A 57,671-nucleotide genomic window follows, 5' to 3' on the forward strand; every position below is an offset into this window, starting at 1 on the left:
CGGCTACTTGTCTAGTCACCATCATATAAGCATCCATATAACGGTTAATCCAATGCTGAACTTCATCTTCCAAAGCTTCCTACCTCCAAATATAGTTCAACTGTAGAACAGTTTCATTGTCAAACTATAATCCCATTTATTTCAAAAGTCAACTTTACAATTCTAAGGAACAATTTAAGGTGACCCAACAAAAAAACAGGCCGAGATTTCATCTCGACCTGCCATTGTATGTCTTCTAAAAATTGTTTATTCCTCATCCTCGATCTCTTCTACTTCATAAACACATCTCAGTGTTTCAATGCCTGCTGCATTTTCGCCGAGGCTGTACACCATGAACCCAAGACTACGGTAGAAATCTGCAGCAATCTCATCCTCTGTTTCAGCTACCAGATAACGCGGGTGACGCGTAGTAAGCAGCTCCAGAATCATCCCCCGTGCATAACCTTTTCCTCTGTTCTCTGGCAATACAGCAATATGCCGAATATCCAAGGAACCATCTTCTGTTTCTTCAAAGCCTACAAGACCAAGCAGTAATTCTTCCTCTTCCCAGCCATATAACTTTAGCCCGGCTTGTTCGCTATACTCAGACGAAGTCTGCTGTAGAGCATTCGGATCATCTATGACCGCATAGGTCAGCAGCTCATTCACCTCAGATGTACCAATGAGGGGTTTAAGATCAATCAACATTCTTCACATTTCTCCTTCTTTGTTCCTTTTACAGCTAATCACTCGAAACAATCCGTAGCCTGTCCACACACCTAGCATGTTTAATAGTAAATCATCAATATCGAAGCTTCCCACATGCAGCAGCATTTGCAAGCACTCCAAAAGCAGAATACAAGGGACAGCATATAGCGAGATTCTAAGCCAAGACACAGGACGTATCTTTACTAATGGCGAAAGAAAACCAAATGGAATAAAAACTACAACATTTCCTAGCAGATTTACTAGCCGATTGATAAGTGATAAACCGTTATCCAAGTTGAAATAAAGTGACACCGTGCGAAATGGAACCAGATTATACTGAAGAGGACCTCCGGTATGTACCTCACGTCCAAATCCGATAAACATCCAATAGATAACAGTAGCACTATACAGAGTTAGCACTACCCGTGTCAATCCTTTTAGCGGCCATGAACGGTAAGTTTCTTTATGTCTGCGGTTAATCAATTCTTAGGTTGAGCTTCAATAATTTCGATAGTTCCATCAAGTTTACCTAGGATCGCCATCGCTGCAATTCCAATAAATAGGCCGTGATCTACAACACCCGGGATGTTTTGGATGGTCAGTGCTAGCTTCGGTGCAGCTTCTATCGCTTCAAATCGGCAGTCCGCAATGTAATTGCCATTATCCGTCTTATACAACTCTTCTCCGCTGCGACGCAATTCAGGTTGGCAACCCAGTTTGGCAAGCTCTGCCACAGTCCATTCCCAGGCGAAAGGAACGATTTCCACCGGCAACGGAAATTTGCCTAGCGTGTTTACAACTTTACCTTCATCGGCAATCACAATCATTCGGGTACTATTACTAGCTACAATCTTCTCACGAAGCAAAGCGCCGCCGCCGCCTTTAATTAGTTGCAGACTGCTGTCTAGCTCGTCCGCTCCGTCAATGGTTAAGTCCAGACTATCAATATCACCAAAAGCTACCAGTGGAATTCCCAGCTCTCGTGCTTGCTCTTCGGAAGCACGTGAAGTAGCTACTGCGGTAATTTTCAAGCCTTCACTGACGCGTTCACCGAGCTTGCGGATTGCCCAGTAGGCAGTTGATCCCGTACCCAGACCTACCTTCATTCCATCTTCTACATATTCCACTGCTTTTTCAGCTGCTAGTTGTTTAACGTTGATACTCATTTTAATACCCCCATGTTATCCATTATAAAGTTTTATAGTATTTTGCCGTAACAGAGACTATGCGGATCACCTATGTAGGGTCCAAATAAATCAATCGGTTGGTAGCCATGCTTGACGTAAAGCGCAATCGCTTCTGGCTGCTTAATTCCGGTCTCCAATCGGATCTCCTTAAACCCCGCCGCTAATGCTTGTTCTTCAAGGAATAACAGCATATTTGTAGCTATGCCCATTTTACGATAACTAGAATCTACATAAAAGCGCTTCAACTCCATCGTTGCGATCTCTATTCCGATATAATCTAATGGACGAAGCCCACCACAGCCCACTGGTTTTCCGTTTAAGTAGGCTACTACGAAAGTCATTTCTTTTACTTTGGGATCCTCGAAATCAACAACATAGATCGTCTCATGCGGATAACGCATCTTCAGTTCTTCATCCAGAAACGTAATAAGTTCTCTTAAATCAGCGTTCTCTGGATCAACTACTTCAAAATTCACTTCTGTTACGGGCGACACTCTATTTCCCTCTTTTCTTGTATCCAAATTCGTATTATCCTTCTTGCAGCCAAAAAAATCAATATTCTTCATTCTGTCTTATGTATATTGTAATTTCACTACATCCTCTAAATTTAGGATCATCTCTTTTTCAGCGTGGTTAGCAGCCCTATGTAAGTAAGCTTTATGCTCAATGAAAGCATCTGAGGGGGCTGCCAATTTAATGTGCTCCAGCACACTGCGTTCGACATCAGCGAGAACTAGATTTCCTCTACCCGCACTTACTCTACAAAGAATAATGATTGCTAAAGGCTTATTCACAACTGCCTGCCCGCTGGACTCCACAAAAACTGTGTATTGAACTAAAGGAATTACGTCTGGATCTTCCACACTAGCAGCGCAAGATTGGTCAAAGATAGAATACATTAGTGAAGGATTGCGTGATAAAGTTCCTAATTTTTTCTGATTAGATACCAATTTGCTGTTCTGGTAGGCCAAGAATCCGGCAACTGACAACACGAGCACAAGCAAAATAACTAATATCGAGTACATTTCATCACGTCCCACCCAATACTCCATAATAACAATGCCGATTATATATTATCATGGATAACTGCATAGACCAATCCTATATTATCAACACTATAACAAGTGTAAGCGATATTCAATCTATAAAGTTATTTTGAAATATTCAAAATAACAGTTGAAACTTCGTTTGACATGTCTCATAATGAAAATATGAATATTGTTTGTCAATCCATATGGAAATCAAGGGAGGAAACTTAAAATGAAGTTTTTCTTGGACACCGGAAATATTGAAGAGATCAAACGTATTACTCGCCTCGGATTAGTGGATGGCGTAACGACTAACCCGTCGCTCATTGCTAAAGAAGGAAGATTGTTTAAAGATGTTATCAAAGAAATCGTAGCAATCGTTCCAGGTCCTGTAAGTGCAGAAGTAATCGGACTTACAGCAGAAGAAATGCTTAAAGAAGCATACGAAATTGCTGAGTGGGCTCCAAACGTTGTCATTAAACTCCCTATGACTGAAGATGGCTTGGAAGCTTGTTATGAGCTTACAAAAAAAGGTATCAAAACTAACGTAACGCTTGTCTTCTCAGCGGCTCAAGGCTTAATGGCTGCAAAAGCAGGCGCAACTTATATTTCTCCTTTCGTAGGACGTCTGGATGATATCGGTGTTGACGGAATGAAGCTGATCAAGGATCTGAAGACCATCCTAACTAACTACGGTATGACTTCCGAAATTATTGCAGCATCCATCCGTAACATTGCGCATGTTGAGCAAGCCGCTCTTGCTGGTGCTCACATTGCTACCATCCCAGGTTCGCTCCTGCCTACCCTCTGGAAGCATCCGCTGACAGATAACGGTATCGAACGCTTCCTGAAGGATTGGGAATCCGTACCACAAGCATAAGATTGTCTTTCATTCTTTTATCAAAGGGCTATCCCGCAAGCTACGGCAACGCAGCTTAAGGATAGCTCTTTTTTCCATCTAAAGTCCTTGCAGAAGTCTGACGAACACGCTTTGACAAGAGTCGCGCATCTACCTGCTCCGTTTCTTTCACGTCAGATTCTCCCTTGCTCCCCTTGCTTGGCGTTACTGCAAATAAGGTCAGCAATCCACCAATTGCGCCGACTGTAGCCATCAAAGCGAATAATACCCAATGACCACTGCTTAACAGCAGCGATACCACTGGCGGTCCTGCGGCTACCCCTATAAACCTCATACTGCTATAGAGAGCGGTTATCGTGCCGCTATTTTCTTTCTCAATTCCCTCCGTGATCAAAGCATCCATACAAGGAAGCACAATCCCGATTCCAACACAACCTAAGCCCATAAACCCGACTAAGAAATAAATACCTTTATTGAACCCCGCAAAGATCATTGCTGCAGTAAGTAACACCATTCCTCCAAAGCCCAGCCATTTCATTAGCGTTTTGTTCTGACCAATGATCTTTCCTGTTCCATATGAAGACAGACATAACAAGGCTAATGGTATTGCCAGCACAAACCCCTTCATTGCCCCATGCATATTAAATTTAGATTCCAGCATTTCCGATAAATAGAATTGAACGCCAAAGGTTACAAACATACAGATACCGCCTATGGCAAAAATAGCATACAACCATCGTCCCTTTTCACGCAAAATGCTCACAATTCCGGATAAAAATTCTCTTATACCCTGTTTCTCAGGTTGTTCCTTCGCTTCCGGCTTTCGAACCAGAAAAAGAACTAAAGCAAATGAAATTAAACATAGAACAGGAATAGCGATAAAAGGTGCAAACCAAAGCCATATTCCAAGATAAGCTCCAAGGATCGGACTGAGCACTTTACCAAAGGTATTAGAGGTTTCAATAATTCCCAGACTTTTGCTTACATCCTCTTCTTCCTTGAATAAATCACCAACGAAGGGCAGCACAATAGGAAAAGCACCAGCCGCACCTATCCCTTGTAATAAACGTCCGGCCAGAATGACCCAATAGGCGCTAACGCCCTTCATAACCCAAGCCGCCACCACGCACACAGCTCCACCAATAGCAGCAATGATCAGACTCGGAAGAATCACCTTTTTACGTCCATAAGCATCAGACAGGTACCCTGCAATTGGGATCATCACGATAGCCATCAATCCATAAACAGTAATCAGCATACTCACCTGAAAAGAGCTAATGCCTAGTTCTTTAGAAATCTGCGGCAAAATAGGAAGCAGCATGGAGTTACCGAGGGTCATAATTAGTGGAATGGATGCCAGTGCAAGCAGATCCCATTTTCTTTCCTTCATGAACTGACCACCTTTGTCATTGTTTGCGACGACTCTCTATATTGTGGTTTGTTCATCCCTCTTTATTCATACATATAAAAAGACCGTCCCCTCGCCAATGCGAAAGGACGATCTTATGATCAGAAGATGGTGCTTTACAGCGAATTTGTAATCATGGTCTTCGCTTTTACAGATGGAAGAAACCGGTTTGGTTCTCCTAGGCTAAAAATATGCAGTAAGTGCATCGCTCGAGTGCAAGCTGTATAGAACAGTTTACGCTCGCTTTCTCTGCCATATCGTTCAGCTGAACCATCATAAATGATGACAGCATCAAACTCCACACCTTTAGCTAAGTAAGCAGGTAACACCAATGTTCCCTTCTGGAAATTCGGCGTTTCCTTCGTAACGAGTCTTACTGGCAGCCTACTATGTAGTTCATCATGAACTCTTGCGCTTTCTTCTGCTGTTTTACAAATGACAGCCACATAATGATACCCCTTGGATTGCAAATTCCGGATATCCATTTCAACAGCATTCAGAAGCTCATCCTCGCTAGACACCACACTTAGCTGAGGTTCTTCTCCTCGTCGATTAAACGGCACAATTCTTTCCCCTCCAGGAATCATTGAACGCGTAAATTCTACAATTTCAAAAGTGGAGCGATAGCTTCGGGTTAACGAGATCACTTCTGTATTCTCTTCCCCATAAATGCTTACCAAACTAGACAAATCACCGAGCACCTCACCTTGTGCATAGATCGCCTGATTCAAGTCACCCAATACGGTCATTTTTGCCCTTGGAAATAAACGGCGCATGAACTCTAATTGGAAAGGTGAGTAGTCTTGTACTTCATCCACAATCACATGACGAATTAGCGTATTGGTACGGAAGCCTTGGCTTAACTCCTTCAAATAAAGGAATGGTGTAGCATCTTCGTAGGCAAGCTCGTTCACTGCGATTGATTTTAGTGTTTGTTCACAGATCTCATCCCATATTTCCGGCAGAGAATTAACACCATTCAGACGTTCCATAAGCTCACGATCAGTAAACAGCGTACTGTACAACCCCTTAACATCCACAAAACGACCTCGTTTAGTCCATCCGCGCAGCGGTTTTAAGCGTTGGCTGACTACATACCGGGATAACACTTCTTTTTCAGTATCAAAATCATCAAAACTATCCTGCGTGGCTTTCTTCTTACGTCGCAACATCTGATATGCACGATGGTAATCACTGGAGTCTAATAGCTCAATTTGATCTTCAACCCATGAAGCATTTCTTTCCTCATGGCTAAAATCAGCGATCTTCTTCAGTAACCAGCGTGTCATTAAGTCTACACGGTTCGCAAGCTTAATGGCGGGATCATAGGCATAGAAATGACGTTCCATTTCTTCTTTACTGACTACCGCTCTACCTTGAAACATTAAAGGCTTGAACAGCATGCCCTCATGTTCCAGCATCGTAGCATACCGACGAATCACATCGAGAAAAGGTACAGATGATTTATAAGCGATGCCTTCTCTGCGTATACCCACTTCAGGGCCATCAGGGGCATTCAATAGATTTTCCGTCTGACTAAAGACATCTTCCAGCTGGAATTCATGTCCTAAACGATGCTCAAGATACATCTGAAAAGTGGTTTGTTGCATATTTTCTTCACCTAGCTCTGGGAGCACAGTTGAAACATAGCTATTAAACAGCGGGTTCGGCGAGAACAACAACATCTGGTCTGCTTGCAGAACTTCACGGTATTTATACAAAAGATAAGCAACCCGCTGCAATGCTGCAGAGGTTTTCCCGCTTCCTGCGGCACCCTGAACGACCAGCATTCGGCTTTTGTCGTTACGGATAATCGCATTTTGCTCTTTCTGGATGGTAGCTACAATACTCTTCATTCGATCATCGGCACTATGGCTAAGCACTTGCTGCAAAAGCTCGTCTCCGATCGTTACCCCAGTATCAAACATAACTTCAATAACACCATCAGAAATCACAAACTGACGTTTAAGATTCATTGTACCGGAAACAAGTCCACCAGGTGTCTCATAAGCTGTTGGGCCAGGAGCTCCGTCATAATATAAGCTCGATATAGGCGCCCGCCAGTCATAGATCAAGAAGGTGCCATCATCCTCCATCAAGGATCCAATTCCCAGATGAATCTTTTCCGTTTCTCCATTTGGTGCTTCTGTAAAGTCAATACGCCCAAAGTAAGGAGAGACGAGTAGCTTTTTATATTTTTTTAGAGCCTTGCTCGACTGTAAATGATGGCGTTCACGTTCATTCAAGATTTGGGATTGTTGGCGCAGACTTGTTGAAGTTTCCCCTAAATCATCTGGACTACTGAAGTTTACTGTTACCTCTTCCCAGAAGTCTTTCCGCATATCCACCACATCACTGCGATGGAGTCCGAGCTCCTCAGATAGTCGCCGGATATGGGCAGACAAAAGCTTAGTCACTCCGTCAACCCGCTGCTGTTCCTCTTTCCATTCAATTTCATGATTCTCCACTACATTTCATCCCCTTTGGAAGGTTGATATTTCAAGTGAGGATACTCTTAATAGATGAATCCTTAAGCTTATATGTTGCACATCACAAGGTTATGTTTTAAGCTTCGCGATCCGTTTCTTTTTCCTCAGTCGCTATACGGTTCATCTGATCTGCCACTTTATCAAGCCGTTCTAATTGATATCCGTAATCGTAAATAGCTGCGGCTACAACATACAATCGTAGTTGACCTATTTTCTCCGCATTATACCCCAGGATCGTTGAATTCAAAAATCCATCATTCTCGTCTCCCAAGGGTTCCGATTCATTAGTGTTTGGTTTTAGTTTATCTTCAAATTTCAGCAAGATCAGTTGATGATATTTGATTAACTGCTCCAAATGACTGTCAAACAATGCATCTGTCTCTTCACTTCGATCCGCTTGAAAATAATGCCGATCCACAGCCTCAAGAACATCGAAGCCCTTTTGCAAAGAAGATAACAGGTTCTTATAGACAACCATTTGTCTAGTCTGACTGTACTTCGCCCTCTTTAGCTGTTTCTGCTCTTCCTCAAACAAAGCGTACTTATCCGCTAAAGATTTAATAGATGACTCCAGTGCAAGTTTTTCATCACGAAACACACTTTCCTTCATCTCATGAGATACAGCCGTTCTTAGCAGCAAGGAAAGACTGGCAAAGACGTTCTCAATTTGCTTGATGTACTGTTTCCGTGGTTTCGGAGGAACTACTATAATATTGATTAGAAATGCAGAAACAATCCCTGTCAATGTTAATAAGAAACGATTCAGCGCGAACTGCCATTCACCAGAAGCCTCCATCACTGTTATAACGGTGACCAGTGTCAAGCTAATAGTATCCGCTCGGTTAATTTTCATACTGATCATAATGACAAGAATGCAGACCAACCCAACCGCAATTGGACTATTGGATAACAGCATTCCTCCCAGAAGAGCGAGTACCGCACCCATTGTAGTCGTTGTCAGCTGATCAAGAAAATAACGCCAAGAGCGATAAATAGATGGCTGCATAGCGAAAATTGCTGCAATCGCAGCGCCCACAGAAGATGGAAAATGTAGCAGTTCGGCTAAATACAAGGCAAGCGTGACTGCCATTCCTGTTTTAAATATGCGAGCTCCAAAAGCCAAAAATATCCCCCCTAAAAATTGGCCCACTCTGCAATATGGACATCTACGAATCCCTCATTCCTCTAATTACCCAAGCCTAATGTTGATGAATTTTATGATCATTTAAGCTCTCACTTATGATTCTTTCAGCTTTCAGGGAATACTAATTCAAGTAAGTACCTATCACATATAACATACGAGGTGAGTGAATGAATAACAACATCAAAAAATTAGTGACCATCACAGCTGTTCTTTTCCTCAGTCTGTCTCCAGCACTTGCTCCTACTCGGAGCGTGTCAGCTGAGAATGTAACCTCCACTGCACCTGATTCTGGGCCTTCGGAAAAAGGTCATAGACCCCCACCAGGGAAAGACGGGAAATTCAGAGCCGGCGGACATTTCATTATTTTCGAAACAGCCAAGCTGCTTGAGATGGATCGTACGGAGCTAATCAATAGCCTAAAAACAGGCAAAACCCTCCCCGAGCTTGCCCTTGAGAAGAAAGGCTGGACAGAAGATCAATATATTCAAAAGCTCAGCGAATCCGCAAGTAAGCGGCTGGATCAAGCCATCAGCGAGGGACGTCTAACAAAAGACGAAGCTCAAAAGCTAAAGGCTGGACTTCCTTCTATGCTGAAGAAAAAAATAAGTAAAATGGGTCATTTCCAAGATCATAAATCTTCGGAACATCATGTGATGAACCCTCAAGCAAAAACGCCTTCGGTGTCCTATTTAGGACGGTAAGCGTTTATGCGAGAAATATAAGGATAATGTATAGCGTGAAACATATATATTCTTATATTTTAAAATATCCCCACAAAAACGGGTATCTTCATTTCTTATGAGGATATCCGTTTTTTATAGGCTTCAAATAGACTGATGGATAACATCAGCCACGCGCCACTTGCAGCATAACCACCAATTACGTCGCTAGGATAATGAACTCCCAGGTAAATACGACTCCAGCCAATGCCCACAGTCATGAATACCGCAAACGTTATTAACAGAATTCTTTCACTTCTTCGCGGCAAATGACGCCACAGTAAATAGGCAATTACCCCATAGAGGGAGAAGGCTGCCATGGAATGTCCACTTGGGAAACTATAACCGAGCTCTTGGACAATACGATTGAAATTTGGACGCTCCCTTTGAAACCATAACTTCATAAGTGTATTCAATAGCTGTGAGCCTAGTCCAACCCATAGGAACAGAATTAGCTCAAGCCGATGTTTCAGCAGAAAATACAGCAGTGCCATCGTGCCGATAGATATGCCAATCGCTACCTTAGAGGAACCAATCAGAGATAGTCCTTTTGCGAATGTGGTCAGTCCAGGTGATTCAGCGGATTGAACAAAATGAATCAAATAATTATCAAATGATGATACCTTATTCATATGAACTAGGATCGCAATAACGACGAAACAAGCAGCAAACCCTATAAAATAACGAAAACCTCTAGACCAGTTCTGATAATAAAGCATAAATACCTCCGTGTCTAATTTTGTGCCTGTCGATCACATTTCCTGAGAAGCTATAACCCGTGCTATAATTATAGAGAAATAAATATACAAAAAGATGGAGTGCTGCCAAAGTGGAGAGTCTAAAATTGCAGGAACGTTTGTTGAATCAGTTTATTTCCACAAAGGTGCCCGTGACGATTTTTACAACAAATGGTGTAAAAATGCAAGGCGTCGTAACCTCGTATGATGCATTCACAATCACTTTACAGGGTCAAGGTGATGGCAGACAGAATGTGCTCTTCAAATCTGCAGTATCCACTATTGTACCTCTTAAGCCCGTCTCACTCAAATAGTTCACACATTCATTAAACTTCTTCATCCTATTTTCAATAATAAAGGGAACACCGGACTACATCTCCGGTGTTCCCTTTATTATTTTCTTAAATTGTCTTATTCACTCTTCAAAACGAGTTTCTTTTATACTGGGAAAATCACAGGCTTCACACACACCGGCTTGGATACATCAGCAGTATTCCCAGTAAATACGAGACGACCACTGGTCTCTTCAATAGAGAACACAACCAGGTTATTAGCGTCACGATTTGCAACAATAAGATAAGCCCCATCCGGAGTTAATGAGAAGTGTCGTGGATGCCCTCCACGAGTAGATACATATTCAATTAGTGTAAGCTTGGCAGTAGCGTTATCCACTGCAAACACTGCGATGTTATCAGCTCCACGGTTAGAAGCGTAAAGATATCTTCCATCTACTGAAGTAGCAATTTCAGCGCAAGTATTCTCTTCCTTAAAATCCTCAGGCAAGGTTGAAACTGTATCTACCGTGTGAAGAGTCCCTGTAGCACTGTCATATGTAAACGATGTTATCGTGGAATCCACCTCGTTTATAACATAAGCAGACTTTCCATCTGGATGAAATGTAAAATGACGAGGTCCGGCCCCTGGATGAAGCGCAGTATCTCCGTGAACTTCTAGTTTGTTCAAGTCTCTATTGATTCTATAGGACCGAATAATATCAAGCCCAAGATCAGAAACAAACAGATACTGTCCGTCCGGACTGAAAATAGCCGAATGGGGATGCGGGCGATCCTGACGTTCAGGATGATGACCATGACCGGAATGAATCGCGACATCCGCCAGTTGATTAGCAACTTTTTCTTCATCTAATGTGATCAAGCCTACACTGCCACCATGATAACTACATACAACAATGTATTCATCGCTCAGATCTCTTGAAATATGGCATGTGGTCGTTTGACCATTACCTGAAGCAGGCATTGAGGCTATTCGATTCAATTCGCTCAATTTCCCACGCTTAGCATCGATAGCAAAGGTAACGACTTCTCCCTCTTTTCCACCTTCACCATTTGGCTTTTCTCCTATGGCATATAAACGCAGGGCTGTAGCATCTACATTAACAAAGGTGGGGTTAGTTAGACCCTGAACCGAGTCGATTAATTTTAACGTACCTCCTGCTTCGCCATCGAATTCAAATACCTGCACACCGCTTTCCGTGGCACTTGCATAGGAACCCGTAAACAGCAATAACTTAGTCTGCTTTTCCATCTCTACATCCTCCTCCAAAGTATTGCTATTATATAATTTACAATTTTTAAACGTTAAAGACAAACTATAAAGTAAAAAGTGTGACAAATAGTTCAAAAATAAGGCTTTCCAATGATTAGGGATTGTGCTATAATGAAAGCGCTAACATTAGTCTTTTATTAAGTATAAAGGGGGAACATGAATGAGTAGCATCCTGCTGGAAGCCAGAAATGTATACGAGGACTTCGAGGTGGAAACAGACATTCTGTTCTTTAAGGTCGGGGACCATGATTTGGTCATTTTTCACGGCAGAAACTACAACATAAAAAAGAGAATGACTGCCGAGCAATTAAAACGATTGTTATCCAATTCTACTTACTATCATGTGTACGGTGGCTGTTATGTCAATCTAAACAAGATCAGTTCTATCGAAGACGACTGCATTTATTTCGGAGAAAAGGGCCTATTCGCTAAAAACGTACGGGTCCCAAGACGGAAACAAGAAAGTATTCGTCATCTATTGAAAGGACTGAAGTAAACATCTTATTCCCATAAGCCGGAAGGGCATGTTACCGATGCCATTTCCGGCTTTTTGCTTTTTATTAATAGAAACTTAAAAAGATCCTATCTTTTTTTATACTTTCTTAAGGTTTAGGATCTGGATTTCTGTTAAAGTTGTAAATAGACAAGCAACACCTATATTGAAGGGAGTCATTACTAATAATGGACAAAAAAGATCTGAATGGAAATGAGAACTTAGAAAACAACGGTACTCCGGAAGAAGAATTGAACACTACCGAGAATACCAATGAAGTAAATGAAGTGGAGGTCGTAGCTGCTGAAGAACCTGTGAATACAACAAAAGAGGAAAGTGTTCCAGTAATGAACAAAGTCGGCAGCAACAATAATACGACGCCACCTGCTCCACCAGTTTCTCCTAAAGGTAACAAGGGCTGGATGATTGCCTCTGTGGTTCTGGCTGCGGCACTCATCATTGTATTGATTAAGCCTCCATTCCAAAAGGACGACAGCAGCACAGCTGTTGCTAGCGTTAACGGAACTAACATTACTAAAGAACAACTTTATGATAAATTGATCGAAGCAGGCGGAGAAAGCACACTGCAAGCTATGATTACTACTGAACTCGTTGATCAAGAAGCTAAAAAAGCCAACGTAACCGTTACTGATGAAGACATCAATGCTGAATTAGAAGACCTTAAGGCACAATTCGGCGGAGAAGCTGCATTTAATGCTGCATTGCAACAAAGCTCAATGACCGTTGATGACTTGAAGAAGCAAATGCCGCTACAAGTTAAACTGCGTAAGATTCTTGAGCCGCAAGTGACTGTAACGGATCAAGAAATCAAAGACTACTATGAAGCAAATAAAGCTACTTTCAATGAAGAAGAACAAGTTCGCGCTTCCCACATTCTCGTTGAGACTAAAGAAGAAGCAGATGCAATTCTGAAGCAATTGAAAGATGGAGCTGATTTCGCTGAACTAGCAAAAGAAAAATCTTCAGACACTGGTTCCAAAGCTAATGGCGGAGATCTAGACTTCTTCAAACGTGGAGATATGGTAGCTGAATTCTCCGATGTAGCCTTTAAACTTAAAGTTGGGGAAACAAGCGGTGCTGTGAAATCCGATTACGGTTATCACATTATTAAAGTTACCGACCACAAAGACGCTAAAAACTACACCATGGAAGAAAAGAAAGATGAAATCAAAAAGACGCTTGTGTCTCAGAAGGTTTCCACTCTTTCCACCACTTGGTTGTCAGATACAACTGCAAAAGCAAAAATCACAAATTCACTTACGGATGCCAAAAAAGAAGCAACAGCTTCTCCTGAGCCATCTGCAAGCGCAGAAGCAGGAACTGAATCTGCTAAATAATATGACTGTAAAAAGCAGGACAAGCGTTAAGCGACGCTGTCCTGCTTTTTTTGTACCTCTATTTTCGAACTTTTAATTAATGTCCTTTTTTACGGACCTGCTTATCACGATTCTCTCCCCACTCTTTCGCTTGTGCGGTAGCAATAGAAATCGCCCTTCCCTCTTCATATCCATCTTCTAGCAGTGCATTAGCAATATCAATCGCCTTATTACGAATAGGTGCAGTAAAGTTTTTGAGTGAATCTGGATAATCTTTTTTGTTCCACGGCATACAAAAAACCTCCTTAACCTGACTATATAATTAATTAGCCTGGTCTAGGAGGTTTTAAACACTCTCTTAAGCTTATTTAAAGACTTTAACGCGATCTTCAACCGGTTGGAATTGTTTCTCACCTGCTGGAGTTACTGTCTTACCAAATGGCAATTGAGCAATCAGTTTCCAGTCTTGCGGGATGCCCCAAGCTTCTTTCACTTCGTCATCAATTAGTGGGTTATAGTGCTGCAGGGATGCACCTAAACCCGCTTCAGAAAGTGCAGTCCATACTACGAATTGCAGAATGCCTGAAGATTGGTTAGACCAAACTGGGAAGTTCTCGGCATACAAGGCGAAGTTTTCTTGAAGGTTCTTCACTACCGCTTGATCTTCAAAGAACAATACGGAACCGTAACCTGCTTTGAAAGATGCTAATTTTTGTGCTGTTCCTTCAAATTGTTCAGCTGGAACGATTTTGCGCAAAGTTTCTGTCGTGATATCCCATAATTTATCATGCTGTTCACCTAAAAGAACAACCGCTCTGGAGCTTTGGGAGTTGAATGAAGTTGGGCTATGCAAAACCGCTTGCTCAACGATTTCAATAATTTGAGCATCGGCTACAGTGGATTCTTTACTGATGGCATAGATGGAACGTCTTCCTTTAACTGCTTCAAGAAAATTGTTAGACATAAAATAACTACCTCCATTTATTTAAGTAACTTACTTTTGTACATCTTATCACCTTTTTTCTGAAAACACAACATCTATTCACAACTTATTTTGTCGGATATACAATTAGCCTCGGTTAGTAACATCTCCCCTTCACTTTTCCGATATACATTTCGGCTAAAAATAAGCTACAATAGTGCAGCAAAAGTACAGAAGGAAGGTTATATAAATGAATTTTTCAACAGATAAAGTTCTTATTCTACATAAAAAAACAGTCATATTCTCTTGTGTAGTGCTCTTTTTCCTTAGCTTGGCACTTACTGGCTGTAAAGACACAAAATCGTCTAATTTAAACGCTGTGGAACTTGATCAAGCTGAGCTTAAACCTGTATCTTTCTGGGTCGCCACAGACACTCACTTTTTGGATAAGGATCTTCAGGATGGTGGGCAGGCTTTTCAGACCTATGTCACTGGAGGCGATGGAAAAATGCTGCCCTACAGTGATGAAATGGCTGAAGCTTTGGTCTATGACGCTGAACAGAAAAAACCTGCGTTTATCATCCTCAGTGGCGATTTAACTAATAATGGAGAACGCAGCAGCCATCAAAAGTTAACCGAAAATTTAAAACGAATTGAACAACAAGGAACCTCTGTATATGTCATTCCAGGCAATCACGACTTATTTAATCCTTGGGCTAGATCCTTCAGTGGCGATAAACAGCTCCTTACGGATTCAATTACAGATAAGGATTTCGTCAAAATGTATGCGGATTTCGGCTACAAAGAAGCTGTATCACGTGATAAGGAATCACTAAGCTATATCGTCAAGGCAGCCCCCAACTTATGGATTCTCATGATAGACAGCAGCCAATACCTTAATAATAAAAAATACGGTTTCCCTCAGACCGATGGGCGTATTGCTTCCTCTACGCTTTCATGGATGGATGAATCCGTTAAGCTTGCAGCCAAAGAGCACGCTTCTGTGATCACGGTGATGCATCATAATTTATTAAGTCACACTTCTATGTCTGTTTCAGGCTTCAAGCTTAATAACAGCCAGGAAGCTATAAAATCCTTACGGAAGAATGGACTTAATCTAGTTCTCTCAGGACATATTCATATGCAGGACATTCAAGTAGATCCAGCAGACGCGAATGAAGATACAGCATCCTCTGAACAAATGCCAATCTATGATATCGCTACGAGTGCGATGGCCGTCAATCCGCATCAATATGGAGCCATGACCTTCGATCCCGTCTCGCGAACCGTAAATTATAAAGCAACGTCTTTGAACGTAGAAGGTTGGGCTGAAGCTAATCAGATTACAGATCACAATCTCTTAAACTTCAAGGCTTATGCCGAAGAAGCCTTTGCTACTAACTCCTATGACAAAGCTATGGATAGTCTTAAGGAAAGCCCTTTAACGGAGTCTGAAAAAGAATCCATGGCGAAGGTAATGTCCAAGATGAATGTACGATACTTCGCAGGAACTGCAGGTACCTTTGCTAAGGATATAAAAGCGTTGTCGGGCTACAAGCTTTGGGAGGAACAGCAGGACGGTTTCTTAGGAGGGTATGTCCAAAGTATGGCTGAAGAAAAAGCGCTAAGTAATGTCGACCTAGAAGTGGTTTTAACGAAGCAATGAAAAGATGCCATATTTCATATAAAAAACCCAGCTTCACCCGCATTTCTGCGAAGTTAGAAGCTGGGTTTGTTTGTGTTATTTAGCCAATGAGGATCGAACTAACTATTTACGTGTAATAGTAATCCAACCATCTTCATCTACATACACAGTAGCATGAAGTGCTTCAGCAAGCAGACGCAGCGATACATAGGCATCACCATATTCGTCAACAAATACAGGCTCTGCAAGCTTCACTTTTTCACCGTTAATTACTGCTTCGGAAGAACCGATTTTGAATACCAGCTTATCACCGTACACACCATCAGTTACGATAATAGCACGATTGACTGTATCCCATTCCACAATAGCATCTAAATCTTCTGCAAAATACCGAAGAGGAATGTACGTCGTATTATTGTCAACGATCGGATAATAATATTCGTCGTCTGGTTCGATGACAATCGTTCTCTTGGTGATACCAAGATCGTCTTTCAATATACGATAGACGTTAGAATTTGGATCAAAATTGTTCAAAGTCTCTCCAGGAGTCAGGTCACCAGAAGAAACATCAAGTGCTCCTTCAGTACTGATTGGATCTGCCGTTACAGCACCACCAATGTTCCAAATCTGACTGGAAGCCTTAAGAGAGAAGCTCTTTAATGGCATATCTTCAGTACCTGGAAGCGCCACTTTCAGATCAACATTCTGTTTACGAACATGTAGTCCACTGTCTACAAAAATGTCGACAGCAAGCTTCGTATCCTTACTCAGAACCGTTTTAAGCTCAGGGGTAGCTTTGTAAAGACTGTCTAGTTGATTGTCATAAACCAGCAGTAACGCATCCACAGCCAATTTTGCTGCATCATGTAGTACAGTTACAACAGCTTCTTTATCACCCAGAGGAATGACTCCAATACCTGGAATTTCATAATCACCGGAGGCTTTTTCGTCCATAGCTTTAATCACAGGATATAGATAGTCATATAGACCACCAACCAATTCTGTAAAGCCTTCCGTATCTTTAGAGATCGATTTCAGGAATCCTTTTAACAATGCCGGAAGCTCATCACCCGTCACTTCGGTATGTAACTTCGTCATATTCACCTGCTGGCCATACACAGCCTCACTAACGGGTGTTACGCTAATTGCGCTTGGATTAGGAAGATTCTTCACCACAAACTTCGTTAGCAGCTTACTAAGATCTTCAGCTTTAGTCAGATCCAATCCAACTTCAGCAAAGACCTCATCATAGCCTTGAACCGGGAAGTAAAACGGTTGTTTTGCTCCTTCAACCGTAAAGACTAAAGTTTTTTTGTCCATAAACAATGAGAATGGAATATTCAATTGTTTATAGCCGATCGTTCCATTGGCAGATACATTACCATTCTCTTGTAACTTTGCATTGCTAATACTCAGGGAAAAAGAATTTATGAGATCGACCATTTCCTTATCTTCTGCGCTAATTCCTTCTGAAGGTTCAGCGTTCATAGAAAACGTCATGCTGGATTCTGATGATTTAACATCGACATCCCCGATCAATGCCTTATTAACATCGAAACCTCCAACCGATTGACAACCGGCCAGAACAAGCAGCAGTGCGACAAAAGGAATAAACCATTTTGCCCTAGCTTTCATTCTCCTCATAGCAAGTCTCCTTTTTTAAGATTTTTTGAAATCAATCCATTATCTCAGCAAAGGCAACATTTGTAAATCAAAGTATTGCTTATTGTAAAAACACTATAGATTCAACAAAGTTCGCCATTCGATAGAAACCCATTCATTGTATATTACGCCTTTAAATAATGCTAAAATCAGTAAATGCGCAGGATAAAAAGACCACCACACCCAGCGTGGTACCCGGTGATGCTCTAAATATCCCCAAAGTGCAGGCGCCAAAGCAATCAACAGCGTTGGTAAAATACTAAGCATTTGCACAACCCAATAATTATAAAACATGTAGAATAGATTAAGTGCCAAATGTGCTACAACAAGCCAAAATGACTTCGTATAACGGAATATCAATACTAGCAGCAGGCCGTACGCATTATAATCTATCGGGAAATAATCCATTAACGCGATAGCTGCAATGACGACTGGTATTCCAAGCCATGGAGTAGGTAGTTTATCTAAAATAACCAATACGGTTGCGGATAACAAAAGCGTAAACACCACGTTCCATCCACCAGGATTAATCGCTAAATTGTATGGGATCTGCGCAATAATAGCGATAATGAGCAGTCGGAACAAGTATTTCGGTCTGGATGATGTATGGATATGCCCCTGCACAAGCCCGTAACAATAGATTGGAAAGGCTATTCTTCCTACATATCTCCAAGCAATATCCTCTGGAAAAAAGATATAGCCAATATGGTCGATTAGCATCGTCAACATGGCGAGAATCTGCATATCAAACCTCCTTAAAATAAGTTGATATCATACATTCGCCAATGAGTACTTCATCTCCTTCGCCTGTACACAAATGATGACTGCAATAAAAGAGAACTGAATTTCTGGTTTCTTGCCTCTTGACTTTATGGGGTGCAATTGAGTACTATGAACGAGCAACATCATATGGCAATGATCAGAGACATGATTTCCTATACGAACTGTCCAGAGAGAGAGGTCTAGGCTGAAAGCTTCTCCAGTACACGATTGTGAAGTTACCCCTTTGTAGCCGTGACGCTGAATCCGCCGATCTAAATTTTGCGGTAGTATGTGGCACCGACTTATCCACGTTAAAGGATACCAATGAGGTCCTATCCTTGTGATAGGTCGAATTAGGGTGGAACCACGAGCTGAACGCACTCGTCCCTTTCTGGGAGAGATGCGTTTTTTTGCGTTCACCACTAACAATTTTTGAGAAATGGAGGCTAACAATCATGGAGATCAAGGTAACACTGCAAAACGGAACAATTAGAGAGGTACTGCAAGGAACGACGATTAAAGAAGCAGCAGGTGCCATAAGTACCAGTCTGAAAAAAAATGCTGTAGCTGGAATAATCGATGGAAGATCCGTTGATCTAAACCAAACGATCGAACATGATTGCCAGCTCGAAATTGTTACGTTGGATAGCAAAGAAGGCCTGGAAATTTATAGACACAGTACAGCACATATCATGGCGCAGGCCATAAAACGTATATATGGAGACAAGGGTGTCCAGCTCGGCATAGGTCCAGTAATCGAAGATGGCTTCTATTACGACATTGATATTGAGACACCTCTATCCACGGATGATCTTGTAGCAATCGAACAAGAGATGGCGAAAATTATTCAAGAGAATCACCCGATTGTCCGCCGTGTCGTTCCCCGCGCTGAAGCAATCAAGCTTTTTGAAGCGATGAATGAGCCCTTAAAGCTGGAGCTTATCCGTGATCTACCGGAAGACACAGTATTATCTATTTATGATCAAGGTGAATTCTCGGATCTCTGTCGAGGCCCACATCTTCCCTCAACTGGCTTGGTCAAGGCTTTTAAGCTGTTGAATGTAGCAGGTGCCTACTGGCGTGGAGATTCGAATAATAAAATGCTGCAACGTATTTACGGAACTGCTTTTCCTAAGAAAGCTCAACTTGAAGAGCACTTACTCTTTCTTGAAGAAGCTAAAAAACGTGATCACCGTAAGCTCGGCAAGGAACTGGAATTGTTTATGTTCTCTGAAGAAGCTCCAGGTATGCCCTTCTATCTTCCCAAGGGGATGACTATCCGCACAGAGCTTGAGAATTTCGCACGTGAATTACAAAGACAGAGAGATTACGATGAAGTTCGTACACCACTGATGATGAACAATCGGCTTTGGGAGCAATCCGGGCACTGGGATCACTACAAAGACAATATGTATTTCACCAATGTAGACGAAACAAAATTCGCACTCAAACCGATGAACTGTCCGGGTCATATGATGATCTACAAAAATAACCTACATTCTTACCGAGAGTTGCCTATCCGAATTGCCGAATTTGGTCAAGTACATCGCCATGAGTTCTCTGGGGCACTTAACGGGATGATGCGTGTTCGTACTTTTTGTCAGGATGATGCCCATATCTTCGTATTACCAGAGCAAATTGAGGATGAAATAAGCCGGGTAATCTCACTGATTGATCATATTTATCAAGTGTTTGGCTTTGAGTACAAGATTGAATTATCTACTCGCCCGGCAGATTATATGGGATCAGAAGAACTATGGGATCTAGCTGAACAATCATTACAAAGTGTATTAGACAATCTCGGGATCGAGTATCGTGTGAATGAAGGTGATGGCGCATTCTACGGACCAAAGATTGATTTTCATATTTTAGATGCGCTAAAACGAAGCTGGCAATGTGGAACCATCCAACTAGATTGGCAAATGCCAGAGAAATTCGATCTTACTTACATCGGGGAAGATAACCTTAAGCACCGCCCGGTCGTAATCCATCGCGCTGTTTATGGCTCGATTGATCGTTTTATGGGGATTATTACGGAGCATTATGCCGGCGCATTCCCGCTATGGCTAGCACCCGTCCAAGCGAAGTTATTGCCCGTCTCTGAGAACTACGTTGCTTATGCGTTTCAGGTGAAACAATCCTTAGAACAAGCTGGCATTCGTGTAGAGGTTGATATCCGAAATGAGAAGCTAGGTTACAAAATTCGTGAAGCCCAACTTGAAAAAGCACCCTATATGCTCGTTCTCGGTGAGAATGAGAAAAACTCTGGCAGTGTTTCTGTAAGAAAACGTGGTGAGGGTGATCTTGGTTCAAAGAGTATCCAAGAGATTATTGAGCAGATTAGTGAAGAAATAGTTAGTAAAAAATAAAGTTCTGCGTCAAATTAAACGTTAAAGGGCTGTCTATTCGTAGAAATCTACGAACAAGACAGCCCTTTCTTTGATCACATATTAATATTCACAGGGACACTATTTCACGTACAGACGACTGCTTTCATCCCAATACTCGCCTGGTTTGAGACTGAATAAGCCGATCTCATCCGCTGGCAGATCTACCATTGGTGCATTAACCAAGTTGATTTGCGGCTCTGGGCAGAAGAACTGCTCAGAAGCACCATTATTCCAGATCATCCACTGCTTGTATGAAGTCCCAACGTCATAAACTAAAGTGACTCCAGCTTTGCTGTCGGTAAGCTCCATCCGGTTACGTCCATTCTGAGGTACAGCTGTATAATGGTTGTCCATCGAAGCGAAATAAGGATTCACACCTTCATCACGAAGCTGAGCTTCACCTGGCTCCAGCTCTTGGAATTTACCAGTCGGCAGCATACGGTCATTTAATTCCCAGCGATTACCGATGGTCGCTTTTACAAGGTAGTCTTGTGGTGTGCTACCTGGTGCGAATGGAGCGTTAATCGCGGTATGGAATGCCAACAAGCAAGGCATCTCTTCATCACCATCATTATGCACTTGTACCTGTTGAGATAAGCCACCTTCACCAAGGGTATAACGTAGTTTCATTGTGTATTTAAACGGCAAGTATTGATAAGAAGGATGGCTCTCATCCACTTTGATGAATACGGTTACGAAGCTTTCGGTCTTACCGCTACCGAACTCTTCCACTTCCCAAGCTGCCGTATGTAAAAATCCATGTAAATGGTTGCCTGTTGCGACTTCATTTACCGGGAGTTGATAAGTTTGACCATTCCAAGGAAATTTGCCATCTTCATAACGATTCGGAGGAAATAATACAGGAATACCATGGATGCCTGGACTTGCTTTGAAGGCTTCCATTTCCTCAGCTCCCGGTTCATGCAAGAAACGGTAACCGTTTTCGGTATCACGGAAACAGATCAAGTTGCCACCGATGCCTGGTAGGATAGCTGCCTCATAATGGCCGGCTTTCAACCAGATGGCTGCTTCTCCTTCATATTGTCCTTCATAGGCTGTGATAGACATAATAATGTGTTCTCCCTTCCAGTGTCTGATAATTGTCTCTACTTGATAGATTACCACATCTGGTCATGACGTGACATGCCCTTTTTTACAGCTGTTCCACTTCAACGCTCATGACATGATCAATTTTCTTCACATCATAATAGATCTCTGTTGCGTAATCTTTATCCGGCGCTGAGATCACCATATCGATCATTTGTCTTCCATCTTCCAAATCCTTAATTTTCATTCTACGGATCGCCCGGGATGGACTTCTAGTACTTCGTTGGGTACTAACCTGGGGTCTCTCAATTTTTTGGATCACTTCAGTAAGTACAAAATTAGCCTCCATGATGATCCTCACCGAAACTTCATGCTTGTTAAGAACTTCAGGACCAATTGAACGAATTAAATGAGGAACCAAATTCACCGCAAACATTAGAAGAATAACCGCATATGCTGCTTCAATATAGAATCCTGCTCCCACAGCTATACCAATCCCCGAAGCTGTCCAGATGAGTGCTGCCGAGGTCAAGCCTGATATCGCATCACCGCCTCTACGCAGGATAACACCAGCCCCCAAGAACCCTATCCCACTGACAATTTGAGCAGCGAGGCGCATCGGATCCATATTTGGATGCTCAGGACCTGCAAACTTATCAAAGGCATGAATAGACACTACGGTTACAAGACAAGAGGCAATACTAATGACCATACTGGTCCGAATCCCCAGCGGTTTCTGCTTGATCTGTCGGTCAATCCCGATGAACAGCCCGAACAGCATGGCCACTAGCAGCTTAATTAATGATTCAATATGAAAATCCATAGTTCATTCTCCTTTCTCCACAGATACTCCATTATAACGGAAAACGGAGATTATGATTAGCTTTATTTTACAGCAAAAAAACGGCACTCCTATCCTCCATGTATATGCGCAGACAGCTTATAAAATCCGCATAATGAAGAGGATAGAATCCGTTTTGGTGAAAGATTATTTAACCATGAAGCAACGATTCTGCACCGTCACAATAAATCTCAGTTCCTGTAATATGATCGGAATCCTCGGAGGCCAGAAAAAGTGCCAGCTTTGCAACTTGATCAGGACGCCCAGGACCTTCCTCTAGCGGTTGATCCCCTTCCGGAAATTCGACAGGGATTTTTACCTCTTTGAGATCCTCGGATGGAAAAGTGTTGTCATCAATATTGGTCTTAATAGCCCCAGGACAGATCGCATTTACGCGAATTTGAAATTGAGCCAGTTCTAATGCTGCCATCTTCATAAAAGCAACCTGACCTGCCTTTGTCGTACTGTAAGCAGAAAAACCGATGTTAGAAAATACACGATTTCCGTTAATGGAGCTGTTAATCAGGATGCTGCCACCGCTTTCTTTTAGATGCGGTATCGCATATTTAACAGTCGCGAAGGTTCCACGAAGGTTGATGTGAATCGTCTGGTCCCAAGACTCAATATCCATCGTTTCAATGGGCGTCATGGCTCCATTAATCCCTGCGTTTGCAAAAACAACATCAAGACGACCCCATTTCGCGGCCGCCTTGTTTATGGCAGCTTCCACTTGCGGGGGTTCAGCAACATCGCATTCAATTACGAGGGCTTCTCCGCCTTCTTTCTCCACTTGTTTTCTAACCTTTTCTGCGTTCTCAACAGTTCTATCCAGCAACACAACTTTGGCTCCGTTACGAGCGAACTCAAGCACAGTTGCTCTTCCAATGCCGGAACCACCTCCTGTTACAATCGCTACCTTACCTTCCAGCTTCTTATCTGCCATGTTTAAGTATCCTCCTTCTTGTCATGCAAGCCTTCCAGTTAAGTTCTTTCCTTAACCTTAACCTCGCATACAGAAGTTGAATCGATAGATCTTTAATACCCCAAAGGATTATTTTTATTCACCCTGCCGAAGATGGATAATGAGATCATTTAAACCGGCTTCACGGATGCCCTCTACAATAAGATCAGCAAGCAGACGTGCTCCTAAAATCTGAAAATGTGTATTGTCTTGTACGCCAACTGGATGCAAGATATATTCTCCCGGATAGGACCACATGAACAGATCCTTCGTTCCTTCCACACCATAGGCTTCAAAAAGCTTACGACTCTTCTCCGCCAAATCGATTAGGGGGATCTGCTCAGTCTCAGCCAACTCTTTCATTGCCGTTAAATACTCTCCATGACTGTCTACTATAGCTTCTGCAGGATCAAATCTCCGCCTATGTACAGCGGTCACCAGTACCGGGTAGGCTCCTGCTTTCCTAGCAACTGTAATCATCCGCAGCAAATATTCTTTATATGTAGTGAAAGGTTCGGTGTGTCTATGTTCATCCCCTTTTGAATCGTTATGACCAAACTGTATGAACATATAATCTCTGGGCCGAAGCACAGTAGAAATGTTGTCCAAATGCCCTTCCTCAATAAAGCTCTTGGAGCTACGTCCTGAAATGGCTCGATTATCCACTACAAGACCTGCTTTGAAGCAGCGAGGCAGCAACTGGCCCCAGCCAGCATAGGGATAACCAGCTTCTCCTTGATCGGTCACCGTAGAATCACCAGCCAAATATAAGACAAGCGTTTCGTTGTCAGGCTCAATGTCGAGAGCATTTATTCGAGGCGCAATACCTGAGAAGGAGAGCTTTAGCTGACCACCCATGATTCGCATCGCAAATGATTCTCGTATATACTGACCTGCCGGGACGTTCAATGTATCTAATACGTACTTACCATCACCTGCTCGAATTATTGTACTCGTATCTGCTAAGGAGTCACCAAGTAACAAAGAAATCCGGTAAATCCCATCAGGAATATCTAACAGGAAGGCTGCCTTCTGCGGAATGCAGAAATCACTTCTTAATGGATCTGCTCCTCCCCTGGAACGCCCGAATACTGCTGAGTCTGAAGTAAAACCAAATCGCGCATCCGGAGAGTATCGTGAGTCCGGCCGAATTTTGGTGTAGCCGGGCACTGTATCTTTAATCCCAAAGTCAAAATGATAGCTATCCAAATTCAGCCGCACCTTTCTTCATTAGATATTTTATCCTTTCAAACCACTGGTGCTGATTCCTTCCACAATCTGCTTTTGAAAGATAAAGAAAATAATCATGACGGGTGCCAAGCTAAGAACGGACATGGCGAACATGGGTCCCCAGTTGGACACGGACTCACTGTCGAGGAACATTTTCAGCCCCATAGAAACTGTATATTTAGATGGAGAGTTCAGGTACAACACTGGCCCAAGCAGGTCTTCCCAGCGCCAATAGAAGGAAAAGATCGCTGCAGTAGCCATAGATGGACGGATGAGTGGGAGAATGATTCTGAAGTACAGACCAAATTTCCCGCACCCATCAATCGTAGCCGCTTCGTCAAGTTCAACAGGTATTGTCCGAATAAACTGCAGCATTAGGAAAATAAAGAACGGAACACCGAAGAACTGTGGAACCACGATCGGCTTGATACTATCGAGCCATTCCAATTTCGCATAGATGATATATTGCGGGACTAGCACTACATCTGAAGGAAGCATAAGCGTCATCATCATGATACCGAACCATAAGCCATGCCCTACAAACTTATTACGTGCAAATCCGAAGGCTACCAGTGAAGAAGAAACCACCGCTCCTAGAGTGGCTACAACGACAATAATTAATGAATTCTTTATGAAGACACCAAAGGAATATCCGGCAATCCCTTCCCAGCCTTTAGCATAATTCCCCCATACCCATGGATCGGGAAGAAGCTGCTGAGCGGTAACGAATACAAGCCGGCTCTCTTTAAAAGAGCTCATGATCATCCACAAAATCGGATACAGCATAATGATAGCGAGGCCACCGATAAGAATGTGATACAGCGGCCATTTCAGTTTCATTTTCGCCATGGATTATTTTCCTCCTTCCGATTCGTAGAAGACCCACGATTTGGATGTCTTGAACAAAATTCCGGTCATGATGCCGACTAGCAACAACATCACCCACGCCATAGCTGAAGCGTAACCCATGTTATTAAACATAAAGGCCTGACGGAATAGATATAGAGAATACAACATCGTACCGTCCATTGGTCCGCCTTCACCTTTAGAGATAATATAAGCTGGAACAAAGGTCATAAATGCACTGATCGTCTGCATGACTAGATTGAACAGAATAACTGAGCTTAGGAGGGGCATTGTAATCTTAAAGAACTTTCTGAAAAAGCCTGCTCCATCTACACTAGCTGCCTCGTACATTTCACCAGGAATATTCTTTAGACCTGCCAGAAAGATCAACATGGATGAACCAAATTGCCACACGGATAAAGTGATCAACATAATAAGCGCAGCGCTCGGATTACCAAACCAACTTACTGGACCAAGGCCGAAAAAACCGAGCATGCCATTAATAATTCCAGTATCACTAAAAATATTACGCCACATGATGGATACCGCCACACTGCCACCTATAATAGAAGGTAAATAATAAGTTGTACGATAGGCTCCGATCATGCGCGATTTAGTATTTAGAATCATAGCCACAAATAATGCAAAGGTGAGACGTAAAGGCACACCAATAAATACGTAAAGCAGCGTCACCTTTAGTGAATGTAAATATTTCGGGTCATTCGAGAACATTTTGATGTAATTATCAAATCCGATCCATTTAGGTGGAGCGAACAAATTGTATTTGGTAAAAGAAAGATAAAGAGAAATGATCATCGGGATCAATGTGAAGCAAAGGAAGCCAATGACGAATGGACTGATAAAGGCATATCCTGTAAGGTTGCTTCGTAAACTCCGGCCTGTTAGCTTCTTTTTCTTAAAAGCCAGCGGATTCGAAGGAAGGGGATTCGTGGATGCCAAGGGTCTCCAACTCCTTTTTATGTGAATAATAAGGGAAACGGACTGCCGCCTAACCAAATGGCATGCCGTTTCCCATGTTAGACGCAGTGTAGTTATCTGTTACCTTCTATTACCGGCTGGAGAGAATAGCGTTCGCTTCTTTTCGGAACTGTGCGGCGGCGGCGGCTGGGTCAATCTTGCCGAAGTTCATTTGTTCAGCAAGGTCTGTAAGGAGTGCTACTACCTCTGGCGATCCAACTGGCGGACTCATTGGAGAAGTAGTAGGCTCCATGTCAGCTACGAATTTAAATACTTGCTTACCGGAATCCGTTAATTGTGAAGCTACAGATTCTTTGATTTTGCTTGAAATTGGCACACCACGTTCGCCTTTGATTAGATTGTTGGCTTCGGGATCATTAATCCAGAAATCAACAAACTTCGCTGCTTCTTCCTTCACTTTTGAGTTAGAAGTAACCGACCAATACATACTTGGCTGCATGTAGAGTCCTTTTTCCATATCCGGACCAGGCATTTGTGCCAGTGCCATAGGGCGATTTACAGCGATTTGCAAAGCAACATATTGGTTCGACCATTGCCATACGCCGATGCCTGTTCCTTTAACAATATCAGACTCTTCGATAACGCCTTTGTTTTGGCTCAGTTTGTCTTGGGATGGAACCGCTCCATCTTTAATTAAACCAGACAACATTCCGAAAAAGTCAGTGAACAAGGCATCATCCTCATATCCAAGCGCTGAACCATCATTGTTATAAAGTGCCAGCCCTTTTGTACGCAGATAATAGTTGAAGAATACGTCAGCTGCCATAGAACCGTCGATATACAGTCCAGCTGATTTAGCTTTCGCAGCAATTTCTTTGTACTGATCCCAAGTCCAGTTCTCAGGAATGGAATCCACCCCTGCCTTCTTCAGCAATTCTGGGTCATATTGAAAACCAAGTACGTTAACGCCTAATGGAATTCCGAATTGCTTCTCATTGATCACCCCAGTACTAAGGACGTTCTCATTCACATCGCCGACTTGGATCTGAGAGTTCAAATAAGGCTTCAAATCTTCGAGTTGTCCGTTAGACCCATATTGATTAATATAAGAAATATCCATTTGAACGATATCAGGAAGTCGATTCGCTGCTGCTTGAGGCGCAAGCTTCTTCCAATAATCATCGAATGAAGCATATTCAGGCTCAATCGTTACATTCGGGTATTTGGCTTCATACATATCAATCACTTGTTGTGTATAAGAATGCCGTGTATCTCCACCCCACCAAGCTATACGCAGAGTTACGGGTTCTGCTGAAGTTATAGCTGCGGGTTTCGTTTCTGAAGGCGTGTTTGTAGCGGAATCCGTAGCGGCAGCACTATTATTGTTATTACCTCCACCACAACCAGCTAACATCGATGACAACAACAATGGTACGGCTAGTAAAGCGAATCTCTTTTTCAAATTCATGTCCCCTTTTCCTATAATAGTATAAAGGCTCTGATCCCTTTAGGTAGCGCTTTCATGTATAAATCTTCTCAAATATTCAATGATTGTTGAATACAAAAAACCGTCTTGTTTGTTCAATAATCAGTTCCCTTGAGAGGGTTTCATAAATTCTGTGGGTGTCTGCCCAGTTACTTTTTTGAACACTTGACTAAAATACTGTGCATTCCCACCGAAACCGAACATTTCAGCGAGCTCAAATACTCTTACATCACCACTGTGCATAATGTGTTCTGATGCTTTAGTAATCCGGTAATTGGTAACGTAATTAGAGAATTTCTCCCCCGTGATTTTCTTAAATATTTTCCCGAGATAATCAGGATTCATATATAACATCTCAGCAGCGACTGAGCTAAGTGACAGTTCCGCATTCTTATAATCATCCGCAATAATTTTGAACATTTTATCTACGATTAAGGATTGGCGACAGCGAAAATGACGATCATACATCGCTGTCAAACGAGCAGCAGCATCTTTTACATAGGCTTTAAGACCACTTAAAGTCCTGATCTCCGCCAGTTCCACCATACTTGAAGTAAAGGTATTTCTTTCATCAGGGACGGCTAAACGTATCATCGCAGAATACAATTGCAAAACATAAGATCGCGTTACATTAATATCCACACGCTGCTCAGCTAGCAGATTAAATAACCGCTCTAATTCAAACTCTACTGCACTTTGTTCGCCCGCCTTAATCAGCAGACAGATTTGCTCTTCATCTAGTTCAATGTCATTTCTTCCGCTTAGTTCATCACTAGGAATATCACTTCCTGTGATCAAACCTCCCTCTTCCATATAAAAACAGTGGTTAAGGCATTGCAGAGTCTGACGATACAATCTCCGTGAATGTATCATGAAGTCCGCGTCACTAATCGCAATGGTTACATCCACTTTATAAAATTTGTAGAACATTTTCCGTACATCAGAAATTCGTTCAAGCAGTGTACTATTCAGCGCAGCCTCTCCTTCGACTTCCATTAGTGTCAGAATAAATCCGCCTATCCTTGTACTAAGCAGCGTTTCTTGCAGCATATCCTGTGCAATATTTTGCAAAGCAAATAGTTGCTCATATTCATAAGAACCTTCCAGTCTGAACAAAATCAAACGCACCACTTTGTCATTTAATTCGATGCCTAGCAGCTCCTGATAATACTCTAAATCTTGACTCCCGTACGTTTTGTTAGAGATCCATTCCTTCAAAAATTGTTCCTTTACATGCGGTAGAACTTTAGTAAAACGTTGCTTCATATCATTTACAAATTCCGTCCGGCCCTTAAGTTCATCGAGCTCTGCTACCAGTTCAACTAACGCATCATGAATTTGATTCTCGTTGCACGGCTTAAGCAGATAATGTTTCACTCCATGCTGCATAGCGATACAAGCGTAGTCAAAATCCTTATACCCCGTCAACATAATGAACTTTACCTCAGGAAACCGATCACTGCATTTCTGCACCAAGCCTAGTCCATCCAATCCGGGCATGGAAATATCAGTAATCACTATTTCAGGGCGAAGCTCCTCTATTTTCTCTAAGGCTTCTATCCCGTTTCGTGCAGTACCCACAAGTTCCGTTCCTGCCTGTGCCCAGTCCACTACCTGAGATATGCCTTCTAGTATCAACCGTTCATCATCAACCAGCAGTAACTTATACATTCTCTTGCACTCCTTTTAAATAAGGTATACGTACATGTATTGTCGTTCCTTGACCTGGCTCACTTTCAATCACTGTACCCCATTCTGGGCCAAATACGATTTGAATACGCTCTGCGATGTTCGCTAACCCAATGCCTTCGCCACGTGTCTTAACTCTTCCCTGCTGTAAATCTTTGATGAACTCGGCACTCATCCCCGGCCCATTATCACTAACAAGAATATCAAGGCCCTGTTCTTCCTCACTTACGGTTATAGAAATCGTGCAAGGCTCGATATTAGGCTCCAATGCATATCGGATCGCATTCTCGATCAACGGCTGAAGCGTCAGCTTCGGAATTAAAGCGTCATGCAAATGCTCTGGAAAATCCATGCGGAAATCAAGTCTCTCGTCAAATCGTGTCTTCTGGATAATGACATAATTGCGCACAATGGTGAGCTCTTTTTCAATCGTAATCAACGGGTCTTTAAGACCAATCGAACTGCGAAACAAATAGCCGAGCGCTTCTACCATTTCTGAGATTTTAGCTTGCTTGTTCATCTTCGCTAACCAATTGATCGATTCAAGTGTATTGTACAAAAAATGCGGATTGATCTGTGCCTGCAGTGCTTTAAGCTCGGTCTCTCTAATAATGAGCTGCTTCGCATAATTCTCATCGATAAGTTCTCTGATTCTGCGGATCATCATTTTAAAGGTTCTGTTAAGCTGACTTACCTCGTCCTGCGCAGTTTGTGAAACGACACCAAGCGACTGTTCCTCCAGATTATCCAGATCACCCTTCTCGATTTGTTTCATTTTTTTGGTCAGCTTTGAAATTGGGCGTACAATACTTCGGGCTAATCGATAGCCTAAGAGCAATCCAATTAGTAATATGAGCGCGAATATGATGACGACCAATTTTTTTACAAAAGTAATATGTTTGAACATCTCATTGAAGGGGGTCGCATTGATATACATCCATTCCATATAAGATGATTTAGTCTTCGTTATAAAATATGTTCCTTCTTCATACTTAGCCGTACGATAAAGCTCGGAACGTTCCGTTTCCGCTTTAAGCTCATTTGGCAGCAACATCGGAGTTTGGGGATAAACCGCTAGCCCTGAAGTCGCATCTGCAACAATCAACTGATCGCCATCCGAAGTGTTACTAGTGCTATCTGCAATAATACGATCAATCCGAATTCGAATGACTAACGTCCCTAAATCGTCCAGCGTAAAGGTTGATCCGGTGTAAGATTTAATCTGCCGAACAGCCAGGAGTGAATTCTTATTCCCTTGGGGATACCACACAATACTACCGCTAGCTTCCTTAGCCAGAGGCTTTAATTGATCCTGGAGATCCTGTGATACACCTTCCCGATTACCCGCAGTCATAGCTCCGCCATTCGTATCCAACAACATCATGGAATAAACGTATTTCTCTGCTCCTGCAAAGGCAACTAACCTGTTGATGATTTTATTATGTAGGACCTGCCGTTCATATGGTTGAGGATCATCCTGTAACTGGCGAAGACATTCCTGAATTTGCTCATCAGAGACCACTGTAAAAGAAAGTTGTTCCAGCTCTCTCAAAGTACTCTCTATACTGATAGATGACATTCCCAGCACTTCAGATGCCTTTTCATAGATTTGCTTGTCATAAATTCGATAAACATACTGCAGGACGGTTAAAGAGAACAGAAAGGACAGCAGCAGCAAAAATGAAATGATCAATATCATTTTATTAAAAATACCCGAACTCCTGTAAGCGCTAACATTCTTCCAAAACATAAGCATCCTCCAATTCACTCCAAACCCTTATTATGGGAATAATATTTATCGTCACTATATCCTATCATAAATGATATTGAAGCATTCGGGAAAACTTACAACAAAAAGGACTTAAAGTGAAATCCAGAGTCAGAATTCACTTTAAGCCCCTATCCTGAGCCTAAGATACTCCTATACAAAACTAACCAAGCATCATTCGATCATCCGCCAGTTTATGACCACTGATGGTCTCAAATTCTCCCAGCAGGCGTTCTACCGTAAGATCCTTTTTCCTTGTTTCATCAATATCAAGGATAATACGGCCTTTATCCATCATGATAAGACGATTGCCAAGACGTATAGCCTGCTCCATGTTATGGGTAACCATAAGCGTAGTCAGCTTCATCTCACGGACGATAGACTCTGTCAGTTTAGTAATCAGCTCCGCTCGTGAAGGATCAAGTGCCGCTGTATGTTCGTCTAACAGCAAAATTTGCGGCTGGGTAAAGGTTGCCATTAGCAAACTCAGTGCTTGTCTCTCCCCACCAGATAATAATCCTACCTTAGCTCGCAGACGATTCTCCAATCCAATCCCGAGACGACTTAACTCCTCACGAAACACCGTCCGTCTCGCTGCATTTACACCAAACGATAATCCTCTACTCTTCCCTCTTTTAAAAGCCATCGCTAAATTTTCTTCAATCGTCATCCGTGGAGCCGTACCTGCCATCGGGTCCTGAAAAACCCGTCCGATCCAGCGACTGCGCTGATATTCTGCTAAATGGCTAATCGAATTCCCTTCAATACTAGCTGAACCAAGATCCGGCTTCATCACACCAGAAATAATGTTCATTAGCGTTGATTTACCAGCACCATTGCTTCCAATAATGGTAACAAAGTCACCAGGAAGAAGCTCCAAATCAATGCCAAGCAGTGCGATCTTCTCATCCGGTGTCCCAGGATTAAACAGCTTAGATACGTTATCCAGTTTAAGCATCGATGGTGCCTCCTCTCTTGCTGCTAAGCGCTTGTTCAGCTAATTCAAGCGAACGTTTACGCGCCATATTCTTCTGCTTCAAGAAACGCTGAATCGATGGGAATACAAGTGCGAAAATAACGATAATCGCCGTAATCAGCTTAAGATCCGAAGGTCTCAACCATGGTACATACAAGGCTAATGCAACTACGATTCGGTAAACAATAGATCCCAGAACAACTGCCAACGTCGCAAGGAATACATTTCCAGCACCGAAAATGGCTTCACCAATGATTACCGAAGCTAAGCCGATAACAATCATCCCTATACCCATTGAGGAATCCGCAAAGGTAGAATACTGAGTGATCAATGCACCTGAAAGTGCCACCATTCCGTTGGATAAACTGACGCCGAGAATTGTCGTGTTATCTGTGTTTACACCCAGACTACGGATCATTCTTGCATTATCTCCGGTAGCCCTTAAAGCAAGCCCAAGATCAGTACGCAAGAATAAATCCATTAGAATTTTCACAAATAAAACAATAAAAGGAAGAACAAGAAGCGGATTGATGGACGAGAACAACGTGGTATCACCCATTAGTGACCAGTTAGGCTTACCGCCAAAAATTCTCAGATTGATGGAATAAAGTGCGATCATCATTAGAATCCCGGATAACAATCCATTAATTTTGCCCTTCGTATGTAGTAGACCGGTACACATTCCTGCCAGCATCCCACCTGCAATAGCAGCAAGCGTGGCTAACCAGGGTGCATAACCATTGGTAATCATAACGGCCGCAATAGCACCGCCAGTAGTAAAGCTTCCATCTACAGTCAAATCAGGAAAATCCAAAATGCGAAAAGTAATATACACCCCTAAAGCCATAAATGCATAGAGCAACCCCATTTCCACAGCCCCGAGCATTGAATCATACATAGAAGTCTTCTCCTTTCAAGCATCAAGGGGCGCCCTCATGGAATCGCCCCTATAGAATGTCTTATTGAATAATATTGTTAGCTTGATCGGCAACTTCTTTTTTCATCGCATCCGTCACTTCTATGCCTTGTGCTGCAGCCGCTTTAAGGTTAAGGATAAGATCGAGCTTTTCTTGCATCGTTACTTTCATATCTGCTGGCTTTTTACCATTCTTCAGAATGTCCACTGCCATTTGTCCAACTTGGTAACCATGGTCGAAATATTTGAAGCCAACGGTTGCAAATGCGCCTTTTTCAACGGTATCCCGGTCGCTGGAGAAGAACGGAATTTTCTTATCATTAGCTGTTTGAATAATCGTATCAACAGCACTCACTACTGTGTTATCCAAAGTAATGTAGAATGCATCTACACGACCAGCTAGTGATTCAGCAGCTTGCTTCACTTCAGAAGTATTTGTGATGGCTGCCTTCACAAGCTCAATACCATGTTTATCCAGCTCTTTCTTAGCAATATCCGCCATAATTACAGCATTCGGTTCACCTTCATTGATAACAATGCCCAGCTTCTTCACATTAGGAAATTGAGTAGCAATGAATTGCATTAATCTATTAATAGCTTCAGGATTCGTATCTGATACACCAGAAACATTTCCACCTGGGTGCTCCAGATCAGTTACGATCTTTGCATCGAGTGGATCAGTCACTGCTGCGAACAGTATCGGAGTGTCCTTACTTGATTTACTAAGCGCTTGAACAACCGATTGAGCAGAAGGTGTTGCAATAGCCAATACCAAATCATTAGTGTCAGCTGCAATCTTCTGAGCAATGGTCAAGTTATTCGCAGGGTCAGCTTGAGCATTCTCAAGGTCAACCTTCAGGTTCTCTCCTTCAACAAGCCCGGCATCCTTCAAAGCAGCAAGAATACCTTCGCGTGTAGCATCAAGTGATGGATGTTCTACGTATTGGGAAATTGCGATTTTGTACGTTTTGGAATCAGCGGTTCCAGCATTCGTTGGCGCATTTCCAGTGCTTGTTGCGTTTCCTGAGTTTACAGCGGCATTATTGTTGCCACAGCCAGCAGCTACTAGCATGAAGCATAAGCTTAAACCTGCAAAAATGTTTCTCTTTTTCATTAAAGTACCCCATTTCATTATATTATTAACGCGTGCATCAATGTGAGCGACTCAGCATTATCACTTTTATCGATAAAAGCATTAAAGCATAAGCTTACACGTACCTCACAATAATGATAGAAATCTATTAAACCTATATTATATGGAGGTTGTTTATCCGTCAATCACTTATCCTACTTCCATAGATTACAAATTTTATAGCGCATAACTCACCAATATAGGAAGGACTTGGTTATGTCTTACAGTGATTGCCTTGGTCCCCATTACATAAAAAAAAGCCCCCTGCACAAACTTAAACTACAGTTTGAATTTGGAGCGTGTCATATGCCTAATAACCACAAAAAATTACTATCCACTGCTACTGTATTGCTCGCTGCCGTTTTATCAAGTACCGCATGCGGTTACTCTTCACAATCACAAAAACCCAAGGTAAACGCCGTAACTCCCGATGGCATGCAAGCCTCAAGTTATTATGAAAAGTCCGCCATCACCGATGCTCAAGGAAAGTACTGGATTCCACTCAAACCTGCGATTACTTCACTTGGCTATCGAATGAAAGATGATGCTACTCATGGTGGATACACCAAAATTGGCTACAGTGATGTTATGTACATGCTGCGCCCTGGCTCTACTCAAGTCTTCTCCCTCGGTGAGAAAATCACACTACCGCAGGCACCTAGACGACAAGAAGGTCAAATCTATATCACACCGCTAGCTCTATCCAAATTTCTTCAAACGGAGGTGGGTTGGAATCCTCAGTCTGGTGAAATCAACATAGCCACACCGACCGACCATGAAGCTATTATAAAAACACCATCTGCTAAATCACTGGATGGATCAAAACCATTTCACATCCAAAGCATTTCTGAAGCAGACAAGAAGGAATTAGTTACTTATGCCAAAAAATTCTTAGGTGTGCCTTATGAATTTGGTACCGGGCCTTATGAAGAGACTAAGAAATTTGATTGCTCTTCTTTTACAAGGCATGTATTCAAACAATTCGGTGTAAACTTACCGCGTCTAGCCAAGGATCAAGATAATATAGGTTCTCGCGTGCAACGCAGTGCACTAGATGTCGGCGATCTTATATTCTTCACTGTCCCAGGTCGGTTTGAAAGTGATGCTATACCCGGACATGTCGGTATCTACATTGGGGATGGAAAGTTCATTCATACCTGGGGTGATCCCGGGGTTCAGATCAGTGAGCTCGACTCAGGGTATTGGAGCAACGTAATCCTGCATATGCAGCGCATTCTGTAACCTACATTCACTGACTAAAGGCACCTATAAAAAAAGCCTGAATCCTCCGCTATGGAAGGGTTCAGGCTTCTTTGTCGCAGCATAAAGCGGTATTCTTAATCCCAATTCTTGCCCTTGCCACTTAAACGTACAAACAGCTTTACTAACTCTACAATCACTATAATTGCCAGTGCTGCAGCAATTACAATTCCCCACTGTAACCCGCTTAAATGTGAGACACCAAACCAGTCATTCAGTCCTGGGATGATAATCACCAGCACCAGCATAAGTGTAGAGATCAGTGATGCCCACAGCATATACCGGTTGCTGAACCAGCCAATCTGGAACAACGATTTCGTATTGGATCTGACGTTAAATGCATGAGAAATTTGCAGCAATCCTAATGTGGCGAATGCCATCGTAACCGCAATTCCCTCATTGTAATGGGTATGTGCCCACTGGTATACAAACAGCGTAAGCGCCGCCTCTAATATACCCTGGTAGATGATCCCGATTCCCACGCCACCAGCAAAGATACTGCTGCTGGCTTTGCGTGGTTTCTTCGACATCAAATCATCCCCCGCCTTCTCAAGCCCAAGAGCTAATGCCGGTAGGGTATCAGTAACAAGATTAATCCACAGAATATGAATTGGCTCGAGTATACGCCAGCCGATCATGGTTGCAATGAATAGCGTAAGCACTTCCCCAAGATTGGCTGAGAGTAGGAACTGGATGGCCTTACGGATATTGCTGTAAACCTTCCGTCCTTCTTCAACAGCAACAACTATGGTCGTAAAGTTATCATCAGCTAGCACCATATCTGAGACGCCCTTAGCTACATCCGTTCCTGTGATGCCCATCCCGACGCCGATATCTGATGATTTAAGCGCAGGAGCATCATTCACACCGTCACCCGTCATGGCAACAATCTTCCCTTTTTTCCTCCACGCCTTAACGATCCGAACTTTATGTTCAGGAGATACACGTGCATAAACCGAATAATTAGTGACTTTCTCAGCAAATTCCTCTTCACTGAATTTATCCAGCTCACTGCCGGTCAATACGCCTGTCTCATCTTCGATAATACCTAATCTTTTAGCAATGGCCGCTGCAGTATCTCGATGATCTCCTGTAATCATTACAGGTCTAATCCCCGCTTTACGGCAGATAGCTACCGCATCCCGTACTTCCTCTCGTGGAGGATCAATCATACCGACTAAACCGATAAATACAAGTTCTTTCTCCGTAGCTTCCGGGGAGAGGTTAGTCGGTAGCTGCTGTTCATCTCTGAAAGCAAATGCCAGCACCCGCAGTGCATCATTCGCAAGCATTGTATTACTTTCCATGATATGTCGTGAATGTTCATCATTAAAAGGAACGATCTCTCCATCCACATAGATATGGCTGCATTTGGACAAAAGCACATCTGGTGCACCTTTCGTTAACACACGATAACGTCCGTTCTCAACTTCATGAATCGTCGTCATCAGCTTGCGATCGGAGTCAAATGGCAGTTCATTTTTACGTGGGAATTTCTTTTCTAAATCCCTTTTGTCAGTACCTATACTGAGCGCGTAGTCCACTAACGCTGTTTCCGTAGGATCCCCGATAATCGCTTTACCACTCTTAGTTTGCGGGTCCTTAGCTCCATCATTCCCTCCAGGTTCTTCAGAGGAATTCCCTTCGTCAATGCTGGAATCATTACAAAGCGTCATAGCCTGAAGCAATAGTTCACCACCCGGTGTCCCTTCAAGACCTTCAGCAGCTTCTTTCGTAGTTCCATTGACATGCACTTTTTCGACAGTCATCTTGTTTAGAGTCAAAGTACCTGTCTTGTCAGAGCAAATAATTTCGGTGCTTCCGAGCGTTTCTACAGCGGGGAGTTTGCGAATGATCGCTTTACGTTTAGCCATCCGCTGCACTCCGAGTGCCAAGATAATCGTCACAATTGCTGGCAGCCCTTCAGGAATCGCTGCTACTGCAAGTGAGATCGAGGTGAGAAGCATATCCAGCAGCTCTCTACCCTCAAATATACCGACGGCAAAAATGACTACACAGACACCAAGAATAATAAAGGTGAAATATTTTCCTAGTTCATCCAGTTTCTTTTGCAGCGGTGTTACATCATTCTCTTCCTCCGAGATAAACCCAGCAATCCTGCCGACTTCAGTCTGCATTCCTGTAGCTGTGACGACACCAACCGCTCTACCGTAAGTTACATTGCTGCTCATATAAGCCATATTGGTACGATCCCCGATAACAATATCGCTTCCTTCAAGCACACCTATCTTCTTTTCTGAAGGTAATGATTCTCCGGTCAATGCGGCTTCCTCTGTTTTCAAAGAAGCAGCTTCTAACAGTCTAATATCCGCCGGAACTACATTTCCAGCTTCCAGCAATACGATATCCCCAGGTACGAGATCTTCACTTTTAATCTCTGAGACCTGACCTCCACGCCGCACTCTGGCATGCGGAGAGGACATACTTTTCAGGGCATCTAGCGCCTGCTCTGCCTTATTTTCCTGAATAACACCAAGTACCGCATTCAGGATGACTACCAACAAAATAATGACTGTATCTGTCCATTCTCCCAAAACCCCAGACAATACTGCCGCCACTAGCAAAATAAAGATCATTACATTTTTAAATTGTTCAATAAATTTTCCTAGCAGAGATTTAGTTTTTGCTTCTTGAAGTACGTTCTTCCCATACTGCTCCAGAAGTTTAGCGGCTTCACCGGAAGACAAACCATCTTTCCTAGTTTCCAGCCTTTTGAGCACTTCTTCCTCACTTAGTGTATGAAAAGGTACCTGCCCCTGCGATTTTGGATCATTTGAGTTCAAGACAATAGCCTCCTTCCGGGATTGAGATTCTGGTAAAACCTCTCATATGAGTCTTACCCAAAAAAGGCACGGTGATTCTAGAACGTTATGTACAATTTTAGAAATTAAGCTGTTCCGTCTGCTTGACTCGATCAAAGCTCTTGAATCTAGTCCCTTGATAAAGGAGTTCTCCTCGATCCCCTTCTACAATCAGACCAAAATCCTGATCTCTAACCTGCAATTCCAAGCGTCCACCATCCTCAAACTCAAACGTCACATAATAACTAGTATGTGCGCTCGACTCACCCGAACCACCCCATACCTCAGTCCGTTTCGTTACAGCTTTAGAGCTAGCTTTTATCAAGGGACTTGCGTTGTTGGCTATCCAGCTTCTCACTGATTTATAAATTATAAAGACGAAAACACCTAGAATAAACAAAGCAAATAATTTAAAAAATAGGGGCATCTCATGAATGAAACTTCCGAAAAAGCTTCGTTTATCAAAACCGTTAAAATCCTGCCATTCGCTCAAATTCATTCCTCCTGACTGATACAAGATAATAAAAGTCTTCTTTTCTACGAAATACGTCATTTTTCCCGTCCGGTTTCTTGTTTTCATCGTTTTCAAATGAATTTTTTTCACAAAACAATTTGGAATCAAATGATAAGGTATGGTATGCTTTTTATACTACATACAGTTGGGAGGTGTTATTTCGGTGCAATATATAGCGCGCTTGTCACTACTTTGGTTTCTTCGTATAGTCCTAATTCTGGGAATGATGTTTTCTTTTCCACCGGTTTGGTCTGGAGGATTATTCACTACGGAGCAAGAATCAAAGACAACCGAAATTGAACGCTACGAGCGAAAGTTTATAGCTCCCGTAAGGACGGTACCCCAAATAACTCCTCAAATAGGAGCCATCAAAATAACTGAACAGTGGGGAACTAAATCTATTGCGGTAGCCGCGATACTCCCTGTGCTTTCTTTTGTATTCCGTCCTGTGATCTATAAATTCTTGCTTCGACTGCGGCTGTACCTGTTAAAATTCACTTCTCACTTTCTAATATCACGCAATGCGAATTTCATATCTACCTTAAATGATTGTTACTGAAGGTCATTTAGAACTTCCATTGATAAAAATTCGAAGAAAGCGAAATAATTATAAGACACCTAAATGCAGGGTAGACTTTCGTGGATTATAGAGAATCGGATTTACCAGGAATCGGTAAAAATTTGTTATGCAAACTTACTTCTAGCATAGGAATCAAAATGGATCTATAAATTATTGGATACAGTATATAAATTAAAGAAGTGACATGCTGCTAAAATTATCCCAAAAAAAGCTGTCGCTCCCTACGAAAATGAATAAAGTTGTTTCCCCTGCTAAAGGAGGAAAAACATTGCAGACAAAGACAACACAACATAAACAATTACGTAAAAATTCAGTATTCCGAGTTCTAACCGTTATTGCAGGAGCACTACTTGCCGCAGTAGGATTAGAGTTATTTCTCATACCACATGGGCTTGTAGTTGGTGGAATCACAGGTTTATCGGCATTATTCGCTCATACCACTGAAATGCGGTTGGGATTGTTTCTTTTTCTATTCAATCTACCTTTTATATTCATGTCTCGAAAGCAAGTGAATCTTCGCTTTGCTCTGTATACCGTTCTAGGATTAGCTTGCTTGACCATCGCTTCTCTTGCTCTACACCGTTTTCCTGCAGTGATTAGTGATCCTTTACCTGCTGCTATGGCAGGTGGCATATGTTTAGGACTCGGTATCGGTATATCTGTCCGATTCGGTGGTGTGAACAAACATGCAAGTGATCAAGGATATTCACTTCTGAGTGGTGGACCGCCAAAGTCAACCGAAGTCGTCATCATGATTCTAAACTGTGCTATTTTGCTTATAGCAGGCACACTATTTGGCTGGGAGCAAGCCATGTACTCCATTATTGCTTACTTATTGGCCTTCGAAGGTGTGAGATTCTCACTCCGAGGGTTATCCGATTCACGCGCTGCATGGATTACCAGCAATAGTTGCATGGATATCCAGGAAGCTCTCGAAAACTCATTAAATCGAGAAGTTGGGCTTGCTGAAGGCTCCGGGCAAAATGGAGAGCTGAGCACATTGTTTTGTCTCATCAACAAAATGGAAGAACATCAATTGCGGACCATCGTCCTTAATTGTGATCCTGACAGCCAAATTGTGCTCAAATCAGCTGCCAGTGATCAAAGATTGAGTAATCTGCCATCCTAACTATCAGGGCAGAATGATGAGCATGATAAGTATGTTGATTAAGCCTTCTTTGTTTGAAGGTAAACTTTATTATTCCACGTAAGATAAATAGCGTTTCTCCCGTGTATGGGGGGAGCGCTACTTTTGCGTTATCAACCGGGATTCTTTCGCTGGAATTACGATATCCTGCAAAAGTACATCTTTTGGCTCAGACATCCGCTCCATTAAGCCCAAATCCTGCAAATGTACAGGAATATCCTCATTTATGGCTCGAAAGCTTCTTCTGATGCAAGAATTCCTGCAGATTTGCAGGAATCAATACATTAACCCTCCTCGTATCATCTAAAGATGTACTATTGCAGGATTCTCGCCGGAAAATTATTGGTTAGTCTACGTTCGTTAATCAGTGTTCGTCAGTCAGCGTTCATTAATCAACGTTAATGAGCCAGTGTTTGTTTGTCTGCTTTTCACTAGAATTCATCCTTGATTCACACAAAAAAAGCTGTCTCAAAAGCAGCATTCACTACTTTTGAGACAGCCTCTACTCCTTTAGCTAGCTGAGAATCAAACCTAAGATCTAGCCTATACTCGCTAGCACACTTTCCTAACGGAACATTCCCCACAAACGGATCAAGTGGAAGGTGTTGTTTGGATCAATTTTCTGAGCGATAATAAATTTCACAATTTGGTCTTCCTGCGTCGAGGTCAATTTCTCGTTCAGTACACCAGACGCATTCCGTACCAGCCTGCGAACAACTGCCGTGTCCTGTAGCTCTTGTTTCGAGACGCCGTTAATCATATTTTTAATACGATCTTTGACAGTCGCGTTTTTCATCTTCAGCTTGATGCGTTCCACGAGCTGAGGGCTAATTCCGAATTGTTGATAACCCAAGTGTAGCACCTCCCGTCATATCCAATCTTTCACAGTATATGAGGCTTAGGAGCTAGATGTGCCTACTTAGTCAATTAATTCCCCTTGGAAAATTTGCTCGCCTTGTAAATAATGCCGAAGAGGTGCATATTCAGGAGATGTCCAGAACTTCTCATCCTTAAGCAGCTCTGCCACATCATCACGCGCCTGCTCCAGCACTTCAAAGTCAGCCGTCATATCCGCCAAGCGAAACTCCGGTAATCCACTCTGCTTGGTTCCAAAAAAATCACCTGGGCCACGCAGCTCCAAATCTCTCCGCGAAATCTCAAATCCATCATCGGTGTCCGTCATAGCAGTCATTCGTTCACGCCCGATTTCAGATTTCGGATCAGCCACTAGTACACAATAAGAGGCATGCTGACCTCTACCAACCCGTCCACGAAGCTGGTGCAGCTGTGATAATCCGAACCGGTCTGCATCCATAATAATCATCAACGTGGCATTAGGAACGTCTACACCCACCTCTACAACCGTTGTGGATACTAAGAGTTGCAGTTCATTGTTGTAAAATGCTCGCATCACTTCATCTTTTTCAGCTGGAGACATCTTTCCATGCAAAAGCCCAACTTTATAGTTAGGAAAAGCTTGGCTCATCTGAATATGTAAATCTATAGCATTCTGTACATCCAGTTTCTCCGATTCTTCAATGAGCGGACAGATCAGATACGCCTGACGTCCCAGCTCTATTTCACGCTTAATCAGATTTAGGACACGATCCATGAGATCATGCTTGACCCAATAACTAGTTATTGGCACTCGGCCTTTCGGTCTTTCCGACAGCGTGGATACATCCATATCTCCAAAAACAGAGATCGCAAGTGTACGTGGAATAGGTGTTGCAGTCATCGTAAGTACATCCGGATTATATCCTTTACGCCGCAATACACCTCGCTGGTTTACACCAAACCGATGCTGCTCGTCCGTAACTACAAGACCCAGATCACGGAAAAATACATCCTCCTGAATCAATGCATGCGTTCCTACAACAATATCGAGCATCCCCATTTGTAGTGAAGCTAACAATTCTTTACGTTTCCGTCCAGTTACGCTCCCTGTTAACAGACCAACCGTAATTCCAAACGGCTCAAACATCTTCGTAAGTGAACGCATATGCTGCTCTGCTAAAATCTCAGTGGGCACCATAAGCGCACCCTGAAAACCAGATCGCACGGTTGCAAAAAGCGCGACGGCAGCTAGTACCGTTTTGCCGGAACCCACATCACCTTGAAGCAGTCGATTCATGCAATATGGTGATCGCAGATCATGTAAGATCTCCAGCTCCACTCGTTTCTGAGCATCTGTAAGCTCAAAAGGTAAGCTGCGAACAAACTGGCGCACGGTTGCGTTATCTACGGTATGGACTACACCATCCATCCTACCGCGATTGAGTACCCGGAATGCCTGCATCTTCAACTGGAACAGAAACAACTCCTCATACACCATCCTGCGGCGTCCCTGCTGCCCTTCACGCGTATCCTCTGGCCTATGAATGGTAGCAATCGCCCGTTTACGGGGCATAAAATCATATTGCCGCATAATAGAATGTGGTAGTATCTCAGGAATTAGATCTCCATACTGCTGAAGCGCCTGATTAATACTTTTCCTGATCCACGACTGCGTGATCTTTCCACCGATGGAATAGACCGGCTGTAGAGTCCCTGTCTTCCCTTCCCCACGATCGGGGAATTCAAAATCCGTCACTGTAATTTGATTTCGCTTCTGATCCCATTTACCTGTGAGTACAATTTCTCTTCCCACAGTAAGTTGCTCACGCACGTAATGACGATTAAACCATGTAGCTGTGAACATCCAAGGCTCAGCAACCATTTTACAACTAAGTCGTGACTTGCCTCCAAAACGTTGCAGTACAGGGATACCGATCACTTTAGCCTCTGTAGTCACTTTATCCCCATGTTTGGTTTCACTCAGCGAGCGCGGGCGATAATCCTCATAACGGAACGGATAATACTCTAACAAATCCTTTACTGTAAAGACGCCAAAGGCGTGAAGCTCGCTTTGCTTTTGAGCACTCACGCCAGTTATGTTTTTTACTTCAATTTGATTTAATGACAGTGTCATATTCATCCCTCATTTTGCAGGCCAAATGAATACAGCTAACGTACCGTTTCCGACATGGCTGCCCACGACAGGGCCGACGTTCGTCAGCACTTTCTCTTCTAGTGTAAAATGTCCTGACAGCTCTTTCAGGAACTCTTCACCGGAAGCCGGTTCAGCCGTATGACCCACGGCCACATTGATTTTGTCTACACCTTGAATATCCTTCTTAAATAATTCAATCATACGGGCAATAGCCTTCTTACGGCCTCTAACTTTCTCTACCGCATATATTATTCCTTCTGCATCAATAGACAGGATCGGCTTAATATTAAGAAGCGTTCCCAGAATGGCCGAGGCCTTTCCGATTCTCCCGCCTTTTTGTAAATATTCAAGTGTATCTACCAAGAAGTAAAGCTTACGAGATTGGCGCAGACTTTCTACAGCTTCAAGAATCGCTTCGGGACTCTTATCTTCAGCAGCCAATCTGGCGGCTTCCACCACCATAAATCCAAAACCGTAAGAAGCGGAGAGAGAATCTACTACAGTGATCCCTTCTCCCTCTTCCTCCAACATCGATTTAGCCAATAGTGCTGATTGGTACGTACCGCTTAGTCCAGAAGAAATATGAAACGAAAGGATAGGACTTCCCGGGTAACGTTCCAAAATATCTCGATACACATTCATGTATTCAACCGGTGAGGGTTGAGAAGTAGTCGGCAACTGTGACGAGCGGGGAAGTCGCTCATAGAACTGCTCCGGCGTCATATCCAGATTGTCCCGGAAAGCCTCTTCGCCGAACATCAAGGTCAAAGGGACGACCTCAATGCCATACGTTTCCGCCATTGCTGGCGGGATATCAGATGTGCTGTCGGTGACGATAATGGTACGATTCATGGATTATCTCCCCCATACTATAATTTTGCCAACTACGTAATTAGCAAGTTGCTCCTGAACTGTTATAGAACCCTCAGCATCTACCTATGGCTCTACGGAGAAAAGATAATAATAAAGGGGTTGGCCACCCTCATGAATCTCTACTTCCACATTAGGGTAAGTCTCTTCCAGCCACTCGCTTAAGGAATCTGTGACCTCAGAATCAGTTTCTGCTCCACTAAGGATCGTAACGATTTCATCGCCATTCTCAAGCATATTGGACAGCAGCGCCTGACTTGCAGCTAACAGATCATCTGCGGCAGCGACAATTTTGGAGTTCGAAATTCCGATAAATTGCCCGGATTTAATCTCCAGATCATCAAAGCTTGTATCACGGACAGCATTTGTTACTTGTCCTGACTTGACCTGTGAGATTGCTTCTAGCATGTTCCCAGAATTAGTCTCCTCAGAATCCTCTTCTTGGAACGCGAAGGCTGCAGCGATTCCTTGAGGAATGCTTTTGCTTGGAATAACCGTAATCTCACGTTCGCCTTCCAAGAGCTCCTTAGCTTGCTGAGCGGCAAGAACAATATTAGAGTTATTCGGCAGAATGTAAACATGCTTCGCAGAGATGGAAGAAATCGCGTTCACGAAATCCTCTGTGCTAGGGTTCATAGTCTGACCTCCAGCTAGGACTACGTCCACACCGAGGCTTTTGAAAATATCTGCAATCCCAGCGCCTGATGATACTGCGATGAATCCGTAAGGTGCCAAATCATCTGCTGGTGGTTCGGCTGGAGCTGATTGTACCCGGCTCTGTTCATCCGGCATATCGGCGAAAACATCTGGCATAGGTGCAATATCCATCCCTGCAGTTAACAAGTCACGGTGTTGCTCACGCATATTGAGAATATGAATCTGCGTAATTTCCCCATAGAGGAGTGCCAGATTCAAAACTTCACCTGGAGCCTTGGAATGCACATGCACTTTAATGGTTTCATCATCCGAAATTACAATAATGGAATCTCCATTTACTGACAACGCTTTCCTAAAGGTTTCCTCATCAAAGTCCGTTCTCACGTTACCGCCTAACTGGCGATTAATGAAGAACTCCATATCATATAGAAATTCTATGTCCTCTGTTGAAAGCTGTGATTGCGCAGAAGACTGTACAGAAGACAGTTCGCTTTCAGGTTTCTTTAACACCGGTACCGGTGTTGGCACGACTGGTGCCTGAGGTTGTCCTTTTACAGGTTCAGATACACCGGAGCTTCCGCTCGTCAGATGCTGGTGAAACCCTTCATAAATATAAACCAGTCCTTGACCGCCAGAGTCTACGACACCGACTTGCTTCAAGACAGGCAATTGTTCCGGTGTATAGGCTAAGGCTTCCTTTGCTTTGGCCAATACCTCTGTCATGAGCTCTGTAACATCTGTAGTTCGGCGAGCATAGTAGAGAGCATGTCTTGCAGCCTCTTTAGCCACTGTAAGAATAGTTCCTTCTACAGGCTTTACAACTGCTTTATAGGCTGCGTCCACTCCGCTTTGCAATGCAGCAGCAAATTGCTGTGTGTTCAGCTCATCATGTTGAGCTGCAGATCTGCTAAACCCTCTGAACAATTGAGATAAAATAACTCCGGAGTTCCCCCGTGCGCCCATTAACAAGCCCTTAGAGAGTACACCTGCACATTGACCGACAGACGTTGTATTATTTTTCTTCAATTCATTCGAACCTGCGGTCATCGTCAAATTCATGTTAGTTCCGGTATCTCCGTCTGGAACCGGAAAAACATTTAGGGAATTGACGTGTTCTGCATGCTGTTGCAGCTTATCCGCTCCAGCCAATACCATAGCGGTAAAATCTGTTCCGTTTATAGAACGCTTACTCAATTGAGAATTCCCCTTCCTAACTTCATGCCTAATCATTCTATGATTAACAGGACATAATGCACTAATTTACATTGTACTATAAGTATTAAAAGAAATAAATGTTTTTGAATCGGTTGACGTAGCAAAATTTGCTGTGATATTATAGATAAGTATTGTTTTATGCAGGTGTTAGGAATAAGGAGGTGTAATCTATGTCCCGCAAATGTGCAGTAACAGGCAAGAAACCGAGCAGCGGCAACCACGTGTCTCACGCCAATAACCGCAACCGTCGTTCTTGGGGAGTTAACGTTCAGAAGGTCCGTATCCTCGTGAACGGTAAACCAAAACGCGTGTACGTCAGCACCCGTGCTTTGAAAGCCGGTAAAGTTGAACGCGTTTAGTCTTTTGCAATTTTAAAGACCGAGCGATCACTCATATGAAGCAAAAAGCACCCTTTACATTTGTAAGGTGCTTTTTTTCATGTTTTCTTTTCTGTTCCAAGCCCAAGATCAACTCTTCTGAAATGTGTTCAAAATCGCTTTAACAAAACCTCCCAAAAACCTTGGCAGCTTAAACGTGTAAAATTTCATGGTTTACCCTCCCATCAATTCATGCCGTACGCAGGAGACTTTCTTCTTGTTCTAACGGTAACGTACTGCAGTCCTCCCTGCCAAAACAAAAAAGGCTACATGAGATTTCTGCTCATGTAACCATATTTATGCGTCGAGGACTTGGCCTATACCTTTAGTCGTAATAGCCTATTTTTTTAACGAAGTGCCGCTTCCGCTGCTTCTCGAATCTCAAGGATCGCTGCAGCACGATCACTCCGGCCAAAAACTGCATTTCCTGCAACCAAAACATCCGCTCCTGCACCGACAACCAATGGCGCTGTAGCTTCCGAAACACCACCATCGACTTCAATAAGTAGATCTGGATTGACTTCATTCGCCCATTCTCTAATTTGAGTAATTTTGCGCAACGTGTTAGGAATGAATGCTTGACCTCCAAAGCCAGGATTGACGGTCATCACGAGAACCATATCCACATCCTCAAGCACCTCACGCACCGCTGATGCCGGAGTGCCAGGATTAATAGCTACTCCTGCCTTAAGACCCAATTCCTTGATCTGATGCACCACACGGTGTAAATGAACGCAAGCCTCAGCGTGAACAGTAATCACACTAGCGCCTGCGGCAGCAAAATCAGAAATATAACGTTCTGGAGACTCAATCATTAAGTGAACGTCTAGTGGAAGCTTGGTATGTAACGAGACCGCTTTTACGATTGGTGGACCAAGCGTTATATTCGGCACAAAATGACCGTCCATTACATCCACATGGATCCAATCCCCGCCACTGACCTCAGCTTCTGCTACCTCTGAACCTAAACTTGCGAAATCGGCAGACAATATAGATGGTGCTATTCGTATCATGACTTAGTACCTCCGCTTTTTATCTTTCATTTCATTAAAAAATAATTTGTAATGTTCATACCGGCTATCAGCGATATTCCCAGCTTTCCATGCCTCGATGACTCGGCAGCCTGGTTCATGCTGATGACTACAACCTCGGAATTTACAATCCCCAGCATAGTTTGCAAATTCACGGAAACAAGTAGAGAGCTCTTCAACCCCAAGCTCAAGAAAATCAAGTTGACTAAAACCAGGGGTATCCGCTACAAAGCCGCCCCCGCCAATATCCATCAATTCTACATGGCGGGTAGTATGACGACCACGGCCCAGACGTAAGCTGATCTCACCTGTCTCCAGTTTAAGTCCTGGCACAATACGATTCAATAAGGTCGACTTTCCTACCCCAGATTGTCCGGCAAATACACTAATACCACCAGTAAGCCGCTCTCTTAGTTCATCACTGCCAGCTCCTGTAATTGAGCTTGTAACCATCACTTCATAACCAATATCTTCATAGAGCTCTTTAACATACTTAGTGGCTTCACCATTATCATTAGCCAAATCCTGTTTGGTCAGAACGATTAAAGGTTCCAGTCCCGAGTGCTCTATATGAACTAGGAACTTGTCCAATAGATTCAGGTTCATATCAGGTTCCCGCACAGAAAATAATAGAACGGCAAGGCTTACATTCGCTACAGGTGGACGAATTAACTCAGATTCTCTAGGGAGAAGCTCATCCACCATCCCTTCACCATGCTCAGTCAGCATATAGATCACGCGGTCACCTACAAGAGGAGCGATCCCCTTTTTCTTAAGTATACCTCGGCCTCTGCATTGAACTGAAACTTCCTCTGTTGCAATTAATCCTTTACGAAGCGGTTTTACGTAATAATATCCGCTTAACGCCTTTACTATTATTCCTTCAGGCATACATAGTGAGCCTTCCTCTCCTGATTTTGCGAAAATGACCCAAGTTTGAACATCCCCGGGTCACTTCGCTGCCACAACTATTCAAGCACTTCTGTCCTGATTAGTTATCGCTTTTATCTTTAGATTTGTCTTTGTTTTTATTATTATGCTTGTCACCATTTTTATTACTGTTCTTGTTGTTACCACTATTGGTCGATTCATTATTCACCGAATTGTTAGTAAGGAATCCCGTCTGATTGGCTGATCCAGTATTAGTAGACCCTTCGTTGTCTGAACTTGGAGGCAGGATCTCAGGCTCAATGGTCGGTTCAGCAGTAGGTGTAGGATCTATCGGTGTCTGAGTCGGCTGCGGAGTCGGAACCGTCGGTGGTTCAGGTTCTTGCACCGTGCCATTCTTCGCATCAATATATGGAATCACATAAGTGTCTAAAAGCACACCATCTCGGGTAACAATAACAGAGCCATCTTTATTCGGAGCAAGCACTAGATTAACGGACAGCACTTGGCTCTTTCCAATGGTACGCGTTCCCCAATCTTGTTTCTCACCATTATTGCGCGCATCAACGAACTCAATTCGAATCTTGCTCTTCTTTCCATCCTGTGCAGGAGCTACTGGTACATTAAAGGTATAATTCAGGGCTTCAGGTGGATAACCTGTACTTAAGTAAATCGTAATCGCTGTTCCAGGTGGAACAGAGGTACCTTTCTCATAAGCCCAAGTTTTCGTTACCTTACCTTCATCAACTGTGAAGCTGGATTCTTCCTTTACATCTCCGAGAACCAGTTTGGATTCTTCCAAAAGCGCCTTAGCTTCACTCTCCGTCTTACCGATGAGGTCTGGCATCGTGACACTTTCTTCTCCTTTACTAACGTAGAGGGTGATTGAAACCGTCTCAGGATCAAACTCGCTGTCAAAGGCTGGGTCTGATTTTACAACCTTACCCACCGCCGTATTTTCATCGAAGAGAGGTTCATTCTTAATTTGATTTTGAGGTACACCCTTTGCCATCAGCGCTTTAACAGCTTCGTCGAAAGTGTAATTCGTTACATCTGGCATCTTAGTTAATGGTTTCGCCGTATTCACAGTTAGTATTAGGGAGGCTCCCTTTTTCACTTTGGCGTCCTTTTCCCTACTTTGCTTCATGACCACATTTTCTTCGAAATTCGGACTGTAGTCATACAGTATAGGATCAGCAACCTCAAGCCCCAAATCCTCAAGTTCAGTCTTCGCTTGTTCCAGCTGTTTACCGACCACGTAAGGAACCGATACCTCAGGAACAACTAATTGGGATTTAACGTACCACACGAGACTGGCCATAGCCAGCAGTAACACTAAAGTTAAACCAATCCATAATGCAGGTTTAGTCCATTGTTTTTTACCTTTTTTCACAGGTACCGGATCGTCATCATCATCTTCATCATTATCCATCCGGTCGTGGCGATGATTACGATTTCCATTGCTTCTTTGGATCGGTTTAATCGCTGGTATTACCCGCGTTCGATCCTCGTCTTCCTCATCGTTAAAAAGAACTTTTGCTTCACTACGGCGCTCAGGCAACAAGCAGGTTTCTAAATCCTGCAGCATTTGCTTTGCAGACTGATAACGCTCTTCCGGATTTTTACGCATCGATCTTAGAATTACATTCTCAACGCTTTGCGGAATAAGTGGATTTATGAGCCTTGGCTCTTCAAACTCTTCTTGCAGATGCTTTAGAGCTACGCTAATCGGACTCTCCCCTAAGAATGGAAGACTTCCGGTAAGCATTTGATAGAGTACAATCCCTAATGAATACAGGTCGGATTTCTCTCCTGTTGAGACACCTTTGGCATGCTCTGGTGAGAAATAATGAACGGAACCTACTACAGAGCCTGTCTGAGTAATGGTAGTAGATGTTACCGCACGAGCAATACCGAAATCCGTTACCTTCACCCGGCCATTGCGCCCGATCAATATATTATGTGGTTTAATATCCCGATGAATAATTTGATTCTGATGAGCGTGATCAAGTGCATCACAGATTTGTGAAGCGATCCTTACGGACTCGTCAACCTGTAATGGCGCTCGTTCTTTTATAATTTCATTAAGATTCTTGCCCTCAATATATTCCATGACAATATAATGAATTTCGTCTTCTTGTCCTACATCGTAAATACTAACCACATTCGGATGAGACAAAGATGCAGCTGATTGCGCCTCACGCCTAAAACGGCGGATAAATTCCTCGTCATGAACAAATTGATTACGCAATACTTTGATGGCGACGTTTCGGTTTAAAAGAATGTCATGTGCTCTATAGACGAGCGCCATTCCACCTCCGCCGATCCGTTCGATGACTTGGTAACGGCCGCCCAGTTCGTGACCGATCATCAATCCCACTCCTTTGTTTCGGGCACAGCGGCCTCTCCATGATGTTCTAACAAAGCGACGCTAATATTATCGCCGCCGCCAGCAAGCAGTGCCAACTGAAGTAAGCGGTCCGCTCTTTCCTCTAACGGTATCTCATGTATTCCCGCTACCTTGCCCAAATGCTCATTGTTAACAAAATTACTTAAACCATCACTGCAGAGAAGCAAAAGTTCCCCAGGTAGCAGGGTAACAGGGGCTAAATCAACCAGCACCTCAGCATCTGTTCCAAGTGCTCTCGTCAGCACATTCCGTCTCGGATGATTATCTAATTCCTCCACACTGATCTGACCGTTCTTGAACAGCTCATTGACTAGCGTGTGATCTTCGGTTAATTGAACTGCTGCACTGTCCTTTATTAAATAGGCTCTGCTGTCTCCGATATGGCCAATATATCCGTTTGAACCATTCATCAGGGCAGCAACGACAGTAGTACCCATATTGTGGTACTTATCGTTGCTGGAAGCCTCCTTGAAGACAGTGCTGTTAGCTTCCAAAATAGCAGCTGATAACGCATCACGCAGTGCTTCGTCCTGAAGCTCAGGCAGGAGCCCGTCTAGGGTATTCCTCATCGTCTCCAAAGCAAGCCTGCTCGCGGTTTCACCAGCCTGATGTCCACCCATCCCATCGGCAATTATGCCGAGTGTATAACCGTGGCGCGTCGCGCCGATCCAGACCGAATCCTCATTGACAGAGCGCACTCGGCCAATATCGCTGGCATGAACTGTTCTGATCAAATATCCTCACCCCAACTCCATATGTTTGGCACGCAGCTGTCCGCATGCGGCCGCGATATCATGGCCTTGCTCACGGCGAATGGTAACATTCACGCCGTTGTCAGCCAAAATACGTTGAAACTCAAAGATATCATTGCGTGAAGTACGTACATATTTCCGCTCTGGCACGTGGTTTACTGGAATCAAATTGACGTGGCACAGCATGTTCTTAAGCACACCTGCTAATTCCTCAGCATGCTCCGGCTGATCATTCACCCCGCCGATCAATGCATACTCAAAGCTGACCCGTCGCCCCGTCTTAGCTTGATAATAACGTAAAGATTCAATCACATCATCAAACGGAAAGCGGCGGTTAACTGGCATTAGCTTCGAACGCAGTTTGTCGTTAGGTGCATGAATCGAAATCGCCAAATTTATTTGTGTATCTTCTTCTGCAAATTTATAAATGCTCGGCACAATCCCGCTAGTGGAAACAGTAATATGCCGTTGTCCGATATTTAGACCTTTCTCATGAATCATAAGACGCAAGAATCTCATTGTTGCATCATAGTTCTCAAACGGCTCACCAGTACCCATGATAACAATACTGCTGACACGCTCACCCCGCTCATCCAAGATCTGTTGAGAGCGTACAACCTGAGCTACAATTTCACCCGCTGTCAAATCACGTTTCAATCCACCAAGCGTAGAGGCACAGAAGGTACAGCCGATTCGGCAGCCTACTTGAGTTGTTACACAAACGCTATTTCCATAATTATGTTTCATGATAACTGTCTCGATCGCATGATCATCATGCAATCCAAACAGGAATTTTACTGTTCCATCTTTCGATTCCATTTTAGTAATCTCAGTGAGCGCTGCAATGGAGAATTGCTCGTTCAGCTTCTGACGAAGTCCTTTAGACAAATTGCTCATGGATTCGAAGTCACTTACACGTTTTACATACAACCAATCAAAAATCTGTCCACCACGAAAAGCAGGCTCACCGTTATCTTTCGCCCACTGCTGTAACTCTTCTAAAGAAAAATCATATATTAAAGGTTTCATTATTATTAGCACCTGTTCTTTCATAAGGATATGCGTATTATTTCTCATTCTTCCTATTTTAACACAAATTTCAGAGACGGTAAAAGAAATAGCCCGCCGTACGTTAGCCCGGCGGGCGGAAGATACAACGATTGTCAGTAAATTTGCTATATTACAAGACTCTTTGAAGCTTGGAGATATAGAACCCATCACTGCCATAATGATGTGGCAATAACTGAATCCCCTCACCTGCAGCCAGCGCAGTACCTTCCAATCTCCCCCACAGCGGGGAAGCAAATGTTATAGAAGTGAAATCAGGATTTTGCTCCAAAAAAGCAGCTACAACCTCACTATTTTCCGTTTGTTCAGTCGTACAGGTACTATAAACCAGAACACCACCCGGTTTCAACAGTTTAGAAACCGACTGCAGCAGCTGACCCTGCAGTGATGCTACACTTACAACATCCTCAGGCTGCTTACGCCATTTGAGATCTGGCTTACGGCGGATTACACCAAGCCCAGAGCAAGGCGCGTCCAAAAGAATTCTATCGTAGGAATGATGCTCTAAGGTATGCTCCAGCTCCAGTGCATCTGCACTGCCTGTTACTACGCTTTCGAGACCTAACCGTGCAGCTTGATCCGAGATAAGCTTAGCTTTATGTGGATGCAGATCGTTAGCGAAAATAGATCCTTCATCTTTCATCAGCTCGCCCATGTGGGCCGTTTTGCCCCCAGGCGCGGCGCAGCAATCAAGCACTCTCATTCCAGGCTCAGGTGCAACAGCTTCAGCTACAAGCATGGAGCTTTCATCCTGAACAGATAGATATCCATCCCGGTACCAGGATGAAAGAGCCAGATTACCTCCGCCTTTTACAACAATACCATAAGGACTTACTTCAGAAGCAGAAGCTTGCAGACCTTGTTCAATCATCTGACTCAATAGGGCTTCACGGCTAATCATCGTAGTATTTACGCGTACACTGACAGCGGGTGGCTCATTGTTAGCAGCGCAAATAGCTTCCGCAGTGTCAACACCATACTCCGTAATCCAGCGCTTCACTAACCATATAGGATGGGAATACTGAATAGATATCCGCTTCGCAGGACCCAATCCATCAGGTATTATCGGCAGATTTCCAGCGCGCAGCACACTACGAAGCACGCCATTAACCATACCCGAAATTCCTTGATGGCCCTTTTTCTTAGCTATATTAACAGCCTCATTTACAGCTGCATGAGATGGTATGCGATCCAGGTACATAATTTGATATAAGCTTAGACGCAGTAAATTACGCACCCAGGGCTGCAATTTAGCGATTCCTTTGCTAACAAATTCCTCGAGCACATAATCAAGTGTATTCATCCGAGAAATGGTACCATAGACAAGCTCTGTAACTAGTCCAGCATCTTCTCTGCTGAGTGCAGACTTCTGCAGACTGCTGTTCAGCAATAAGTTGCTGTAAGCCCCTTGTTGTTCGACCTTAACCAGGATATCGAGAGCGATATCGCGGGAAGAAGCTGTAGCAGCTTTACCTTTATTTCCGCTACCGCCCTTTTTACCACTCACTGCTTTATGATCGTTACTATTTTTATTACCAGAGTTATGACTTACTCCTGATCGGCCCGCACCGTTACCGCCCGCGCTCAACCTAGCACCATCCCTGGTTTCATGACACCGCCACGGCTAAAATCCGCAGCGCTCATCGCTTTTTTACCCGCAGGTTGAACCGTAGTTAGCAGCAGACTTCCGTCTCCTGTCTTAACCTCGACACCATGTTCAGTGACCGAAAGTACCGTTCCTGGCGCACTATCAGTTGATTTCTGCTCAGCAGGAATTTTTGAAGCCCATACTTTGAAGGTCTCTCCATTCCAAAGCGTAAACGCACCGGAAAAAGGTACTAATCCACGAATTCGATTATAGTTATCACGTGAGCCAGCGTTCCAATCCAAACGCTCATCCTCACGATTTAGGTTAGGAGCAAAGGTCGCTTGACTGTCGTCTTGCGGAGAAGCTTGAACAAGGCCGTTTACTAATCGCGGCATTTCAGACTTCAAGAGATCACGTCCAGCAAGGCTAAGCTTCTCGAACATCGTGCCGGAAGTATCCTCATCCTCGATAGCCACCTCGACGCGCGAGATCATATCTCCAGTGTCAAGTCCTTCAGCCATATACATCAAGGTAACGCCGGTAACCTTCTCACCGTTAATGATACTACGTTGAATCGGTGCGCCACCCCGGTATTTAGGAAGTAGTGAACCATGAACATTCACACAACCATTACGCGGCAAATCCAATACAGCTTTAGGCAAAATTTGACCATAAGCCGCTGTAACAATCAGGTCAGGCTCATATGCAGCTAGCTCTGCGACAGCCTCAGGTTTGCGCATCCGTTCAGGCTGGAGCACAGGTAAACCGAGAGATAATGCGGCTTCTTTAACTGGTGAAGGAGCCAAGATCTTTTTACGTCCTTGCGGTCGATCTGGTTGGGTGACGACTGCTACAACTTCATAGCCTTCATCCATCAGCATTTGCAAGCTTGGTACCGCAAAGGCTGGGGTTCCCATGAATACAATCTTCATATCCTCACTCCTCAGTCTCATTGCGTTCAGCTGTCATCTCGTATACTTTTTCAGCGATATCGGTAAACAGTACTCCGTTCAGATGGTCAATCTCATGTTGAAAAGCCCGAGCAAGTAAACCACTGCCGGTAATGGTAATTTCTTTTCCTTCACGGTTAAGACCACGCACGGTTACTGTCTCTGCACGGCGTACATCACCATTCAATCCGGGAATACTAAGACATCCTTCAGGTCCTAGCTGCTCCCCTTCTGTACCGATGATTTCCGGATTAATCATTTTGATCAGCCCGTGCTCTTCATCTGCATCCACCACAATTAGGCGCTTCAAAATACCAACTTGTGGAGCTGCCAGCCCTACACCTTCAGCGTCATACATCGTATCAGCCATATCATCTAACAATTTTTTAACATTAGGTGTAACTACAGTTACTTCTTTTGCTATTTTGTGCAACACTTCATCCGGTTCCTTAACGATCATACGTATCGCCATTAAAAACACCTTCCCGTTCTGTACATCTCTATATTTAGAGTTTATTGATCTAGCTCTTTTTTTACATTGTAACATGATAACGATTTACATCAACATTTGCGGATCAACATCAATGCTGATCTGGAGCCCTGTATCCCGTACAGAATCCTCCAACTCCTCAGCCACTTGTCGAACAAGCCCTATCACATCGATGGCGCCGCGCCATTTTATCATACATTGGAATCTATATCTACCCTTTAAGCGAGGGATTGGAGAAGCTACTGGACCTAACAGATCTAGTACATCTGTGGTTAGCTTATCTAGACTCCCATACCATCTTAGATTTCTGGCCTTCCCCTGCAGATTCATAGCGTAATTCTCTGCCATCCGGAGTAGTAGCGGTAACTGCTCATGGGATAATGTAACGAGTATCAGTCTGCAATAAGGCGGATAATGTAGCCCTCTGCGATGCTTCAGCTCTTCCCTTACAAAAGAGAGATAGTCATGCCCGCTAGCATGAATAATAGAATAATGCTCTGGTGTATAGGACTGAACAACGACCTCACCCGGAAGCTGATGCCGACCTGCTCTTCCAGCAACTTGTGTAAGCAATTGGAAGGTCTTCTCCGCTGCACGAAAATCGGGCAGGTTCAACGCTGAATCTGCTGTAATTACGCCAACAAGAGTTACGTCAGGAAAATCCAAACCTTTTGCTACCATCTGAGTGCCTAGCAGAACATCCGCTTTTTTGTCTCTGAATTGATTCAGCAGCTTCTCATGCGAACCTTTTTCTGTCGTTGTATCCACGTCCATACGAATCACCCGTATCCCAGGAAACAACTTACCAAGCTCTTCTTCCACCCGCTGCGTCCCCGTTCCGAAGAACCGGATATGCTCACTTCCACACTCTGGACAAAGCTTAGGTGCCGGTTCAGCATGACCACAATAATGACAACGCAAATTGTCACTACGACTATGGTACGTTAATGAAATATCACACTCGGGGCAGCCTGCTACATATCCGCAACTCCGGCACATAACAAACGTCGAGAAACCTCTACGGTTAAGCAATAACACGGTCTGTTCTCCACGTTCCAGTCTTTCAGCCAATGCAGCATGAAGCTTTCGACTGAACATTGAGCGATTACCTTCTTTAAGCTCTTCCCGCATATCCACGACATTTACCTTCGGTAGTTCGTTACCAAGCGCGCGGGTAGGCATCTCTAGAAGGAC

The 57,671-nt window shown here is 43.3% G+C and carries 53 protein-coding genes (2 of these 53 only partly in view); 10 read left to right on the forward strand and 43 right to left on the reverse strand.

From position 1 onward, the window contains the following. The 6 genes from ACQKMP_RS02410 to ACQKMP_RS02435 all read right to left on the reverse strand — a co-directional run. Positions 1–73, reverse strand: partial view of a MarR family winged helix-turn-helix transcriptional regulator gene (locus tag ACQKMP_RS02410; RefSeq protein WP_076282879.1) — the beginning only. It extends 383 nt beyond the left edge of the window; 73 of the gene's 456 nt are visible here — the first part of the coding sequence; the start codon lies at positions 71–73; the stop codon falls past the left edge of the window. A gap of 173 nt (positions 74–246) precedes the next feature. Continuing rightward, positions 247–687 (reverse strand): GNAT family N-acetyltransferase, encoded by a 441-nt coding sequence (locus ACQKMP_RS02415; protein WP_427468760.1) that lies wholly within the window; start codon positions 685–687, stop codon positions 247–249. A gap of 3 nt (positions 688–690) precedes the next feature. Further along, positions 691–1,170: a VanZ family protein gene (locus ACQKMP_RS02420; RefSeq protein ID WP_339270705.1), complete on the reverse strand. Its 480-nt coding sequence runs from the start codon at positions 1,168–1,170 to the stop codon at positions 691–693. Beyond that, positions 1,167–1,847, reverse strand: a complete 681-nt coding sequence (rpiA, locus tag ACQKMP_RS02425) for a ribose-5-phosphate isomerase RpiA (RefSeq protein ID WP_427469201.1) — start codon at positions 1,845–1,847, stop codon at positions 1,167–1,169. The genes ACQKMP_RS02420 and rpiA overlap by 4 nt, the downstream gene beginning before the upstream one ends. A 38-nt stretch (positions 1,848–1,885) precedes the next feature. After that, complete coding sequence (locus tag ACQKMP_RS02430) at positions 1,886–2,368, reverse strand: GNAT family N-acetyltransferase (RefSeq protein ID WP_231573435.1); 483 nt, start codon at positions 2,366–2,368, stop codon at positions 1,886–1,888. A gap of 78 nt (positions 2,369–2,446) precedes the next feature. Continuing rightward, on the reverse strand, positions 2,447–2,899 hold the full coding sequence (locus ACQKMP_RS02435) for a hypothetical protein (protein ID WP_197071283.1): 453 nt from the start codon (positions 2,897–2,899) through the stop codon (positions 2,447–2,449). Positions 2,900–3,134: 235 nt separating this feature from the next. Here ACQKMP_RS02435 and fsa point away from each other — a divergent pair, with 235 nt between their 5' ends. Continuing rightward, entirely contained in the window at positions 3,135–3,782 is a 648-nt protein-coding gene (gene fsa, locus ACQKMP_RS02440) for a fructose-6-phosphate aldolase (protein WP_042126959.1), read from the forward strand. 55 nt (positions 3,783–3,837) lie between these two features. Here the strand turns inward: fsa and ACQKMP_RS02445 are convergent, their stop codons facing one another. The 3 genes from ACQKMP_RS02445 to ACQKMP_RS02455 form a co-directional block, all read right to left on the reverse strand. Then, entirely contained in the window at positions 3,838–5,151 is a 1,314-nt protein-coding gene (locus ACQKMP_RS02445) for an MFS transporter (protein ID WP_341060564.1), read from the reverse strand. Positions 5,152–5,285: 134 nt separating this feature from the next. Further along, entirely contained in the window at positions 5,286–7,637 is a 2,352-nt protein-coding gene (helD, locus tag ACQKMP_RS02450; protein ID WP_427468761.1) for an RNA polymerase recycling motor HelD, read from the reverse strand. Positions 7,638–7,734: 97 nt separating this feature from the next. Then, a complete protein-coding gene (locus ACQKMP_RS02455) occupies positions 7,735–8,781 on the reverse strand; it encodes an FUSC family protein (protein WP_042187452.1) in 1,047 nt (348 codons plus the stop codon). Positions 8,782–8,969: 188 nt separating this feature from the next. On the opposite strand from ACQKMP_RS02455, the gene ACQKMP_RS02460 reads away from it, so the two are divergent. Then, positions 8,970–9,503: a hypothetical protein gene (locus ACQKMP_RS02460; protein ID WP_076282886.1), complete on the forward strand. Its 534-nt coding sequence runs from the start codon at positions 8,970–8,972 to the stop codon at positions 9,501–9,503. A 95-nt stretch (positions 9,504–9,598) separates the two neighbouring features. Here the strand turns inward: ACQKMP_RS02460 and ACQKMP_RS02465 are convergent, their stop codons facing one another. Next, positions 9,599–10,240 (reverse strand): phosphatase PAP2 family protein, encoded by a 642-nt coding sequence (locus ACQKMP_RS02465; protein ID WP_379421821.1) that lies wholly within the window; start codon positions 10,238–10,240, stop codon positions 9,599–9,601. A 110-nt stretch (positions 10,241–10,350) separates the two neighbouring features. Here ACQKMP_RS02465 and hfq point away from each other — a divergent pair, with 110 nt between their 5' ends. Further along, positions 10,351–10,572, forward strand: a complete 222-nt coding sequence (gene hfq / locus ACQKMP_RS02470) for an RNA chaperone Hfq (RefSeq protein ID WP_042126951.1) — start codon at positions 10,351–10,353, stop codon at positions 10,570–10,572. Positions 10,573–10,696: 124 nt separating this feature from the next. Here the strand turns inward: hfq and ACQKMP_RS02475 are convergent, their stop codons facing one another. Continuing rightward, entirely contained in the window at positions 10,697–11,803 is a 1,107-nt protein-coding gene (locus ACQKMP_RS02475) for a lactonase family protein (RefSeq protein WP_427468762.1), read from the reverse strand. A 181-nt stretch (positions 11,804–11,984) separates the two neighbouring features. Between ACQKMP_RS02475 and ACQKMP_RS02480 the strand changes: the two genes are divergently transcribed. After that, positions 11,985–12,320: a hypothetical protein gene (locus ACQKMP_RS02480; protein ID WP_042126947.1), complete on the forward strand. Its 336-nt coding sequence runs from the start codon at positions 11,985–11,987 to the stop codon at positions 12,318–12,320. Positions 12,321–12,505: 185 nt separating this feature from the next. Next, complete coding sequence (locus ACQKMP_RS02485; protein ID WP_339247496.1) at positions 12,506–13,675, forward strand: peptidylprolyl isomerase; 1,170 nt, start codon at positions 12,506–12,508, stop codon at positions 13,673–13,675. Positions 13,676–13,751: 76 nt separating this feature from the next. Here ACQKMP_RS02485 and ACQKMP_RS02490 read toward each other — a convergent pair whose 3' ends face one another. After that, a complete protein-coding gene (locus ACQKMP_RS02490) occupies positions 13,752–13,946 on the reverse strand; it encodes a hypothetical protein (protein ID WP_042187441.1) in 195 nt (64 codons plus the stop codon). A 72-nt stretch (positions 13,947–14,018) separates the two neighbouring features. Then, positions 14,019–14,618, reverse strand: a complete 600-nt coding sequence (locus ACQKMP_RS02495; RefSeq protein WP_042187439.1) for a nitroreductase family protein — start codon at positions 14,616–14,618, stop codon at positions 14,019–14,021. Positions 14,619–14,826: 208 nt separating this feature from the next. Here ACQKMP_RS02495 and ACQKMP_RS02500 point away from each other — a divergent pair, with 208 nt between their 5' ends. Beyond that, entirely contained in the window at positions 14,827–16,242 is a 1,416-nt protein-coding gene (locus ACQKMP_RS02500; RefSeq protein ID WP_427468763.1) for a metallophosphoesterase, read from the forward strand. A gap of 102 nt (positions 16,243–16,344) precedes the next feature. Here ACQKMP_RS02500 and ACQKMP_RS02505 read toward each other — a convergent pair whose 3' ends face one another. Both ACQKMP_RS02505 and ACQKMP_RS02510 read right to left on the reverse strand, forming a co-directional pair. After that, positions 16,345–17,865, reverse strand: a complete 1,521-nt coding sequence (locus ACQKMP_RS02505; RefSeq protein WP_339247488.1) for a copper amine oxidase N-terminal domain-containing protein — start codon at positions 17,863–17,865, stop codon at positions 16,345–16,347. Positions 17,866–17,958: 93 nt separating this feature from the next. Next, on the reverse strand, positions 17,959–18,627 hold the full coding sequence (locus tag ACQKMP_RS02510; RefSeq protein ID WP_427468764.1) for a TraX family protein: 669 nt from the start codon (positions 18,625–18,627) through the stop codon (positions 17,959–17,961). 473 nt (positions 18,628–19,100) lie between these two features. Here ACQKMP_RS02510 and thrS point away from each other — a divergent pair, with 473 nt between their 5' ends. Continuing rightward, entirely contained in the window at positions 19,101–21,014 is a 1,914-nt protein-coding gene (thrS, locus tag ACQKMP_RS02515; RefSeq protein WP_427468765.1) for a threonine--tRNA ligase, read from the forward strand. A gap of 99 nt (positions 21,015–21,113) precedes the next feature. Here thrS and ACQKMP_RS02520 read toward each other — a convergent pair whose 3' ends face one another. The 12 genes from ACQKMP_RS02520 to ACQKMP_RS02575 form a co-directional block, all read right to left on the reverse strand. Next, on the reverse strand, positions 21,114–22,103 hold the full coding sequence (locus tag ACQKMP_RS02520; RefSeq protein ID WP_427468766.1) for an aldose 1-epimerase: 990 nt from the start codon (positions 22,101–22,103) through the stop codon (positions 21,114–21,116). Between the two features lie 85 nt (positions 22,104–22,188). Beyond that, positions 22,189–22,905, reverse strand: a complete 717-nt coding sequence (locus ACQKMP_RS02525; protein ID WP_042126933.1) for an MgtC/SapB family protein — start codon at positions 22,903–22,905, stop codon at positions 22,189–22,191. Positions 22,906–23,074: 169 nt separating this feature from the next. Beyond that, positions 23,075–23,866: an SDR family oxidoreductase gene (locus ACQKMP_RS02530; RefSeq protein ID WP_042187431.1), complete on the reverse strand. Its 792-nt coding sequence runs from the start codon at positions 23,864–23,866 to the stop codon at positions 23,075–23,077. Positions 23,867–23,980: 114 nt separating this feature from the next. Further along, complete coding sequence (locus ACQKMP_RS02535; protein WP_042187429.1) at positions 23,981–25,093, reverse strand: rhamnogalacturonan acetylesterase; 1,113 nt, start codon at positions 25,091–25,093, stop codon at positions 23,981–23,983. Positions 25,094–25,123: 30 nt separating this feature from the next. Then, complete coding sequence (locus ACQKMP_RS02540) at positions 25,124–25,963, reverse strand: carbohydrate ABC transporter permease (RefSeq protein ID WP_042126927.1); 840 nt, start codon at positions 25,961–25,963, stop codon at positions 25,124–25,126. 3 nt (positions 25,964–25,966) lie between these two features. Next, entirely contained in the window at positions 25,967–26,887 is a 921-nt protein-coding gene (locus tag ACQKMP_RS02545) for a carbohydrate ABC transporter permease (protein WP_042132108.1), read from the reverse strand. A 142-nt stretch (positions 26,888–27,029) separates the two neighbouring features. Continuing rightward, on the reverse strand, positions 27,030–28,367 hold the full coding sequence (locus ACQKMP_RS02550) for an extracellular solute-binding protein (protein WP_427468767.1): 1,338 nt from the start codon (positions 28,365–28,367) through the stop codon (positions 27,030–27,032). 120 nt (positions 28,368–28,487) lie between these two features. Then, on the reverse strand, positions 28,488–30,056 hold the full coding sequence (locus ACQKMP_RS02555; protein ID WP_339247471.1) for a response regulator transcription factor: 1,569 nt from the start codon (positions 30,054–30,056) through the stop codon (positions 28,488–28,490). Then, positions 30,049–31,824 carry a sensor histidine kinase gene (locus ACQKMP_RS02560; RefSeq protein ID WP_379421828.1) on the reverse strand — a complete coding sequence of 592 codons (1,776 nt, stop codon included), beginning with the start codon at positions 31,822–31,824 and terminating at the stop codon, positions 30,049–30,051. Before ACQKMP_RS02560 ends, ACQKMP_RS02555 begins: the two co-directional genes overlap by 8 nt. A gap of 181 nt (positions 31,825–32,005) precedes the next feature. Beyond that, positions 32,006–32,800, reverse strand: coding sequence for an ABC transporter ATP-binding protein (locus tag ACQKMP_RS02565; protein WP_427468768.1), 795 nt, complete (start codon positions 32,798–32,800; stop codon positions 32,006–32,008). Then, on the reverse strand, positions 32,793–33,716 hold the full coding sequence (locus tag ACQKMP_RS02570; protein WP_379421829.1) for an ABC transporter permease: 924 nt from the start codon (positions 33,714–33,716) through the stop codon (positions 32,793–32,795). Before ACQKMP_RS02570 ends, ACQKMP_RS02565 begins: the two co-directional genes overlap by 8 nt. 61 nt (positions 33,717–33,777) lie before the next feature. After that, positions 33,778–34,848: an ABC transporter substrate-binding protein gene (locus ACQKMP_RS02575; protein WP_042187416.1), complete on the reverse strand. Its 1,071-nt coding sequence runs from the start codon at positions 34,846–34,848 to the stop codon at positions 33,778–33,780. Between the two features lie 324 nt (positions 34,849–35,172). Between ACQKMP_RS02575 and ACQKMP_RS02580 the strand changes: the two genes are divergently transcribed. Beyond that, positions 35,173–36,108 (forward strand): C40 family peptidase, encoded by a 936-nt coding sequence (locus ACQKMP_RS02580; RefSeq protein ID WP_427468769.1) that lies wholly within the window; start codon positions 35,173–35,175, stop codon positions 36,106–36,108. Positions 36,109–36,203: 95 nt separating this feature from the next. On the opposite strand, the gene ACQKMP_RS02585 is transcribed toward ACQKMP_RS02580, so the two are convergent. Together ACQKMP_RS02585 and ACQKMP_RS02590 are read right to left on the reverse strand one after the other, a co-directional pair. Beyond that, positions 36,204–38,930, reverse strand: coding sequence for a calcium-translocating P-type ATPase, SERCA-type (locus ACQKMP_RS02585; RefSeq protein WP_427468770.1), 2,727 nt, complete (start codon positions 38,928–38,930; stop codon positions 36,204–36,206). 97 nt (positions 38,931–39,027) lie between these two features. Continuing rightward, positions 39,028–39,441, reverse strand: a complete 414-nt coding sequence (locus ACQKMP_RS02590; RefSeq protein ID WP_231573434.1) for a DUF2500 domain-containing protein — start codon at positions 39,439–39,441, stop codon at positions 39,028–39,030. A gap of 869 nt (positions 39,442–40,310) precedes the next feature. Between ACQKMP_RS02590 and ACQKMP_RS02595 the strand changes: the two genes are divergently transcribed. Then, entirely contained in the window at positions 40,311–41,171 is an 861-nt protein-coding gene (locus ACQKMP_RS02595) for a YitT family protein (protein WP_339247458.1), read from the forward strand. A 583-nt stretch (positions 41,172–41,754) separates the two neighbouring features. On the opposite strand, the gene ACQKMP_RS02600 is transcribed toward ACQKMP_RS02595, so the two are convergent. From ACQKMP_RS02600 to ACQKMP_RS02615, 4 genes are all read right to left on the reverse strand, one after another. Next, positions 41,755–42,042 carry a stage VI sporulation protein F gene (locus ACQKMP_RS02600; protein WP_042187408.1) on the reverse strand — a complete coding sequence of 96 codons (288 nt, stop codon included), beginning with the start codon at positions 42,040–42,042 and terminating at the stop codon, positions 41,755–41,757. 66 nt (positions 42,043–42,108) lie between these two features. Beyond that, positions 42,109–44,160 carry an ATP-dependent DNA helicase RecG gene (gene recG, locus ACQKMP_RS02605; protein ID WP_149644193.1) on the reverse strand — a complete coding sequence of 684 codons (2,052 nt, stop codon included), beginning with the start codon at positions 44,158–44,160 and terminating at the stop codon, positions 42,109–42,111. A gap of 9 nt (positions 44,161–44,169) precedes the next feature. After that, positions 44,170–45,033 (reverse strand): DegV family protein, encoded by an 864-nt coding sequence (locus ACQKMP_RS02610; RefSeq protein WP_042187404.1) that lies wholly within the window; start codon positions 45,031–45,033, stop codon positions 44,170–44,172. Between the two features lie 84 nt (positions 45,034–45,117). Then, a complete protein-coding gene (locus ACQKMP_RS02615; protein WP_339247455.1) occupies positions 45,118–46,902 on the reverse strand; it encodes a DAK2 domain-containing protein in 1,785 nt (594 codons plus the stop codon). 191 nt (positions 46,903–47,093) lie between these two features. Between ACQKMP_RS02615 and rpmB the strand changes: the two genes are divergently transcribed. Then, the gene (gene rpmB / locus ACQKMP_RS02620; RefSeq protein ID WP_036686205.1) at positions 47,094–47,282 is read left to right on the forward strand and encodes a 50S ribosomal protein L28; all 189 of its coding nucleotides are present in this window, start codon (positions 47,094–47,096) and stop codon (positions 47,280–47,282) included. 108 nt (positions 47,283–47,390) lie between these two features. Here the strand turns inward: rpmB and spoVM are convergent, their stop codons facing one another. The 10 genes from spoVM to priA all read right to left on the reverse strand — a co-directional run. Then, complete coding sequence (gene spoVM / locus ACQKMP_RS02625; protein WP_020431362.1) at positions 47,391–47,471, reverse strand: stage V sporulation protein SpoVM; 81 nt, start codon at positions 47,469–47,471, stop codon at positions 47,391–47,393. A 176-nt stretch (positions 47,472–47,647) separates the two neighbouring features. Further along, complete coding sequence (gene rpe / locus ACQKMP_RS02630; RefSeq protein ID WP_060622282.1) at positions 47,648–48,313, reverse strand: ribulose-phosphate 3-epimerase; 666 nt, start codon at positions 48,311–48,313, stop codon at positions 47,648–47,650. 3 nt (positions 48,314–48,316) lie between these two features. Beyond that, positions 48,317–49,222 carry a ribosome small subunit-dependent GTPase A gene (gene rsgA, locus ACQKMP_RS02635; protein ID WP_339247453.1) on the reverse strand — a complete coding sequence of 302 codons (906 nt, stop codon included), beginning with the start codon at positions 49,220–49,222 and terminating at the stop codon, positions 48,317–48,319. Positions 49,223–49,322: 100 nt separating this feature from the next. Beyond that, positions 49,323–51,590, reverse strand: a complete 2,268-nt coding sequence (gene pknB, locus ACQKMP_RS02640; protein ID WP_339247452.1) for a Stk1 family PASTA domain-containing Ser/Thr kinase — start codon at positions 51,588–51,590, stop codon at positions 49,323–49,325. Beyond that, the gene (locus ACQKMP_RS02645) at positions 51,590–52,363 is read right to left on the reverse strand and encodes a Stp1/IreP family PP2C-type Ser/Thr phosphatase (RefSeq protein WP_042187392.1); all 774 of its coding nucleotides are present in this window, start codon (positions 52,361–52,363) and stop codon (positions 51,590–51,592) included. The genes pknB and ACQKMP_RS02645 overlap by 1 nt, the downstream gene beginning before the upstream one ends. A gap of 6 nt (positions 52,364–52,369) precedes the next feature. Beyond that, positions 52,370–53,410: a 23S rRNA (adenine(2503)-C(2))-methyltransferase RlmN gene (gene rlmN / locus ACQKMP_RS02650; RefSeq protein WP_042187390.1), complete on the reverse strand. Its 1,041-nt coding sequence runs from the start codon at positions 53,408–53,410 to the stop codon at positions 52,370–52,372. A 151-nt stretch (positions 53,411–53,561) separates the two neighbouring features. Next, on the reverse strand, positions 53,562–54,956 hold the full coding sequence (rsmB, locus tag ACQKMP_RS02655; protein WP_427469202.1) for a 16S rRNA (cytosine(967)-C(5))-methyltransferase RsmB: 1,395 nt from the start codon (positions 54,954–54,956) through the stop codon (positions 53,562–53,564). Positions 54,957–55,033: 77 nt separating this feature from the next. Then, positions 55,034–55,969: a methionyl-tRNA formyltransferase gene (gene fmt / locus ACQKMP_RS02660; RefSeq protein WP_427468771.1), complete on the reverse strand. Its 936-nt coding sequence runs from the start codon at positions 55,967–55,969 to the stop codon at positions 55,034–55,036. A 4-nt stretch (positions 55,970–55,973) separates the two neighbouring features. After that, entirely contained in the window at positions 55,974–56,459 is a 486-nt protein-coding gene (def, locus tag ACQKMP_RS02665) for a peptide deformylase (RefSeq protein WP_042126884.1), read from the reverse strand. 84 nt (positions 56,460–56,543) lie between these two features. Next, positions 56,544–57,671: the 3' portion of a primosomal protein N' gene (gene priA, locus ACQKMP_RS02670; protein ID WP_076299453.1), read on the reverse strand. Its footprint extends 1,404 nt past the window's final position; only the last 1,128 of its 2,532 coding nucleotides appear in the window; the start codon falls outside the window, past its right edge; its stop codon occupies positions 56,544–56,546.

The sequence above is a fragment of the Paenibacillus sp. NPDC101420 genome (assembly GCF_050277435.1).
Taxonomy (GTDB): Bacteria; Bacillota; Bacilli; order Paenibacillales; family Paenibacillaceae; genus Paenibacillus_AQ.

Excerpts from the sequence above, each read along its gene's own strand:
- ACQKMP_RS02510 (WP_427468764.1), bottom strand. The coding sequence starts at position 18,627 with ATGCAGATTCTCGCCATGTTGACGATGCTAATCGACCATATTGGCTAT.
- recG (WP_149644193.1), bottom strand. The coding sequence starts at position 44,160 with ATGACACTGTCATTAAATCAAATTGAAGTAAAAAACATAACTGGCGTG.
- ACQKMP_RS02550 (WP_427468767.1), bottom strand. The coding sequence starts at position 28,367 with ATGAATTTGAAAAAGAGATTCGCTTTACTAGCCGTACCATTGTTGTTG.
- ACQKMP_RS02500 (WP_427468763.1), top strand. The coding sequence starts at position 14,827 with ATGAATTTTTCAACAGATAAAGTTCTTATTCTACATAAAAAAACAGTC.
- ACQKMP_RS02540 (WP_042126927.1), bottom strand. The coding sequence starts at position 25,963 with ATGGCGAAAATGAAACTGAAATGGCCGCTGTATCACATTCTTATCGGT.
- ACQKMP_RS02480 (WP_042126947.1), top strand. The coding sequence starts at position 11,985 with ATGAGTAGCATCCTGCTGGAAGCCAGAAATGTATACGAGGACTTCGAG.
- ACQKMP_RS02415 (WP_427468760.1), bottom strand. The coding sequence starts at position 687 with ATGTTGATTGATCTTAAACCCCTCATTGGTACATCTGAGGTGAATGAG.
- spoVM (WP_020431362.1), bottom strand. The coding sequence starts at position 47,471 with ATGAAATTTTACACGTTTAAGCTGCCAAGGTTTTTGGGAGGTTTTGTT.
- ACQKMP_RS02560 (WP_379421828.1), bottom strand. The coding sequence starts at position 31,824 with ATGTTTTGGAAGAATGTTAGCGCTTACAGGAGTTCGGGTATTTTTAAT.
- fmt (WP_427468771.1), bottom strand. The coding sequence starts at position 55,969 with ATGAAGATTGTATTCATGGGAACCCCAGCCTTTGCGGTACCAAGCTTG.
- ACQKMP_RS02460 (WP_076282886.1), top strand. The coding sequence starts at position 8,970 with ATGAATAACAACATCAAAAAATTAGTGACCATCACAGCTGTTCTTTTC.
- rlmN (WP_042187390.1), bottom strand. The coding sequence starts at position 53,410 with ATGAAACCTTTAATATATGATTTTTCTTTAGAAGAGTTACAGCAGTGG.
- ACQKMP_RS02555 (WP_339247471.1), bottom strand. The coding sequence starts at position 30,056 with ATGTATAAGTTACTGCTGGTTGATGATGAACGGTTGATACTAGAAGGC.
- ACQKMP_RS02580 (WP_427468769.1), top strand. The coding sequence starts at position 35,173 with ATGCCTAATAACCACAAAAAATTACTATCCACTGCTACTGTATTGCTC.
- ACQKMP_RS02525 (WP_042126933.1), bottom strand. The coding sequence starts at position 22,905 with ATGGATTTTCATATTGAATCATTAATTAAGCTGCTAGTGGCCATGCTG.
- ACQKMP_RS02610 (WP_042187404.1), bottom strand. The coding sequence starts at position 45,033 with ATGAATCGTACCATTATCGTCACCGACAGCACATCTGATATCCCGCCA.
- ACQKMP_RS02565 (WP_427468768.1), bottom strand. The coding sequence starts at position 32,800 with ATGCTTAAACTGGATAACGTATCTAAGCTGTTTAATCCTGGGACACCG.
- ACQKMP_RS02445 (WP_341060564.1), bottom strand. The coding sequence starts at position 5,151 with ATGAAGGAAAGAAAATGGGATCTGCTTGCACTGGCATCCATTCCACTA.
- rpmB (WP_036686205.1), top strand. The coding sequence starts at position 47,094 with ATGTCCCGCAAATGTGCAGTAACAGGCAAGAAACCGAGCAGCGGCAAC.
- rpe (WP_060622282.1), bottom strand. The coding sequence starts at position 48,313 with ATGATACGAATAGCACCATCTATATTGTCTGCCGATTTCGCAAGTTTA.
- rsgA (WP_339247453.1), bottom strand. The coding sequence starts at position 49,222 with ATGCCTGAAGGAATAATAGTAAAGGCGTTAAGCGGATATTATTACGTA.
- fsa (WP_042126959.1), top strand. The coding sequence starts at position 3,135 with ATGAAGTTTTTCTTGGACACCGGAAATATTGAAGAGATCAAACGTATT.
- pknB (WP_339247452.1), bottom strand. The coding sequence starts at position 51,590 with ATGATCGGTCACGAACTGGGCGGCCGTTACCAAGTCATCGAACGGATC.
- def (WP_042126884.1), bottom strand. The coding sequence starts at position 56,459 with ATGGCGATACGTATGATCGTTAAGGAACCGGATGAAGTGTTGCACAAA.
- ACQKMP_RS02435 (WP_197071283.1), bottom strand. The coding sequence starts at position 2,899 with ATGTACTCGATATTAGTTATTTTGCTTGTGCTCGTGTTGTCAGTTGCC.
- ACQKMP_RS02485 (WP_339247496.1), top strand. The coding sequence starts at position 12,506 with ATGGACAAAAAAGATCTGAATGGAAATGAGAACTTAGAAAACAACGGT.
- ACQKMP_RS02475 (WP_427468762.1), bottom strand. The coding sequence starts at position 11,803 with ATGGAAAAGCAGACTAAGTTATTGCTGTTTACGGGTTCCTATGCAAGT.
- thrS (WP_427468765.1), top strand. The coding sequence starts at position 19,101 with ATGGAGATCAAGGTAACACTGCAAAACGGAACAATTAGAGAGGTACTG.
- ACQKMP_RS02575 (WP_042187416.1), bottom strand. The coding sequence starts at position 34,848 with ATGAAAAAGAGAAACATTTTTGCAGGTTTAAGCTTATGCTTCATGCTA.
- ACQKMP_RS02505 (WP_339247488.1), bottom strand. The coding sequence starts at position 17,865 with ATGAGGAGAATGAAAGCTAGGGCAAAATGGTTTATTCCTTTTGTCGCA.
- ACQKMP_RS02530 (WP_042187431.1), bottom strand. The coding sequence starts at position 23,866 with ATGGCAGATAAGAAGCTGGAAGGTAAGGTAGCGATTGTAACAGGAGGT.
- ACQKMP_RS02520 (WP_427468766.1), bottom strand. The coding sequence starts at position 22,103 with ATGTCTATCACAGCCTATGAAGGACAATATGAAGGAGAAGCAGCCATC.
- ACQKMP_RS02495 (WP_042187439.1), bottom strand. The coding sequence starts at position 14,618 with ATGTCTAACAATTTTCTTGAAGCAGTTAAAGGAAGACGTTCCATCTAT.
- ACQKMP_RS02465 (WP_379421821.1), bottom strand. The coding sequence starts at position 10,240 with ATGCTTTATTATCAGAACTGGTCTAGAGGTTTTCGTTATTTTATAGGG.
- ACQKMP_RS02490 (WP_042187441.1), bottom strand. The coding sequence starts at position 13,946 with ATGCCGTGGAACAAAAAAGATTATCCAGATTCACTCAAAAACTTTACT.
- ACQKMP_RS02570 (WP_379421829.1), bottom strand. The coding sequence starts at position 33,716 with ATGTATGATTCAATGCTCGGGGCTGTGGAAATGGGGTTGCTCTATGCA.